The sequence below is a fragment of the Kitasatospora sp. NPDC051164 genome, assembly GCF_044455625.1.
GTDB lineage: Bacteria > Actinomycetota > Actinomycetes > Streptomycetales > Streptomycetaceae > Kitasatospora.
In genome coordinates this window covers 222,044-272,252 of sequence record NZ_JBITFB010000012.1, presented here as the reverse complement: position 1 = coordinate 272,252, position 50,209 = coordinate 222,044, and the positions used below count along the sequence as shown (strand labels likewise).

Below are 50,209 nucleotides of genomic sequence, written 5' to 3'. Positions count from 1 at the left end.
ATCATGGACCGCACGGTGGGGTCGAAGTCCGCCAGTTCCATGCGTTCCCAGATACCGTCCGTGGCCACCGCTCCCTGGCCAGTGCTGATCGCGGCATACACCCCGAGGTCGAGTCGCTCGCCGCGGTGGGTGAGGTGGCGCCGCCAGGGTTGTGCGCGGACCAGTTCATGGACGTCGACGTCGGTGACGGGCATCCACTGTGCCGGTCGCCCTTCCTCGGACCGCAGTCCGATCTCTACGCCATCGAGCAGTTGGTGCGCCCTCGTTCGTGTCACCGTTTCATGCTGGCAGAGCCGGTTCTGCTCTGTGCCGTGCTTTGCCGAATCCACGGTGCAGGGCTCTGCCTTTCTCGGCCTACGCACGCAGAAGGTGCCCTCAGCGGCCCTAGAATCCGGGCATGAACGCCAAGACCGCCCACACCATCAGCCCGTCGGCCGAGGAGGCGTGGCGGCTGGTCGGCCACTTCCTCCATGGGCTGTCGCATGAGCTCCCCCTCCCCGAGCAGTGGCGTCTGCGCGATCACGAGGCGTCGCAGTGCCGCGAGCGGGTGTGGTCGCTGCCCACCGAGAACGGGAACGACGCGCAGGTCGCGTTGTGGCTGCGGCTGTCCGACACCGAGGTGCCCTGTGACGATCCCGGGTGCGCGGCACGCGAGATGTACCTGACGAGCGACGGCACCGACAGCGTGCCAGCGTCCGGCCCGCTGCCCGCGTTCGCCCGGCGCGACGGCCTGGGGTACTTCGAGTACCGGACGCATCCGCACCACAACGGGTGGGCCTGCGACGTCGACCCGGTCTCGGTGACATGGATGTCGACGGCGCTGGCCCTGTACGGCGGGTACATGCGGATCAACTGGTTCGACATGGGCGGTGCGGACTCGATGGCAGCGGGGCACTCCCTGTGGGAGGTCTCCGCCCACCAGGTCCGTGAGATCAGCCGCTGGACGGCCATCGCCGGGCCCGACGGCGTCCGTGACGAGGGGCCGACCAACCCGGGCGCCACGCCAGTGCTACCGCTCCCGCCCGAGGTCGAGGCCAAGCTCAAGGCGGCCGCGGAAGCCCGCCGCTGACGCGGCCCCGGCGGGCGGTGCGTCACGCGTCGAGGGCTCCGGTCAGGGCCGTGCCCTGGGCCTGCTTGCGAGTCGGCTGTCGCCGTCTGCGGCGGACTTGGCGTACCGCGGCCTTGGGCGGCTGGCTGCCCGGTAGCATCAGGGGAAACGCACCTCACCGTGACGTGCCTTGCCCGGGCCCACCTCCGGGCCGTGGCGAATCCAGCTGCCGCTGGAGGGTGATGCAGTGGTGATGCTTGGCGCTTCCAATCATCGTGTGACCGCCCCTGTACGCGCTCTGGCTCCTGTCGTGGTGGGGCGGCACGGACCGGAAGCGCGCAGGAGCTGTCGTGTCACCGAAGCACAACACGCATCCCACCAACCGCCGGCAGATCGCCAAGGCCCTCGACGCGCAGACGCGGATGGGCTACCAACGTGCTCTGCAGCGCGTCGTCGACGCCGCCGAGAAGGGGCTGCTGCCCGAGGTTCTGGACGAGGCCGGCCGCGCCGAGGCCGTGCGCCTCCTCGCCGAGCAGGTCGCGCTCGCGCCAGATCCGGGCCCCTTCCTCGCGAAGGACTACCTGAAGGCCCTCGTCGAAGAGTTCCGCCGCCTGGGCTGGGGCGCGGGCGATGAGACCGAATTGGAGTGCTTCGGCCTGACCGCGTACGCCGGGCCCGTCGCCGGGCTGAGCCTGTCGGTGGGGCGCGCCGACGACGCGGACGACGGCGCCGAGCGCGACCCGGACGACCCCGAGCAGTGCGATCTGGCCAAGCCGCTCTACCTGATGGCGATGTGCCCGGCCGGGAACGCCACCGTGGACGACTTCGAGGACGGTCTCGCCGACTGCTCCACCGAGCCGGTCCGGGCCACCGCGCAGCGCCTGGACGCCGAGCTCGGCCGGACCCGGCTGGCCAGAGTGCGGGGCATGGAGGAGCACTCCACCACGCCATGCCCGATCTGCGGCGACCGCTACCCCGCGCATCACCTGCTGGGGAACTCGCCCAGCGCCACGCCGGTGTGCCCCGCGTGCATCTTCGACGGCGACCAGCACTACCGCACCGACCTGCCCTACCTCGCTGTGGGTCTCGACCGGCTCCTTCACGAGGACCTGTCCGCCCCGGCGGGATGGGACGCGGTCGCGGCCGTCCTCGCGCTGACCTGCGGGGCCAACCTGCGCGCCCGGCTCGACCGTACGCTGCGGGAGCGTGGCGGCTGGCCGTTCGTGATGGAACGCTGGGGCGAGCCGCTGACCCGCTCCTGGATCTGGCTGCCGCCGCCCGCCGACCGTCACCCGATGTTCCGGCACCTGGGCGCCGGCGCGACTCTGGCCGCGCTCGTCGACGCCGTCGACCGCCACGACCCCACCGCCCGCGCCGCGGCGAAGACCCTGTGTCGCGAGGTGGGGGTGCGCTGGAGGGACCCACTGTGGCCAGCCGCCATCGCCTACACCGTGGCCCTGACCACCCAGGCCTGCGAGCGGGACCGTCACCGCACCCCCTACCACCTCGTCTACTCCCTCGGCGACGGCCTCGCACAGACCATGAAGCCGTTCACGGTCACCGGGGACGCCTCCAACGTCGAGAGCGGCCTCGCGGCACTCCTCCAGCACCAGCTGCTGCCGATGCTGCTCGGGCACAGCCTGGACGAGGAACCCGACGACCCGCGGCGCCGCTACGGCGCGCAGGACGACGACGAGCGCCCCTCCGCCGCTGGCGCGGACGCGCGGATCAGCCACAGCATCGACCGGGCGAACCAGGTCGCCGTCATCCTGGGCACGCTCCCCTTCGCATCCCCCGGTGTCCCCGCCTGGGACGGCGCGCCGGTCACCGGAGCTGACGCCGAGGGCCTGGGCAGCACCGCCCCGGCCGGCGAGCCGTGCGCGGCGCTGCGGGCCGAGGCCCGGCAGCAGGCCGCCGAAACGCTCTACGACGCGGGCGGCCCCGGGCTGGTCGACGCCGACCACGCCTGGACCCGCGACGGCTGGTGGATCCCCTCGGACCACAGCCAGCACGCACTGCGCCAGGCGCAGCAGTTCCTCGCCACCCGGACCCGGGTCCTGGCCCTGTGGTACGGGCCCGGCGCCCAGTTCCCCGAGCCGGTGCAGGTCTGCGTCGAGGTCACCGACGTCCACCCGCGCAGCACCGGCCCGGTGGACGTGCCCTGGCTGAGTGTGTGGGACGGCCACTCCTTCTTCGGGATGACGCTGTCCGACCTCGCGCTGGTGCGCCGCGCCGAACCCGGTGAGGAACTCACCCAGGTCTGGCCGGCCCACGACGATGGCGCTGCCGGCCACCGGGGCGCTGCCGACGTGCCCGCCGGCGAGTCCGGCGCGGCGGACGGGACGCTGCCGACGGCCGAGGAGCTGTCCTTGCTGACCGACCGGTTCCTGCACCTGGCCGGTCACCGGCTCGGCGAGGGCTGGCAGAGCGTGGACGAGAAGGCGTACGCGGCCCACCAACGCCTGGAGAAAGCCCTGGAAGCGGAGTACACCGGCTTCGCGGCCACGTCCGTCAAGGTCTGGATCAACCTGTTCGACACCACTCACCCCTGCCCCGGCGGCCCGGGCCAGCCTCTCCCCCCGTACGCGCTGACCGGCAAGCCCTACGAGGTGGAGTTCGCCGTTCACGCCCACGCCCCGTCCTGCGGCTGCGGACAGGAGTACGGATTCGGCGAGTTCTCCGACCGCGTCTGCCAGCTCCTGATCGTCCTGTGCCTGTACGGCGGGCTGATCGAGGCCCACCCCATGGTCGAAACCACCGGCACGCCCGAGGACGGCCGGGCCGCGCTGCGGGACATCACCTGGGAGGTCGACGGACCCGACGGCTACGACTTCCGGGAGGTCCAGCGCCGGGTGATCCGCGACGTCGTCAACGCCGACTCGCCCCTGAACACCGACACCAACCCGGCCTACATCCCGCCGTACATGGCCGCGGACGGCTGGTACCTGCCCGAAGGCGGCACCTCGATGATGTTCCACGGACGCCGGGACGGCGACGAGGACAACAACGAGCTGAAGGAGCGGGAAGTCAATGGCCCGGCGTGACCTCGGTGTACTGGCGCACGCCGACCTGGAGCGGCTGGGGATGGCGCTCCCGGCGGTGACCGGGGCCACGCTGGGCCTGGTGCGCTCGGGCGGGGGCGGGAAGTGGCATGTCCCCACCGAGAAGAAGACGTGGTCGGAGCACTGCCAGCATGCCGCGCGGGCGGCGTGCGAACCGAAGGAGCTGGTGCTGCTGGACGTGCTGGACCAGGTCTGCGCCCGCTGCGCCGGGCTGCTGCCCGGACGGCTACCGGACGCGGTGGTCGCCCTGTGGCGGGCGTGCTCCCTCACGGTGGCTGCGGACCGGTTCGTCGGCTCGCTGCGTGAGGACACCGGGGCGCGGACGTGGCTCGGGTACGCCATCGCGCTGGACCGCTCGCCGCGCAAGAACGACGCCCGGGTGCGGGAGCTGCTGCGGCCGGTGCTTTCGGGCGACGAGTTCGGCGCGCAGGCGTGGAAGGCCATGGCTGGCTGGTCGCAGGTGCTGGAGCGGGCCGAGGAGCAGCTGGCCGTGTACCGGGAGGCGGCGCCGCCGGCGGTGGCGAGCGTGACGGTCGGCGCGGCGCTGGACGCGGTCGGCCGCGAGCCGGCCGTGCACGAGCAGGCCCGGGTGCTGGAGCAGGCCGTCGGCGGGGACCGGCGGTGGACGGAGGTCGGGGTGTGGGACTGCGTCCGCCTGTCGTGGGCACACGCCCGCGAGCAGGGACGGTGCCCTGTCCAGGCCCAGGATCTGGCCCGGCGGGCGCTGTTCGAGCGGTGGGGGCGGCAGCGGGTGGTCGACGTGTCCGCGCTGCCCTCCCCCGCGCTCACCCCGGTCGGCTCCTGCTCCAGCCCGGCCCAGTGGGCGCAGCAGGAGTACCGGCAGCTGTGGGCCGCGTTCGTGGAGCGGTGGTGCGGCCGGCTGGAGGAGGAGTTCGCCTCCCAGAGCGCGGTCGGGGAGGACGAACAGTTGCTGATGGTGGCCGACTGGCCGCTGACCCAACGCGGCGACCTCGCCTACCTCTCGCAGTTCCGGCAGGTCGGGCCGGCGGTACCCGCCGGGCTCCGCGAGGAGGCGTACGGGCGGAACCGGAAGCGGCACGCCGTGGTGCTGGCGGTGCCCCGGTACGCGGTCGAGCACGCCGTCGCGCACGAGGACCGGCCGCGCTGGGGCCAGACCACGGTGCTGACCGCCGGCGACGCCCTGGACGCCGCCGTGCCGGAGACCGCGGACGCGGCGGCCGAGTCGGCCGCGCTCGGGATGCTGCGCACCGTGTACCCGTACCTGCCCGAGGACGTCGCCGCGGACGGGAAGCGGCCTCAGGCCTCGGCACAGGTCCGCTCGGCGCGCGCCGACCAGCGCGCCGCCCGCCCCGACATCTCCGACAGCCACTGGGCGCAGCAGCGCGAACGCGATGCCCGGCGGCAGTGGCGGAACGCGTTCGGCGAGGGCGTGTGGGCGTGGGTGCCGGACGACACCGCGACCGGCCCGGCCGCGGCTCAGCTGCAGGACCTGGCCGAGCACCACTACTCCTGGATGGTCGTGCGCCTTGACGTCGAGGCCGGGCCGCGCACCGACAAGGCACTGGTGAGCCTGTACGGCCTGCTGACCGGCTGGGACGCACGCCGCCGCGTGCTCACCTTCACCCCACAGCACGGCCACCGGCCCATCCAGGTCCCGGTGCACCGGATCACCGCGATGACCGGGGACCGTGAGCGGCGCGGCCAGCGCGAAGCCCCGATGTGGGAGCCGTACACAGCGCCGCGCCGGTGGTGATCCCGCCGGGCCGTACCGGTCCGGCTCCGGTATGGCGGAGCCGGACGGCGGGCAGCGAGCCGGACCGGGAGAGCACGGCGGCCGGTTGGTGCCGCGTCGGGGCAGCCGTCCGGCCCGCGTGGGTTGTGTGGGAGCACGCTGCGTGGGGCGGGGCGGCTCCCCGCCCCGCCCGGGGGACGCTGATCCCCGACGGCGGCCTGCCCTTGGCTCGGTAGACTCGCCGGGAGCCGAATGCGCAGGACAGAGGGCTACAAGGGGGTGTGGTGGACAACGCGTTGGTGATCGCGCCGGACGGATCGGTGAGCAGCACGGTCCTGCCCTCGGATGCCGAGAGGTGGCGTGCCGCGATCGGGGAGTTGGTGGGCGGCGGCGCGGACCAGGGCCGTTATCACCCCGAGGTGCTGCTGCACGTGCGCGGCAATGGCAGTCCGGAGCCGAACCTGACCGCCTGGGCGCTGGCGTCGACCTGGCGCAACCTTCAGATTTCCTACCTTTTGTACGGGACTGTCGTCGTGACCGGTCCCGCGGCGGGCGCGGAACTGCCGGCGAACGTGGCCGCACAGGTGCGGGCGGCGGGCGACGCGGTGACAGCGATCATGGACGAGTGGCGGAGCCGTCGGCCGGTCTCCAATGACGCCGCGGTGGCCCAGCTCCTGGCCGGGGTCCGGCACAGCATCGCCAGCCTGGCCTGACGGCCCTCCGGGCCGGCATACGGCACGGCCGCCCGAGGACGATCTCCCACCCAGGCCGCCCGCAGCCACCGTGCGCTCTTACCGCTCGCCACAGGACCCGATCCGGCGACGCGCCGGCGCGGATCTCCGTACCGCCAGGACCGCCGCGCCCGTGATGGCGCCCCGCGCCCGGCAAGGGCGAATCCCGTGGTCGCGCCCCTGCTCCCCACCCAGGCGGTTGCCCGGCCTGGGGTGTTCCGGCCTCAGACTGCACACCGCCTTGGGCGGCCGCGGCCTCATCTGTCGCCCGTACTCGCCGTCGGGGCCGATCACCGATCACGCCGTGCGGTCGCCGCGGGCCACCAGCAGCCGGTCTCTGGCGGGCGCGGGGCGGGTGAAGTCTCCGCGGGGGAAGCCCTCGATCCAGATGGGCCGGTGCTCGTCGACGCTGGCGTAGTAGTGGTCGCGCCAGTGGCCGCGGACCCAGTGGCCGGCCAGCGTGCGGCCTTCGGCGGCGGCGCGTGCGGCGGAGAGCTCGTGAGCGGCGGCCTCGGGACGACGCAGGGCGATGCGCCGGAAGCTCTCCTGGCGGATCTTGGCACTGCGGGCGACGGCGCGTACGGACTGGTGGATCTTCGGGGAGTCCTCGCGGGTCAGAGGCTGCCGGGCGAGCGCGGAGAGGGCTCGCAGCATGGAGACGCCGTGCGTGCCCGCATCCGCGGGGGCGTCCCACGGCACGATGTAGGCGAGGTGGGGGTAGAGCGCGGTGAGCTGCACCGTGACGCCGTTGATCTCGTAGGCGCCGGGCGGCTGCCGGATCCAGGTGAAGGCGTTGATGCCGTTGTCGCAGCTGGCCCAGGTGATGGCACTGACGGGCGGCTGGTCGGGGCGTGACCACTCGAAGGCGGCCGACGGGACAGGCTTGGCGAAGAGGAGGACGCCGATGGGGGCCAGGAACTCGTCGCGCCGGACGTGCTGACGGGGGAAGGTCTGGGCGGCGGCTGTGACCATGTCGCACATGGGTGCGTCCGCGTAGACGGTGTCTGCGTTCTGCCAGACCGTCAGCGGGTCCGGTTCGTCCGCGGCAAGGAGCGCCATCCGTTCAGCGAGTGAGGCGGACGGCCACTGCTCGGGCCATGCCGCCTCCCCGTAGGCGATCCCGTCCGCGGCCAGGTAGCGGGGCCACTGATCAGAGCCGAACCACCCCGTCAGGCCGGCTTTGAGCCGGATCGCATCGACCTGCGTCAGTGGGCGGGAGGCATGCGCGTGGAGCCGAGCGCGAAGAGCGGGGGCGGCGGCGCCGGAACCCGGTGCCCGCACTCCGGCCTTCTTGGTGTGGGAGCGGCGCGCCGTCATGATGCGCTGCCCGTGCCGTCCGGGGCGTCGGGCCGGTTCGTGCTCCGGTCGCGGGGCGGGCGCCCCAGGGCCTGCTCCACGTCCGCGACCTCGGTGCGGCCGTAGGCGATGCGGGCCCCGGAGATGGACATGCTGGCGGCGCCGGCGAGGTCGGCGAGCACGTAGGGGCGGGGGCGGGTGAACTCCCTTCCATAGGCGATCAGTCGGCGGATCTCGGCCTCGGCCTGCTCCTTGCGGTAGCGGGCGATGCCAATGGCGGACAGCAGCGGCTCGTTCTCCTCGCTGTCCGCGTCGGCGGCGGCCTCAAGGCTTTGGATCATCTCCTCCCGCCGGGCGTGGATGGACTCGCATACGTCGCTGTAGATGTCGTCGGGCACTTCTCCTGGGCTGGGCATCGGATGGCAGATCGCGGCGATGTCGCTGAATACGCTCATGCCGTCCATCATGCCAGATTTTGCAGTGAGTGCAATCAATTGCACTCACTGCAGAATCTGCTCGGGTGTGGCGTCTCCTGCCCACGGCGAGCGTGCGGGGTCGGGTGCGGGAGATCGCCGTGCAGCGACAACCCCTTCGGGCGAGGGGCATCGAAAACGGCCCTGCCGGGTCGTCGTGTTGCTCAACCGGTGGCCGAGCAGTCAGCCATCGACGGCAGCAACGCCTCGCCCGTCACAGCGCTGATCCGTCGCCAGATCGCTGCGAACATCCCCGCCCGCTCTTCCCGTCGGGCGCAGCGTGAGTTTCGGCGGGGTCTGGCCAGGAGGCTGTTCGTGAAGCTGGCCAGGTTAGGTGGCAACCGGGGTGTGCAGTGGGTGAGCGCTTCTTCCGGACTCGTCACGTAGGGGAACGCGCTCGACGCAGAGGACCCGCAGACGGAGCGGAGGGTGTGTGCGCATGCCGCGCACGGCCGCCCAGGCCCTGGGCAGAAGAGGGCCGGTCCGGTCGCGGGCCAGGTCGTCGCGCCACATGTCGGCCACTGCGGTCCGGCCGCAGACGCGGGCCGCCGCGAGGTCGCAGGCCAGTTCGCCCCACCAGGAGTACATGACGGCAAGCGTCCCTGAGGCGGCTGTGGCCAGGGCGAAGGCTGGCAGGGGCAGCAGGCCGGCGGCCAGGGCGACCGCCGCGACGGCGGCGGACTCGGCGGCGATGCGCTTGCCTGTGTCGCGGCGCTGGAGGTGAGCGAGCTCGTGCTCCAGGACCGCGGGGAGGTGGTGAGTGTGTCGGGGGTGGAGCCACCGCATGCCGAGCCACACGTGCCCCTGGCGGCCTCGGCCGGTGGAGCGGGCGTCGGCCCAGCTGGAGGTCTCGCTGGAGGTGGCCAGGGTGACCTTCTTCAGTCCGCGCTCGGCGGTAGTGCGGCGTACATGCTCGGAGGTCTGCCGCATCCTTTCGGCGATGTGGCGGAAGGTGTCACTGTCGGACGGGAGGGGCTTGCGGCCTGCGTGTACCTGCCAGGTCAATGCCTGGGCCGACGGTCCCATGGCGATGGCCGACTTCTGCCGGGCTCGGCCCTGCAGCGCCCATAGTCCCCCGGCCGCCGCCGCGACGCCGACAGCGATACCGGCAGCCGGTCCGCGCAGCTGTGCCATGGTGGCCTCGCTGACGATCGCCGTCGCCGCCATGGCCTGCACGGCGTAGCGCTGAAGCATGTCCCCCAGTGTCATGCCGATCACCGTAGTCGGGGGCGGAGTGACGGACCGGGGCCGGGTGCGCCCGCCTGGTCAGGTCTCTTCTTCGGGGAAGAGGCGCCGTACCATCTCGATCACGAAGGCTGAGGGTCCAAAGGACATCCAGTATCCGTTCTTGGTCTCGTACCCGGGGCCGACGATCATGGTCACGGTCGATTCGGCACGGGTGAGGGCAACGTAGAAGGTGCGCCTTTGCTCCTCGAGCTCCGCTTCCGTGGGCTTCCGCCACTGGTTCCCGCTGGGGACATCGCGCGGGATGAGGCCTTGGAGGAGGCCCGGCAGAATCACCGTGTCGAACTCTCGGCCCTTGGCCGCGTGGTAGGTGGCGAGCAGGACCTTTCCGACGACTTCCTCGCCGCGCGCGAGGTCCTGCAGCACAAGATCCTTGGAACGGCACAGAGCGGCCAGGCCGTCGAGGCTGCTCGTGTTGTCCTGGTCAGGGTGTCCTGCGGCTACTTCGTCGAGAGCCACGCCGGCGCGCAGCTGCTCCAGCCAGGCGTGGGCCGGGGCGTCGGCGGGGTAGAGCTCCGCGGGGTCGAGGCACTGTTGCAGAGCTCTCGGCAGGAGGAGCCGTGAGGGAGGAGGGGCGAGCTGGGCCTCGGTGCGCAGTGTGGTGAGGGCGCGTGCGAGGGAGGCAAGGGACGGTGCTTGGGCACGGCGCAGCATGTCGGCGCGGTCGGCGCCGGATGCGGCGTGGATCTGGTAGTTGGTGACGGCGCGGGCGGCACAGCGCTGGATGAAGCGGGAGAGGCTGCCGGCGGGCAGCTTGTCGTCGCCCTCGTGCCGGAAGTCCAGCTCGCGTCGGGTGAGTTCACTGCGTACGTCGTCGAGCAGGCGGCCGCGAGCAGGGTAGAGGATGGCGATCCGCTCGGGGCTGATGCCGTTGCTCTGCGCCTGTTCGACGAGATCGCAGGTCACTCGGGCGTGGTCTTGGAGGCCTCCCTCGACCTGTTCGAGGTTGACGTCGCCGGGGGGTGCGCCTTCGCGGGCGAGGCGGCCCCGGGAATGTCCGAGGGCGGCTTCGGCGGCGGTGATGATGTCCTGGCCGCTGCGGTAGTTGACCTCGAGTTCGAGGTCGCGGAAGTCATCTCGGTCTGCCAGTTCGGTCAGGTACTTGGCGTCGGCGCCGGTGAAGCCGTAGACGGACTGGTCGGTGTCCCCGACGGCGAAGACGGTGATGCCGGCCAGGTCGCGCAGGGCGAGGACGAGCTCGTGAAGGACTCCGCCGAGGTCTTGGTACTCGTCGACGACGAGGTGGGGGAAGCGGGCGCGCAGGAGATCGCGGACATGTGCGTGCTCCCTGACGAGGTGCAGGGCCCGGATGACCATGGCCTCGAAGTCGATCTCGTCTCGGAGGACGAGTTGTTCGTCGTAGAGGCGTGCGGCCTGGACTTCCCGCGGGTCGAAGCTGTCCAGGGCTTCGTTGCAGGCAAGGGCTCTGCGGATCTTGGTGCTCTGGGGCACGCGGTGCTGGGCGAGGACCTCGCCGATGCCGACCTGGTCGAAGCAGCGCTGCAGGAGCGCCTCGATGGCCGCCTTGCTGAGGACTTGTCCCGCCTCGGGCGCCGGCTGCCCGGTCAGGTGTCCGAAGGCGCGCAGGATCTCGTTCAGGCAGAAGGCGTGCACGGTGGAGCAGGTGATCCGCCCCTCGGCGCGCACGCCGCTGCGGTGGACGCGGCGGCGGATCTCCTCGGCCGCCGGGTTGGTGTAGGTGATGCAGGCGACGCCGCGGAAGGAGGAGATCTGCGTCTGGAGGACGTAGGCGATCCGGGCGACGAGGGTGCGTGTCTTCCCGCTTCCGGGGCCGGCCCGCAGAACGACGTTGCCGTCGTGGAGAACGGCGGCCCGCTGCCTGGGGTGCAGACTGTCGAGCTCCGCGAGGAGGGTGTCACTGACCTGCATCGCTGCCCTGCCCGTTGACGTGCGGCGTCGTGGGGCCGGGGAACAGTGACGTTCCGCGGGCCGCAAGGCTGATGCGTTCCATGGCCAGGAAGATGTAGGAAGCCGTGCCAAGCCGGCGCAGGGCCTGCTCGTCGAGTGCAACGTTCCAGGGGGTCTGGGTTGCGGCTCGGATGCGTCCTTGCAGGTCGACCTGTGCGATGTGTGCGGCGAGGCGCTGTGCGAAGCGGCCCTTGCCGAGGGCGCCGATCCGCTTGAGCATCTTCTTCCGCAGCTCGGGGTCGACGGTCGTGTTCCGTTCGTTGGCGACCCCGCGGCTCACGTCGTCTCGCGCGGTGGTGTTGGCGTTCAGCTCCTCGAAGGCCTGGATGATCTCCTCGCCGAACAGGGAGCACAGGTCGGTCTCCAGGGTCTGGGCGCCGATGTAGATGCCGTGGGCCTGGAGTTCTGAGGCGAGGGGATCGCGGGTCGTTTGGTAGTCGGCGGCATCGGTTTCCGGGAGGAGGGCGATCTGGTCGAGGAGTGCCTTGCTGCGGGATGCCTCCGGGTGGAGTTTCGCGCCCCGCTTGAGGCCGGCTTCCCGCACACCGCGCTTGTCGAGGGCGGCGTCTCCGTCGGTGACGACCACATGGGGGGTGTCAAGGCCCTTCGGGCCCAGGAGCGCCCGGTAGGGCTTGAAGTCGGTGCCGTGGGCGCTGGCCACCACGGTGCCGTAGGCGTCGAGGTCGAAGGCGGCGGCTTCGGCCAGGGCGGGGAGGATGTACAGCTCGGCCAGTCCTTCGACCAGCACCACGGCGGAGGCGAAGAGGACCTCGGCACGGCTGACGTCGAGGTAGCGCTCCAGGTCCGCGGCTTCCTCGTCACTGACGGGGAGGGCGGCCGTGGTGGCGCCGGTCGTGCCGTTCTCCGTGGCGCGCAGCACGATGAAGGAGCGGACCGGGGCGACGGCGGCGATGTGCGGGCTGTGGGTGGTGAGGATGAGCGACGGCCCGGTGCGCAGCAGATACCCGAAGAGGTGCCGCTGGAGGGTGACGTGGAGGTGGGCCTCTGGCTCTTCCACGGCGACCAGGGTGGCGATGAACTCTTCGTCGAGTCGCTGCTGGCTGAGGGCCTCGAGGAGCAGGCCGAGGTAGATGACGTTGGCGCTGCCCAGGCTGGTGTCGGAGATGCTCCTGCGGCGGGCCGTGTCGAAGAACAGGCGTACGGCGCGGATCAGTTCGTCCGGCTTGGAGGAGGCGAAGCCGAGGGTGGGCTGGACGGCCAGGCGCGGCCCGAACATCTCTCCCAGCCGGTCCGTCAGGTGCCCCTCCAGCTTGGCGACGTTGTCGTCCTTGGTGAGCTGGTCGACTGCGGTGGCGATCGCCGAGGCGGTGGCTTCCAGGTTCGCCGGGTCCAAGGGAAGCCGTTCGAGGAGGTCCCGCATAGGGCTGCGCCGCCAGTTCTGCAGATCCCCCTCGGCGTCACGCAGGGCCGGCAGGACGCGCAGAGCCACCTCGCGGCGGATGGCCCGCACGTCGTTGGTCTCACGGTCGCCGGCGAAGACGACAACGTCGTAGTCCTTCGCGGTCAGCGGCCGGCCGGTGGGCTGCACCTGGGAGCCATCGGCGGTTGATACTTCCGTGCGCGGGGCGAAGCGGTAGGTCAGCCGCGCTACGTAGGGATCGAAGTCGACCGTGGCGCTGGACAGGATGCTCTTGGCGTCAGCGTCGTCGTCGAAGCCGCGCAGCTCGACCACGATGGTCACTTCTGCTCCGCCGGCGAGACCTGCGGGGTGCCCTTCCCAGATGTCTTCCTCACGCAGCATGCGCCGCGCGTCGGAGACCGACGGGTCGAGGACCAGGCGGATCGCTTCCAGCAGATTCGACTTGCCGACGCCGTTCTCGCCGACGATCACCGCGTGGGCGGGGAAGTCGTCGATGACCAGGTGCCGGAAGTTGCGGAAGTTACGTATCTCGATCCGCGAAATGTGCAGGCCCATTCGTCCCCTTGCCGATCTGGTGCGATGTAGGGATTCATCATTCCAGGGCGGTCCCGCCCGGGTTGGGGTTTCCCGGTGTCCGGTGGCCCTCCAGACCGCCTGATAGGTGATCTTCTCCGCTCCGTCGGCCCCGGCCACTGGCCGGGACGGGGATCGGAGCCCGCCGAGTCCGGCAGGGCCGGCCGTCAGGCCGCGGAGGTTCTGCGCGTCAGGGTCGGCGAGTTGGCAGGTGTTCAGCGCCTCGTACTCGCCCCGCGTCAGCGCGACCGGCGCACCCTGAGTGTCCAGGAGGTCGAGCGCGGAGGACGGCTTGTCGTCGCCGAGCCGATCCTGCCCGCCTGGATGACGGGGCGGTGAAGGGTGACGCCGTCGCCAATGACGTTGCGGACATGCATGTCGTGCTCCCTGCGGGATCTTCGGCAGTACTTGCCGAGTGATCTTCGCCTCCAACAGCCTTCCGGGCATGCAGCCGGGAGGATGGGCCACATCGCGGACATTTGCTTAAGTCTATGAATTGCAATAGCGTCTTGGCACCCGGCCGACCTCCGCATCCCTTGCAGGCGGGACGGCCCGGATCCGAACCCACCTCGCCGGCCCGGCGCAAGGCCCCGACGCCCGACCCTCCCGATTGGATGGACCGTGCCCTCGATCCCCGCGGACACCCGCAAGCAGATGGCCGCCTACCTGCAGCAACTGGCGGCCCGCATCAACGCGAACGGGTACGCGATCCCGTTCATCCCGGCCGACCCCGAGGCCGGCGAACCCTCGCTCGCCTACACGGTGGGACTACACGTCCGCCGAGGCTACGAACTGGCGGTCAGCGGGCTCGACTACGGGATGTCCTGCGCCGTACTCGACTCCCTGGCCGCGCGGCTGCTTGAGCAGCAGACTCCCCCGGCTCCGGCCATGGAGATCAAGGGTGCCACCGGGGGCGGCTACTCGCTGCGGCTAAGGCGGGCGGGCAGTCCGTTGCCCTTCGTCCTGGTTCGCACCGTCTACCGCCGCAACCCGCCCGTCTGGCAGGCAGTCTGGCCGGACCGGGAGGGCCGGTTCCCCGGCGACGCGGCGTGCACTCTCTCAACAGGGGCACAGCTCTCCCTCTAGAAGATTGCTTAACTCTGCGACTTCACATATGGTTGCGCTATCAGCCGCTCAGCGCGCCGACCACTACACCGTCGGTCTCCTCGTCATGAAGGGCACAGCGATGCGAATTTCGGAACTTCTCAAGCGACTTGAGGAGCAGCAGCAGCGCGTTGGGAACGTCGAAGTCGGCTCGCTCCTCTCCGGCGAGTGGGAGGGTGCCGAGGGTCCCGTCGTCGGCGTGAAGGCGGATCGTGGTCACCGCGGCACCGGCCCCGTCACGGTCCTGCTCGAAGGGCGCAACGACGACGAGGACACCCCGCAGGCGCACTCCGAGCACCCGCTGACGGTCCGCGACCTCATCGCCCGGCTCACCGCGCTGCTGGAGAGCACGGGAGACGTCGACGTCAAGCTCCTGATCACCGGGGAAGACCCCTACGGAGGCGAACTCGGCCCGATCACCGAGGTCAGCGCACTGCGCTGGGCCAGTACGACCCTCGACGGGGCCACCGACGCCTCGACCACCATCACGATCTCGGGGCCCATCGAGAGGTGACCGGCCCTCGGAGCCTCCACCGCCCCCGCACTGCCCCGCGTACCCGGGTCAGCCCGAACCTCGGAGCAGCCATGTCCATGCCTCAGCCCGCCCAAGATTCCACGAAGCGCCGACCGTTCCTGCCCCAGGACTTCGACGAACCCTGTGAGGGCTGCCTCGCCCCGGCCGGCTCGTACTGCCGCGCGGGATGCGACTGCGGCTACACCGCCGAAGACGCCCGGGCCGAGGCCGCTCGCGGGTAGTCGGCCATGCCCGGGCCGGTCATGAGCCGGTCCGGCGTCCCGCCGTCTTGCACCATCGTTACAACCCCGCACGGAGCCCTCATGCGCATGCTGCTCCCCGCCACCCGCCCGGGGCACCGGGGCGGGTGCGTCCGGGCCCGCCAAGGATGCACCTGTTTCTACTTCACCTTCGCCCGTGGCCGGGCCAAGCAGGCCGAACGACGGATCGCCCGCCGTATCGAGTCGCGCCGCTGGCGGGACGAAGCGGACGAAGCCGCGTTCAACACCTGACCGCTGCACAGCTCAGCCTGCCCCGCCCCGGGCCCCCTCCTCCCGCCGGGCTGCCCCCGGCTCGCACCGAGATCGGACTTTCCATGACGCACGACCCCATGCCCGCAAGCCCCCTCCACCGGTCCGCCGTCACGGGCTCCGCCGCACTGCGTGACGCGGCCGCCGAGATGGAACGCCGTCTGGAACTGACCGCCGACGACCCGCGGGTGACCAAGTCCTCCGTCCTGGGCTTCCTCCACGGCCGCGCCGACGACCTGGACAAGGGCCTGCCCGCGGGGTGGGCGACGGTCGACCTGGGCGCACTCGACGCGGTGCTCCTCGAGTCCCTGGGCCCCCACGGCCGCGACGAGATCTTCGGAGCGTGGAGCAGGGCAGCAGCCCAGCCGCCGACGCGGACGGAGACCGCCGGGCCTCCCGTCGGCCCCCGGATCGACGTGGTGGTGGATCGCGCCCCCGACGACGGCACCGAGGTCCACGTCTACATGGACGGCGCCCCCGCCCGCGCCGTCGTGCACACCATCGACCCGGGGCGCGGCGGGGCCGGCCACGAGTGGTGGAGCTCGGTGACGACGCTCGGGCCCGAGGTGCCGCAGGCGGTACGCGACAAGGTCGGCGAGTACGCGGACGGCTACCACGATCCCGAGGAGTGCGGGCGGTCGTGCGCGTGAGGTCCCGCCGGTCAGCCGGGTGCGGGGCGTGCCCCGCACCCGCCGGACCTGTCCCGATGTCCCCTTCGTTCCTGCCGGCCGCGCAGGGCCCTGCCCGGCCGTGTCGTCCCAGTTGGAGAGGTGTCCGTTGAACAGCAGCAAGCACGCCGAGTTGTCATCGCGGGTCTGGGCGGTGAGCGAGCTCCTGCGCGGCGACTTCAAGCAGTCGGAGTACGGCCGGGTGATCCTGCCCTTGCTGGTGCTGCGCCGCCTGGAGTGTGCCCTGGAGCCGACCAAGGACGCCGTCCTGTCCGCGGTCGCCGAGGGCACGCCGGACGGCGGGTTGAGAGCGATCACACGGGCCGGGTTCTACAACACCAGCCCGCTCACGCTGCGCACCATCGCGGGCGCGGGCGCGGGCGCGGACTGCGCCGAGCAGCTGCTCGCGTACTGCGGCGCGTTCTCGCCCGGGGCGCGAGAGGTGCTGGAGCGGTACGGCTTCGGCCCGCAGGTGGAACGACTGGCCGCGGCGGGACTGCTGCACCATGTCGTGGGGCGTTTCGCCGAGCTGGACCTCCGGCCGGCCGAGGAGGCCGCCGGGCGCGCGGCACCGGGCGAGGGCGCGGGGCCTCGTGAGGTCGTGTCGAACCACCAGATGGGCTACCTCTTCGAGGAGCTGATCCGGCGGTTCGCCGAGCAGTCCCACGACACGGCCGGGGAGCACTTCACACCGCCGGAGGTCGTCCGGCTGATGGTGAACCTCCTCGCTCCGGCCGACAGGCAGGCACCGGGCACGCCGGGAGCGCCCCGGACGGTCCTGGACCCGGCGTGCGGCACCGGCGGCATGCTCAGCGCCGCGCAGGAACAGCTGCTGCGTCTCGACCCCGGCCGCCCCGTCGAGGTGTTCGGGCAGGAACTGAACCCCGAGTCCTGGGCGATCTGCCGTTCCGACATGATGGTCAGGGGCCAGACCCCGGAGGCCATCGTGCTGGGCAACTCCCTGACGCAGGACGGCCATGCGGGCGCGACGTTCGACTACTTGCTGGCCAACCCGCCGTTCGGCGTCGACTGGCGCAAGGCCCAGGACGCCGTCGAGCGTGAGCACCGGGAGCTGGGCGAGCGCGGCCGGTTCGGCGCCGGGCTGCCCCGGGTCAACGACGGCGCGCTGCTCTTCCTCCAGCACATGATCGCCAAGATGAAGCCGGTCGACGCATCGGGGAGTGGCGGCAGCCGGATCGCGATTCTCTTCAACGGCTCGCCGCTGTTCTCGGGCCAGGCCGGGTCCGGGGAGTCCCGCATCCGGCAGTGGATCCTGGAGAACGACCTGCTGGAGGGCATCGTCGCGCTGCCCGACCAGCTCTTCTACAACACCGGCATCTCCACCTACGTGTGGGTGCTGACCAACCGCAAGGCCGCGGACCGGAAGGGCGGTGTCGTCCTGCTGGACGCCCGGGACCACTGGCGCAAGATGCGCAGGGCGCTGGGCGACAAGCGCAGGGAGCTCGGCGAGGAGCACATCGCGGCGCTGACCCGCCTGTACGCCGGGGCTCCGCCGGTCCCGCTGGCGCACGCTCCCGGCGGTGCCGCCGGCGCGGGGGACGGGAAGGTGAAGGTCTTCCGCAACGAGGACTTCGGCTACCGGCGGATCACGGTCGAGCGTCCGCTGCGGCTGCGCTTCGAAGCGACCGAGGCGTCGATCGCGCAGTTGGCGTCGGCGAAGCCGGTCCAGCGGACAACCGACGCGGCCGCGTTCGCCGAGGCGCTGCGCCCGCTGGCCGGTTCGGTGTGGGCGACGGCGGCGGATGCCCTCGACGCGCTCACCGCTGCGGTGGCCGCGGCTGGCCTGCTGCGTCCGTCGAGTGCCGTGTTCGTCCGGGCGCTGCGGGAGGCGTGGGGCGTGGCCGATCCCGAGGGCGAGATGCAGGGCTCGCCGGGCGGGCCGCTGCCGGACCCGGCGCTGAGGGACTTCGAGAACGTCCCGCTCGGCCAGGACCCGGAGGAGTACCTGCGGCGGGAGGTGCTGCCGTTCGTCCCCGACGCCTGGATCGACCACGCCAGGACGCAGACCGGCTACGAGATCCCCTTCACCCGGCACTTCTACGTCTACAAGCCGCCCCGGCCGCTGGAGGAGATCGACGCGGACCTGAAAGCGGTTCAGGCCGAGATCCAGGCACTCTGGGCCGCTCAGCCCTGGGCCCTCCCTGACGCCCATCAGATTCCTTAAGGCTTCGACTTCGCACGAGGTTAGGCGGGCGTCCCCACCGCCCCGCCCCCGGCCTGCCTTCTGCCCCCTTTCCTGGAGTACGACATGACCCTGTACGGCATCCCTCCGGCCGGCTTCCGGCGCTTCATGGTCCCCGAGGACGGCCGCGAGCACGGCCGGTCCATCGTCGACGCCGCCCACGGGTGGTGGCTGGAGAACCGGGGCGGCACGGGCGAGGTGGCCGTCGCGGTGGGCACGATGGCCGGGCTGGCCCTGTGCTCCCCCAGCCGCGCGGACGGACCGGACTACGGCCCGCTGCTGATCCCCCTGGACGACGGGGAACTGGCCGACGCCCTGCGGGCCAGCTGGAACAGCCTGTGGGCGTCCGACCCCGCCCTCGCCAACGCCGCCGGACCGCTGCACGCATGGCTCGCCGATCCGAACGAGAGCGACATCCGCGGCTTGGCCGACTACGCACGCATCCTCGTGCGGGCCGGCCTGCTGGAGTACTGCAGCGACCTCGCCCGCTGCGAGTCCGAGGACCTGCTCGGCCTCCTGGTCCAACGAATGCGCGGCCACGGCGAGAAGCAGGCCACCGGCGAATTCTTCACCCCGTCGATCGCCTCGGACCTTGCCGGCGAGATCCTGCTGACTGATCTCCCCGCACCCGGCGCTCTCTTGCTCGAACCGTGCGCCGGCACCGGCACCATGGTCCGGGCCGCCGCCGCGGCACTGCGCTTCCAGGGCCGCGACCCGGGCCGCTACCACTGGTGGCTGAACGACATCGACACCATCAACTCCGCCTGCTGCGCGGTCAACTCGCGGCTTTGGCGCCTGGGCAACAGCGTGACGGTGTCCTGCGGCGACGCCTTCGGCGACCCTCGCAACCTCGAAGAGCCCACGCACCGGCGCGCCGAGCGGGCGATCGCCGAGCACCAGCACCGGCCACTGCTATACCCCACACGGACCCGGTCACCGCACTGGCATCTGTGAAGTACCCGCAGCCCGCGCTGGCCGGGCACATCGGCCCGGCCGGCCGCAGGGCGGCACCCCTCACCCGACCCACACCCCACCTCAGGAGAGAGCCATGCCCAACCGACTCGCCGTGATCAAGACCCTCCGGCAGGACGTGCTGGGGAATCACCGCTGGGACGAGCGCACCCGCAGCTACACCACCATGCCCGCCGAGGACGTCTGGGCGGTCGAGGACGCCATGGCGGCCATCCTGGAGCGGGTGGCGCGCGCCGTCGACTGGCCACGCCTGGTCATGGAGGCCACCCAGCGCCACGCGGTACTGCATCCCCAGACTTCCGCGACCTTTCGGGACTGGACGCCCGAGATCGGCCTGTGCCGGGAGTGCCTGGTCGAGGCGCTGCTGAGCGACGAGACCGGGGCGACCAACTGGATCTCGCACCCGACCACCCCGAAGGAGCACGACCAGACGGACTGGCCGAGCATCGTCGCGACCCACCTGCCCCACCGGGCGGCAGCGTCCTGGCACCCGTACGAGGGCGCTCCGGCCGCCCGGAACGACCAGCGGCGAGCCGGGACGGCGGAGCCCGACGCGGGGGCCGGCGGCGAGCCCCGCTGACGACCGAGAGGGCCACCCACCCAAAGATTGCTTAACTCTGCGAATCTGTGTAATGTAGTTGCCATGGGGAGGGCACACAGCCCGATCCCGCTCCTGTAGCTCAGCGGAAGAGCGGCCGTAAAACGGAACGGCGTCATGACGAGACGGTTGCGGATGCACCGGGACCGGGCCCTGGCCAGCCAAAAGCCCCAGGGTTGGGGAACCTCAACGAGGGGCTGACACCCCCGAACCCCCGGCAGGGAAGCGCGTTTTCCAAGCTCGTCTACTCGGCGCGGGTTCGAGTCCCGCCAGGAGCACGACCACCCGGCCGCGCGGCGCAGCGCCGCGGCCACCACAACGACGGAGACGGAGAACAGCCATGCGTGCGGAGGTCAGCTTCAGCCTGGGCATCAGCGACGGTGAGGTCGACTACGAGGCGGGCTTCACGTGGGAGACCGGCAGACTGCCGCTGCCCCGCAAGGGCGACCGGGTCGCCCTCGGCGAACTGATGACGAGCGTCGAGTCGGTGACGTTCTCGTGCCTGGACACCGGATACATCGCCACCCGGGACCACGACATCGCCGACGTGGAGGTGCACCTGGCGCTTCGGCTCGGCAAGAAGGAGCGCAAGGCCCGATACCGGCCGGCGGAGTTCTACACAATCCTGTCGCGGCTGCCCAGCGTCTCGGGGCTGCACGTGACCGGCGCCGACCAGTAGCCCCGCACGTGCCGGCGCTGCCCGCGCGGCGCCGGCACGGCCCCGAATCCCGAGGAACTGCCCGATGAACTCGCACCGCCCCTCCGACGCCGCCCTGGCCGGCCTCATGCTCGACCCCCACGCCCGCCACGTCCCGTCCTGGATGTACGTCCAGGACTCCGGGCCCGGGCTGGTCACCTTCGTCGGCTCCAGCCGCATCTCCGGCACCGGCGACGCCCACCCTCTGCGGTACGGCAGTCGGCGCGTCCACCAGCTGATCGTCGGAGAGATCGTCGTCCGCCCCCACTACGCGGTGGGCACCGACGCTCTGCGCGGCCAAGGGCTCGGCGGCCTGGCCACCAGCAGCCACGACTTCCGCGCCTTCCTGGAACGCGGGGAGGTCGTCCTGGACCCCTACCTCCGCTTCCCAGGCGCCCCCGCCAACTGACCGGACCGCCCGACAGCATCCCCGCGCCGGACCGGCGCGCCCGCCCACCTTGAGGAACCCCATGACCAGCGCAGCCCTGACCAGCTTCCCCGGCGACGCCGACTCGGCCACCGTCGCCGCGGCCCTCGGTGAACTCACCGCCGCGACCGCCCTGCCCTTCGACGAGTGGGACCGGCCCGTCATCGACCGGGTCCAGGACCTGGCCGGCTGGCTGCAGTGCGCGGCGATGCTGCGCGGCCTCAACCTGGCGCAGACGCCGGGCACGGCCGAGGGCTCGTCCCGCGGCGTAGTGCACAGTCTGATCACCGCCCATGCCTCCATGCTCGCCCGCCACCAGGCCGAACTCGCCCCGTTCAAGGGGCCCGACGGGGCGCTGCTCGGCAACGACTACGACGATCACGACGAGGCCGCCGACCGGCACACCGATGAGCGTGTCGAGATGCTCGGCACGGTCATGGCCGTGCTGGCCGGGGAGTTCGGCCGGTCGACAGGCAGCACGGCACCGGGGCCCGACGTGAGGGCGGGCATGGTCGCCGTCCTGGCCGCGATGACCGACCCCGACCTTGAGGGCGGCGACATCGTGGAGGCCATCAAGTGGCGCCTCCGCTCCCTCGGGTTCGACCTCACCATCCCCGAGGACCCCGGCGACGACGCCTGAGAGCGCCGTCTCGTACGCCGGCGGCCCCGGTACCGCGCCAGGGCCGCATCACCGCCCTGTCCCAACGACTCGACGAAGGCTGTCCTGATGTCCGATCCCAACGTGTGGCAGGCCCACCGCGCCGCCGCCGACCTGAGCAACACTCTCGCCTCGTCCTACGAGGAGGCCATGGCCACCGGTATCCCTGTCTCCGCCGACGGCCAACGGCTCACCCGGCAGCTCACCGAACAGCTCGCCACGCTGCGAGAACGGCTCGCCGTTCTGGGCGTGCCGACAGACCCGGCCAGGCCGCCGCAGCCGTCCGCCGGTCTGGCGGCCTCGGACGGCCGCCCGGCACCGGCCCACTACGCCGACGAGGCACTCGCCCCGGTCATCGCCGACGGCCGGATGACGGGCCGGTTCCGCGACGGGTACACCGAGGAGCAGGTGGACACCGCCTTCGCCGTCCTGGGCGCGACCACCGGGCTGCGCCTGGTGTGCGTCTGGGAGTACCGCGACGGCTTCGGCTGCGGCGGGACCTCGCAGTGGTTCGCCGAGGATTCGTCCGGCGGGCTCTGGGACCTGGCCGGGGATCTGGACGCCTGGCTCACCGGCGAGCGGTCCCATCCCGGTCCGGCCGGCTCGTGGGTCGGCCGGACGGTCGCCCACCGCGTCCAGGCGCTGGCCTGGACCGACAGGGAGCACAACTACGCCCAGCTGTCCCGGCTGTAGCAGCACCCGCGCGTCCGAGGCCGCCCCCGACCGGCCGACCCGGTCACGGCGGCCTCGGTCACGCCGTCGAGCACAGCCCAGCCCGTTCAGTTCACCGCTTCGCCGATGCCGGCGGAACACCTCGCCCCTGGAGGGCTCGCATGACCACCCCGCGCCAGCACGCCGACCGCTCCGAGCCCGGCACTCCACCGCGCCCCGACCAGGAAGTGCAGGGCGTCGCCGAGCTGGTCCGCCTTGCCCACGAGCTGGGGCTGACGGAGACGGACGTCGACGAGCTCGTGTACGAGATGGTGCACTGCGGCGCGTCGAGTGCCTACAACAACGGCGCCCATCCTGGGCCAGGTGGCCTCGACGCCTTCGACGCCGTGCACGACGACGCCGACGAGCGGGCGAGCGCGATCAACAACCGCGGCCTGGAAGCCCAGATCGCCGCACTGGTCGGGGCCTTCGGGGAGCAGCAGGTGGAGTGGATGCTGCGGGACGAAGCCCCGGGCCACACCCATCCGAACACGGTTGCTTAACGCTCTGACTTTGCATATTGACTTGACTGTCGGGCCGTGACCCGGCCGCCCCGGAAGCGGGGCCGTTCCCGCCGCCCGGCCCCCGGCCGGCCGAAAGCACAGAGGCACACGATGAACGTCCCCTCCCCCGGCGCCCGACCGGTGCCTGACACGATCAGCGACCCCGGCGCCCGACCGGTGCCTGACACGATCAGCGACCCCGGCGCCCGACCGGTGCCTGACACGATCAGCGACCCCGGCGGCCCCGCGGCTATGGACAACGAGGGCGGCGCGGCGGTGGCCCCGCCGTGCCCCCTCGCGGAGGCGGAGCGGCTGCAGGAGCGCGCCGCCGCGAGGCGCGCCGCTCGGTTGGCCCTGGCCGACGCGCACTCCGACGAGATCACCGCCGCGTACGAGGCCATCGACCAGGCGCGCCGGTGGCGGCTGCCCGAGTCGGTGGAGGATGAGGGCTGGGAGTACCGCGGCGGGCTGGAGGAGGAGAGCACCGACATCTGGGCCCGAGCGCACATGGCGTACTGGGTCCTCCAGGCAGCCCGGGTGACGGTGGCGAAGGTGCGCGCGGCCCTCGGCCTACCGGTGGACGACGTCGACCTGCTCGACGACGCGGAACGCGATGCCTACATCGCGTCGCTGAGCGACCAGGAGCGCGCGGAGCTCGCCGGGCCGTGGCCGGTGGAATGGCTCTACGCGCCGAAGCCGGGCGCGCCGATCCGGGTCGTCAACCTCTTCGCCGGCCCCGGCGGTTGGTGCGAGGGCATCGTCCACGTGCTCGGCGAGCCCGTCGACATGGTCGGAGTGGACCTCTCCGAAGCCGCGTGCGCCACGGCGCAGGCCGCCGGGTTCCGGCGGATCTGTGCCTCGGTCACGGACCTGGACCCGGCGAACCCGGCACTGCGCTACGTGGTCGCGGTGATCCTCTCCCCTCCGTGCCAGACCCTTTCGCCCGGCGGGAAGCTGGCCGGGCTTGCCGAGGAAGCCATGGGGCTCGTCGAGGAAGTGATCAGCCAGGCCGGGGTCGCGGCCGGGTTCATCATCGTCGACGACGCCGGCGACGGTATGGAGGGCTACGCCCCGCCCACCGGAGCCACCTGGGACGAGGTCCGTGCCCCGCTGGCCGCGCTGAAGGACGCGCGCACCGGGCTCATGGCCGAAGCCGTGATCTGGCCGCTGGCACTACAGGCCAAGCACAACAACATCCGCTGGGTGGCCATGGAGCAGTCCTCGAACCTCCTGAAGTCCAAGGCCGCCGAGTACGTGGTCGAGGCGATCACCTCGGAGTTCTACGAAGCGGGCTGGGAGTACGCGAAGTTCAGCCTGGTCGAAGCCGCCGACTACGGGGCCGCCTCGAAGAAGAACCGCAGCTTCATGGTGTGCATGCGCTACACCCGACCGTTCACCAGCTACCGGCCCAGCAAGCCGGTCCCGATCACTACCTGGGCCGCGTGCATGGGCTGGGAGAAGGGGCACAAGGTCAACACCCGCGGCGTACGCGGCATCAACCCCCTGACCGGCCGGCCCAAGGGCGGCGGGACGTTCACCGCCGACGAGCCGGGCACGACGGTGACCGGCACCGCGTACGGGTGGAAGCGCGAGGCCGACGGCCTCACCCACAGCCACGCCGACCTGGGCCGCGCCGTCGGCTTCCGCGCCGACTTCCCCTGGATCCATGTCGGCCGCGGCGAAGGCATCCGCAACAAGACCCAGCTCATCGCCGACACCGTCAGCCCCATGGTCGCCGCCGCCTGGATCGGCCACATCCTGGGACGCGCCTGGGAGGCCCGGACCCGCGCCTACGTGCGCGCCCTCTATGCCCTCCGCGAGCCCGGCCGCCTCCCCGTCGTCCAGGCCGCCGACGAGCGAGACAAGGTCTCGCAGATCAGGGCGTCGAAGAGGTACGCCACCGTGAACCGCACCGGCCGGGCGGCGCCCCGGACCGCCCGCACCACGGCCACCCGGCCGGCCTCCGCCGCCACGCCGTCCCGCACCCGGCGCCCCGTCCGCCGCTGAGCACCACGAGGACCAGCCGGAGTATCAGCACTGCGACCGCAGGCGCCCCAAGCCGACTGGTGCAGGCCAGCGGGCGCGGACGCAGGCCGCCCCGCAAGTTCCCGCGTACGCCCAAGACCCTATGGTGCTGCCCGGAGGGCAGCAGTCCCGAAAGCAGAGAGAAGAGAGAAGACTCATGGCTACCAGCGTCACGAAAGGCCAGCTCTACCGAGACCTCGCCCCCGACATGAGGTCCCGCGACCGGCGGCTGCGCGTCCTCACGGTCGGGGATACCCGCGCCGACCTCCTGGTGGAGCACGACCTCGGCGGGCCGGCAGGCAAGAAGACCCATGCGAGCCTCACCCGACTGCGCTCCGCCGCGTTCGAGTTGGTCGAGGACGCGGCCGATGCCGACCCGCAGTACCTGGCGCTGCTGGCCGCCATGGCCGAGGTCCACCGGCCCGATGCCGCCCCGGCCGACTACGCACGAGCGGCTCTCCGCGTCGTCCGCGCGGCCGAACGGTAGCCCCGCCCGGGTCCGACCGAGCCTGACAACGCCCGATCGACGGTTCCCCGGAAGTCCGGCGCCAACAGTCTCGGCAGCCCGCCCGGACAACGTGACGCACATCACTCAGGTGCTGCTGAATTTTATTGCCGATCAAGGGCCCTGCCGGGACCGAGAAGTGAAGGTGCCACTCGATCCGGTGTTGGAGGACTTGATGATCCCGTTGAAGACCGCCCTGTCGACGATCACGCCCCCAGGGACGTACGCGCGGCTCGTGGAGCTGATCATGGCCTCCACGCAGCTTGACGACGATGTAGCGGAGAGGCTCGCTGACGGGCATGCTCGGGCAGCTCGGGCTCTACGGCCCCACCCCTGAGCACATGGACGGCGTGTGCTCGGCGATGTTCTACAACGTCGATGCGGAGACCGAGAGCTGGGTGCAGTGCGACAAGGCGCCGGGGCACGCACGACGCGGAATCCCGCTGCACACAAGCCGGTGGAACAGGGTGTCCTGGAGCGACGATCACCGGCAGGCTCTGCCTGCCGACATCGGGGATGAGGACTGACGCAGGGAGCACGCCGGTCTGAGCGCCGACGGAGTGCACCGGGCCGTCGGCGCTCAGGACACCGCCGCGGACACCGGCTGCCCGTCCGGCTGGGTAGTGGCTGCCCGCCCGAGGTGGCGGCGGGCCTGCGCTTCCTTCTCCACGGCAGTACGCAGGTGCCACAGCGAGATGACGGGCAGCAGGCCGCCGAGCCGGGACGCGGCCCCCAGCGCTTCGGCGACCTCCGCCAGGTCCACTGCGGCTCTGCGTAGCCGCTCGTCTCTCCGGTCGGCGCGCAGGCACTCGACCAGCTCGTCAAGGAGAGCGGCGAGTTCGCTGGTCCCGGGATCGTCCGGCACCTCGCAGCCCCACCACTGAGCAGCCTCGTCGAGGGCAGCCAGCGCTGCATCTCTGCTGAGCGGCACTTCGGGGGTTTTCACGTCACCGTTCGTCACGATCACATCGTGCACTGCGGAAGACCCTCACCGGGGAGGTTCGGGAAACTCGCGCGACCCCGCCCGCAGGCCCGACCGGGCGGCCGGGACGGGCGAGGTCGGTGCTGGCGACGGGAGGACGCGCGCCCGCAAGCGGGGAGAGGCGCTCGCCTCGGGCGTGCCGGACGGCGGTCCGGAGCGATCAAGCCGGTGGCGGTCAGAGCCGGGACAGCGCCAGTGCGCGGGAACCTGCGCTGTCGGCCCGCTCCACGGCCTTGGCCAGGGCCGGGGACCGGGTGCCGGCCGGCGGGCGGGTGCGGGCCTCAAGCTCGGCCAGGTTGATCTTGTTGGCCTCGTCGATCAGCTGGCCGTACACCTCGATCGCGGCGGCGAAGGTCTCTCCGACCGCCGCGCTCCGGTCCTCCGCCATCGTCCGGGCCATCGTCCAGATCGCCTGGGCGAAGGCGTCCCTGTCCACTGTCCCCACCGGTGACACCAGCCACGTCGAGGCCAGCACCAAGTTCATCGCCTGCTGCGCCCGCACGACGGCCGCCCAGGCTTCGTCGGTCAGATCGCTGCCGCGCAGCAGGTACCGGCCCCGGGCCTCGGCCAGTTCCCGGGCGACGGCCTTCCGCCCGCCGGGTGTGCGTGCCCCGTTCCACTCCCGCAGCAAGTTGATAGCCAACGCAGCGCCGATAATCACCACCATGATGATCACCATCATGTCGGACGGCACGGTGCCGTCGAGTTCCCGCTGCACCTCGCGCTGCATCCACACCAGGAGCGGAACCACGACGACCATGGCGGCAACGACGATCGCTTGAATCCTGGCTCCGCGAGCCAGCTCAGCAAGATCCATACCGGCCCACCTGGGCAGCGTCCCCTCCGGGTTCCGGAGCACTTCGGGATGCTGACGGGCGAGGCGGTGAATGGTCGAAGCGACCGACGCGGGAAGCCCCGGGTCCACCACCGCAGCCACGCGCTCACGGGAACGCATCGGGATGGTCATGCGCCTGCTCGCTCTCTGTTCCGGGCCACCGTCGGCCTGGGACAACTATGCACGCGGGCACCGACACCGGCCGAGGACCCCGAGCAGCCGCCCACCTGGGCAGGAGAGGCGACGCAGCCGACCGGTCCGAGCACACGCCCGGCCCGATGCCCGCCCGTCGCACATCTCCCCGTACACCTCGGCGATCTGCCCCAGGAAGCCGGGTGTGCGGCGCGGGCCAGACTTCAGCGGCGGCGCCAGCGCGCGAAGAAGCCCGGCCTGCGCTGCGAGTCGACCAGTGGCGGCACGGATGCGGGAGCGACGATCGGCTGCTCCACCGGTGCGGGCGAAGACGGCGTGGGTGAGGGCGCCCGACCGGCATCGGTGGCGGGAACAGCGGGCTGGGCTACATCCGCGACGGAGGTGGCCGGCAGGGGTGCAGGTGCCTCCACCCTGCCGGACGGGTGCGGCACGGCCTTGAAGGCAGCCGTCGCGGGTCGCTGGGGCGTGGCGGCTCGGCGGGGCGGCACCGGACGGGTGGGGGCCGGGCGAGTGCGGGTCCGCGGCCGGATCGGGTCGTTCAGCGGGTTGGGTGAACGCGGTGGAGTGGGCAGCCCGGCGTCGTCGACGTCCCAGTAGGCGATCTGCCAGTGGGCCTGGGGCCAGAGCACCACCTGGTGACCGATCCGGCTTGAGTTCGGCTTCCACAGCTTCCACGCGACGTCGGGCGCGGCGAGGGCCAGCACGCGGGTGCCTTCGGCAAGGGGTTCGAGGAGCGGGCGGCGATGGGAGTCGGCGCGCAGATAGACCTCGGCATGGGCGAGGGGACCTGGCAGGCCGGTGGGCACGCGGGCCACGATCTTGCAGGAGGTGGCGCTGTCGGTGGTCTTGACCTGGGTGACCTCGCCGAGGACGGCTACGGGGTGGCGGATCGAGCCAGCGACCAAACGCTCGTAGAGGCGGGCCAGGTGGTCGGGCTCGGGCCCGAAGCAGAAGTCGCTCCAGGCCACCGGGGTGCGCAGGCCCGGGTGCTTGACGGTGAAGTGCTCAACGTTCTCGGGATCGTCGCCGTACATGGCCAGCAGCTGAGCGATCCGGGCAGCGCTGGTGACGGCCGGCGGAAGTACCGGGTCGACGGAGTGGATCCTGAGGTTGACCGGATCGGCCGCAGGGGCGAGGAGCGGTGCTCCGGGCGGCGGCAGGAGCGGCGTCTTAGTGTCGGTGGTGGCGGCGAGGACCAGGCGCAGTTGGAGGCCGCCAGCCCGCAGCTCGGCCAACCCGTGCGATCGGCGGGCGATGGCGTGCACGGTGTGGTCGGTGCGCAGCGGGCAGCCCGGCAGATGCTCCGCGGTGCGGCCCTTCTCCTTCTCCTTGGCCAGGGCGAAGTGCGCGCCGCGGGTGAAGGGCTTGCCCTTGGTGGAGATGCGGGGCTGCTCGGGCTGGGCGGTGACCTCGTGCTCGCAGTACGCGCAGCGCAGCGGGCGGGTGAACGGCTCGGGCTTCTCGCCGATCTGCCGGGCGGACACCACAACGCCGTTCTTGTCCCGGGCCTGCTGCAGTTTGAACGGCTGCCGCTCCCCCACCTGTGCCCCCGTCCCCTCGCTGATCTCCCGACCCTAGCTGCTCACCACGCCTGGCTGGGTCGGGGACGCGGGGGCAGCTCGGCCTGCTCCGCGACAGCGAGGATGCGATCGGCCGTCTCCCGGCCGACCGTCTCGACGAGCCGCTCGATCGTGGTGGCGACCAGAATCCAGGAGCGGCGGGGCATGACGGTCAGTCGCGCGACCGCGTCGGCCAGTGCCCCCGCTTCCAGGGCCATCTGCGCCTGGATCTCGGGTGGGTCCAGCAGCCTCGGCATCGTGGACTCGCGGGCGAGGTCGACGGTGAGGGTGAGGTCGTCGAACACCGTGACGGGGGTGGTGTTCTCGATCACGGAGGGCGTGTAGGTCCGGCCCAGGTCGAAGGACGTGTGGACCGTGATGTTCTCGCTGCTGAACCCGGCCGCGAGGAGGCGGCGCAGCGCGGCGTAGGCGGTGTGGGACTTCCCGGACCAGTGTGCTCCCAGGAGCAGCAGGCGGGCGCTGTCGCCGGACAGGACGGTGGAGCACCACTGCTCGACAGCCGGGTGGTCGCTTTCAGCGTCCTGGTACACGGGAAGGATGATCTGGGAGGAGGTCATCGGCCCAGCGTAGGCGTGGCCTGGTTCGTCTCGGGTGCCTACCGCGGGTTGGCGCAGGTGGATCCGCGTACCGGATGCTCGCGGTGCCGGCCATATACACCGTCGGCGTGACCGATTGAGCATGGATCTGCCCAGTCGGGGTGAATTCGGCCGGATCGGCCCCGCCCCGGTCGGGGCACCGGAATCATGGCGGTGTACAGGACAGCGGTAACGGGTGGAGGGGAGCAAACCGGTGGGCAGCTGGGGCAAGGAGCAGGAGCGGCCCGTGGTGCGGGCGGCCGACGTGCTTTCCGGTGTGCTGAGCGGGGCCGCCGCCGAACCGGCGCGGCAGATCATCGCCGCCCGGGTCCTGCTGGTGATCGAGCAGCAGCTGTTCCCCGCACACGAGGAACTGGTGCTGTCGGAGAACACCGAGGCTGCGGTGCGGGAGGCGACCGCCGCGCAGTGGACCGACGATGCCGCGGTGCGCCGGTGGCTGGCTGAAGTCCTGCACGACCACGCGAGCGCGTACAACGACCACCACGACTTCTTCGACGACGACTGGGACTACGTCGACCGCGACCGGCATCCGGTGTGGACTCTGCTGGAGTTGTCGCCGCTGGCGCGCCGGCTGCGGCTGCTGCAGGACGCGAGCGCGCAGAGTGGTGCCGGCCTCGGCCGCACGATCGGCGTCGGCGCACACCAGCTCGGGCACTGGGCGGCGGACCGCTCCCGCCCCGGTGGAGCCGAGCGCAGGGCTTTGGCCGAGGCGCTCGGAATTCACCCGGGGTGGTTGGACGCGTCCCGGGATCAGCAGCCTGACGTGCAGTTGTTCCGGTTCCAGGCGTGCCCGTGTCCCGAGCCCGGCGCGATGACGCGTGGTGGTCTGGGCCGCGAGGAGACGAACTGGTACGAGAGCGCGGCCGAGCAGGCGGCGGCGGTCCACTGGTGCGACGGGTGCGGTCAGCCCTGGCTCAAGGACTCCAAGGGCTGGCTGATGCCACTGCCGCCCGGTGAGGAGCAGATCCCGTACAACGGCAGCCTGGCGGACGGCAGTCACCCCGCCATCTACGTCCAACACCGCTCGCTGGACCAGGCATGGCCGCCGGTCCTGTGGCGACCTCCGCACCACCCCTTCAAGAAGGAGCGGAGCCGGACCGCGTTCCTGGTCCCCGCGCTGCTCACCAGCGCGCCGAAGCCGCTCACTGCCCGGCCGGCTGCCGCGCCGCGGCGGAGGCAGCGGCCGTTGAGCTACATCCGCCCGGAGCAGCGGGTGGCCGCCAACGCCGACTGGTGCCGCACCTGCCGGGCACTGCTCGACGCTCCCACCAGCGAGCCGGGCGGCCCGTGGGTCCTGCTCCATCGCAGTGAACGGCGACGCACGCTGAGCACTTGGTCCTACCCCAGCGAGCAGGACGCCCTCCACGCCGCCGCCCACATGGCCATGCAGTCGCTTACCGACGACGATCTCGCGCAGCGGCTGTTCGCGGACCAGGCGCACGCCCAAGTCATCAGGCGCTTCTGGGAGTTGAATCCCGAGACGGACCTGTTCGAGGTCGCCGAGCTCGTACCGATGCGCAACGACGAGTTCTGAGAAGCCCTGCGACCGGTGCAGGCCCTTGGCTCGGCCGTCCGGAGCAGTAGGGCTACTCCTCGTCGCTGCCCGACCAGGCGATCCACGCGCCGTCGGCGGCGCGGCCGAGGTGGAGGTCCGGGACGTGGTCCTTCACATGGGCGCAGATACGGCCGTGGGCGCCGTGGCGGGCGGGGCACCGCCGGGCCAGGTCCTCGAAGGCGAGGGCGGACAGATCCTGCGGCAGCGTGCTGCCCGCCGCGGTGGCCCGCTCCTGCGCGCCCCGCCGGCGCTCCGCCTCCTCCCGGCGCTCGTCGAGCAGGCGGGACCAGCGCAGGACGGTTTCCTCGGTGTCGGCAGGGGTGTAGAGACACTGCGGCTGGCCGTACTCGAAGAGCGTGTCGACCAGCACCAGGCCCAGTGACTCCAGCAGCCGCCGCGAGGCTGTGTTGCGCTCCTGGGTGATGGCCACCAGCGGTCCGCCGGCCGGTGCGGCGGCGGTCCACCAGCTGATCGCGGTCCCGACCGCCTCTCGACCGAACCCCTGCCCCCAGGCCGAAGGCAGCATCTGATAGGCAATCTCGGCCCGGCCGGGGCAGCGGTTGTCCGAGGTGATGGTGACCAGGCCAATCCCCTCGGTGCCGGTGGCGGGAACAACCGCCCACACGCCGGGCGTCTGCGGATACTCGCGCTGCCGGGCCGCCACACGGCCCTCACTGGCCGGGCCGCCCAGGAAGGCACGGACACGGGCGTCGGTCAGCGCTTCACGGACGAGGGAGGCGTCCTCGTGCGTGACCGGGCGCAGGATGACGCGGTCAGCGCGCAGAACGGCGGGCCAGACGCGAGCCAGAGCAACGTCGACGGAGTCCATGAAATGAGGATGCCAGCCCCGGCCCGGTCCCCCGGTCGCTCCGGCATGGACCCGAGTACGAGCGGATGGGAGCTGATGAGTTGCCACCTCAGAGCAGGGTCATGAGGAGCACCGAGTTCGCGCGGCCGCTTGGGCAGCCCGGCCGCGCGACGCCACCGGCCAGGAACCCCTGGCGGCCGACCGGTCGCGGGCGGGGCGGCGTGATGAAGGCACTCCGGTGCCCCAGGCCGCACGTCGGTGGCCGGGGTCAACCCGCTTGGGATAGCGCTTCCGTCCCGACCCGATGAGCGTGATCGGCGCGCGCGGCGTCAAGCAGGCTCCGCCACGAAGTCACCGTTGGCCGGCGCTTGAGCAGGGCGCGCCGCTCCCGCTCGGTCATGCCACCCCAGATACCGAACTCGACCCGCCGGTCGAGCGCGTCCGCCAGGCATTCGGTGCGAATAGCACATCCGACGCAGACGCTCTTGGCCCTGTTCTGCGCGGCCCCATCGGCGAACAGTTCATCCGGATCCACACCCCGGCAGGCAGCCCGCCCCCAGTCGATGTCCGTCTCCCCCACGGCCGCGCCCCCTCTTCCTCTTCCCGCTCTTGCCGGTTCCCCCCGGCGACCGACCAGCGTAGGCGATGCACCAGCCTCGAAACCTACGGAGCAGGAGGGCGAGACCGCTACTGTCGCTCTGCCGACGTCACGCTTTCGAGTGATTCCGCCGCGACCGCCCCGCACCGTAGGTTCAAGGTGCCGCCCGTCCGACAGGAGATAGCTGTGCCCGACCCGTCCGAGACCACCTCCCCCGCCCTGGACCTTGCGCGGTCGGCGAGGTGGCGTCGCTGGGCGCTCGTCTTCGGTCTGCCCAGCGCCGCCGTCGCCTTGATCGCGGCATGGCTCATCCGTCCCCACGGCACTGCGTCGACCGTGCTGGTCATTCTGATCGCGCTCGCCGCTCTCGCGGTGTTCGTCACCACGATGCCGCGCCAGCAGCGGACCACGGCCGAACACACTGACACCGGCTCCGACTGACCGCGGCCAAGGCGGGCTCTCCCCGGCCTGGACTGTCAGCAGGGCTTGGAACACTGGTCCGTACGAGGCACGGAAGGTGCGATGCACGGCGAGGCGCTCGACCTGGCTGGGCGCCACCGGTCGGCGCAGGCTCGGTGCCGGTCACCGGGCGCTGGGCGACGCCGTCGCCGCGCCCGCCTGCTCCGACCCATCGGCGGCGGACGGGGGCACTAGCCCGCGGCGGCGCGCCTCGCGGGTAAGCAGCTCCACCTCGGACCTGGCCGCTGTGTAGGCGCGGGCTGCGCGGGCGAGCCGCTGCTCGGCGGCGACCAGAGCAGCGACTGCCTCGTCGTCGGTCGGCACCTGGTCGGGCAGCACCACATCCTCATGCGCGTTGGCCCGCCGTGGCGCTTCCCCCACTACGCCGGACTCCACCGCCGGGGGCGTCTGGCGGACGAAGACGCCCTTCCCCTTGACCGCGTAGACCAGGCCCTCCCGCTTGAGTACGCGAATCGCGTTCTGCGCGGTCGAGTTAGCGATCTTGAACTGCTCCTGGAGTTCCCGCGCAGCGGGGAGCTGATCGCCCGGCACGAGTGCACCGGACCGGATCTCCTGCCGGAGGACGTCGGCCACGCGAACGTACGGGGCCCGCGGATCGGCCTGACGGTGCATGTCAGAGGGCAGTTCGGCCGCCCCGCCGACTCGGCTTTCCTCAGCCGCCGGCAGCGGATCCAGACGCAGTCCGCAGACAAAACTTCCGCGCCCGATCACGGAGTAGACCAGGTTCTCCCGCTTGAGCACCCGCAGCGCGTTCTGCACGGTGGAGCTGGCAACGCCGAACCGCGCTTGAAGCACCCGTGCCGACGGCAGCCGGCTTCCCGGGGCGTACTCCCCACTCGTGATCGCAGAGCGCAGCACCTCGGCCGCCTGGAGGTAGGGCGGCCTGGAGTCCTCTTCCAGCGGCAACATCATGGGGCAACGGTACGCACTGCCGCCGACCGGTCAGCCTCCAGGTTCTCCCTGGTGAAGGGCAGATCGTCGAGTATCTCCCCGAAGGCGGAACCTCGATGCTGTTCCACGGACGCCAGCACGGCGACCAGGACAAGACGGGCTGACCGCGGTGCCGGGCGGAGAGCATCGGATGGAAAACCCCGGTGGACCGCTGGTCTTGATGGCCATGTCGCCGGGGCTAAGCCATGTCCGGCCCACTCCGTGCGGCCGACCCGTGTGTGGTCAGCCGATGGCGAGTTGGCGGAAGCTGTTGCGGATGCTGATGAGCGGCTCGCGGTCGCGAGTGAAGTACAGCTTGTTGGTCAGCAGCACGGCCCAGGTCCCCAGCTTGGGGGAGATCCACATGCCGGTGCCGGTGAAGCCGTAGTGCACCCAGGTCTGTTCGGCGGGGTCGGTGCCGGGGGCCGGGTGCCAGAACAGGCCGCGGACGGGCTCCAGGGAGCCGGTCTGCACGGTCAGGGACTCCTCGGTCCACTCGGGGCCGAAGCCGGGGCGGCGGGCGGCCGTGGCCGGGTCGAGGAGGTAGCGCAGGAAGACGGTGAGGTCGTCCAGGACGGAGAAGACGCCGGCGATGCCGCACACACCGTCCAGGAGGCGGGCGGAGAAGTCGTGGGCGGTGCCCTGGAGGTGGGCTCCGGTGTCCTGGTCGAGTTCGGTGGGGGCGCACCGGGCGGTGAGGTCGGCGGGCAGCGGCCCGAAGCGTGTGCCGGTCATGTCCAGCGGTGTCCAGGTCCGGGTCTGGGCGAGCTGGTCCAGGGGTTGGCCGGAGAGGTGTTCGGCGAGGTAGCCGAGGATGAGGGCGGCGCGGTCGGTGTACTCGACGGCCTCGCCGGGCGGCCGGTGCAGGGCCTCGTGGAGCACGCCGGCGCGGATGGCGGCCGGGTCGGTGCCGTAGAGGTTCTTCAGCTGGGCCCGCAGGGGGACGCCCGCGGTGTGGGTGAGCAGGTTGCGGGCGGTGACCTGGCCCAAGGGGTGACCGTCGACCTCGGCCCAGATACCGGCGAGGGGTTCGTCCAGGGGCAGGGCGCCGTCGGTCCACAGGGCGCCGATGCACGACCACACGGCGAGGATCTTAGTGAGGGAGGCGACGTCGAAGACGGTGTCCGGCCGCATCGGCTGCTCGGGCCGGTCTGGGTCCGCAGAGCCGACGGCGCCACTGGCCAAGGTGCCGGCGGCGTCGCCGAAGGCCCAGACTGCACCGGGGTATGCCTTGTCGCGGACACCGCCTTCCAGCAGCTGGTGGATGCGGTCGGTGCTGGGGGTCATCGTCTCCCCGAATCTTCGTGGATGGTCCGCCCAGCCAGCGTAGTGAAACGACGGGGGCGGGGCGGGTTGCGGCGCGGGACTGGCCCGGTCAGCCGAGCTGCTTGCCCAGGTCGGTCAGCGCGGCGGTGGCCTGCCCCTCAGCGGCCTACCGTGCGTCGGCTGCCGCCGGGCAGATCGCCGCGAGGATGTCCCGCGCTCCCTGGTCGAGGAGCTCGTGTGCGACCGCCGCGCCGAGCTTCTCCGGATCGTCGCTCGGGCCGGTGGAGGCCGCGGTGAGCCGGACGGTTCCGTCGAGGGACACGACCTGCCCGGTGAGGCGCAGCCGGCCTCCCGGCTCCTCGGTCACGTAGGCGCCCACCGGAACGCTGCATCCGCCGTGGAGTTCGGCGAGCATGCTCCGCTCGGCCCGCACCGCCGCGTGGACCGCACGGTCGGCTGCCCGTTCCAGCAGCGCCTGCAACTCCTTCTCACCGCTGCGGATCTGGATGCCCAGGGCGCCCTGGCCGGGTGAGGCGGGGAAGCGGTCCAGCGGCAGCGCCTCGGTGATGTGCGCCTCCAGGCCCAACCGTCGCAGGCCCGCGACCGCGAGGACCACGGCGTTCACCCGGTTGCGGCCCTTCAGCGCCGCCAGTCGCCCGGGGACGTTGCCCCGGATCGGCACCAGGTCCAAGTCCGGCCGCACCGCCCGCAGCAGCGCGGCCCGGCGGGGGGCTCCGGTGCCGACCCGGGCACCGTCCGGCAACTGGGCCAGCGTTGATCCGCACAGGGCGTCTTCCACCGCTTCGCGCCCTGGCGGGGCCAGCAGCACCAGGCCGTCCGGCATGCTGGTCGGCAGGTCCTTCAGGGAGTGGACCGCGACGTCGATCTCGCCAGCGGCCAGGGCCGCCTCCAAGCGGCTGGAGAACGCGCCTCCCGCGCTGCGGCTGGCGACATCGGCAAGAAGTGACACGCGGTCGCGGTCGCCCGCCTCCGTGATCACTCGGCGTTTGAACGCGACGCTGGGGCAGAGCGGGGCGAGCAGTTCCAGGTACTGGCGGACCTGAGTACGGGCGAGGTCGCTGCCCCGCGAACCGACAAGGATTGGCACACCGGCTCCCGGAATCTGACGAGATGTGAGCTCCACGGTACCCGGCCCGACCGGTGGCGCTTTCCGACAGCGCGTCGGGCGAACAGGGCTCCGTGGCACCAGTGTTGGCGTCCGTGGACTGACCGGGGGAACAGGTGCTCGATGGCCGACTGCTGTGGGTCTTGGGTAGGGTCCGTGGCTTCGGTCCGGGTGAAGCGAGCAACGTTGGGAGCAGGGATGCCAGACGACGAGGAGCCGTTGAGCGCCTGGTACGCGCGCCGGGAGGCGAAGCGCCGGCCGGCCGGTGAGCGCCGCATCGTCAGTCTGCAGGCGGGCCCGAGCCGGGGCTCGCACGTCGATCCGCAGGCCCCCCGGATCGTCGAGGAGTGGGACGGGCACAGCTGGCGGCCCGTCTCCGTCGCCGACGACTACGCCGCCGGTTGCCGCGCCGTCTCCGCGCTCGACGCGGCCGTTGCGGTGCCGGTGCCCGGGTTCAACCCGCTGGGGCCGGGGACCGGCCGGCACCGCAAAATCGCCACCTGACGGACTGCAGCCCTCACCGCTGGGCAGGACGAGGTCGCTGTCACCCTTTCCAGTGCATCTTGGACATGATTGCCCGGGTCCTGCAACCGACAGCTCTACAGTCGGGCGCAGCTGCGCGCTGGGGCGCAGACCCGCTCGATATGAGGGCCGTTCCGGACTGCTCTCCTCCGGTCTCGTCGCTCTGGGCACGGCCAAGTCGGCCGCAGAGCTGACCGCTGCCGGCTTGGAGCTGCTGACCTCCGGGCCCTGGCCCGGGACTGCCCAGGCGGTCGACCTCTCCGAGTACACGTAGTTCTCCCGGGGCTCCTGAGAGCTCCGGGCCCGGACGGAAGCGGGACGCCGGTCGTCGACAGGTACCCGTAGCCGGAGGAGCGTTGGGAGTCGGCCGGACCATGCGGCCCGGTGGCGGACCCTTCTCAGCGTGCCTGCGCCGTCGCACTCCAGCACGATCGCGCGGGCCGACTCCCGTCCTCCCTGCTACAACTGGCGCCGCAACGTACCGAGATGATGGCGCAGCACCTGGCACAGTGCCTCGGAGGTCGTTGAGCGCTGCACGTCCGGGACGGCGTGGTGCAGCGGCTGGGTGGCGACGAGAGCGGTACGGGTGCCGACGCGGCGGCCGGCGTCGATGTCGCACACCGAGTCGCCGACGGTCCACGAGCGGGCGAGGTCGATCCCCAGATCATGGGCGGCTTGATGGAGCATGCCGGGTGCGGGCTTGCGGCACCGGCAGGTACGGCGGTAGCGGGGCACGGTGCCCTCGGGGTGATGGGGGCAGGCGTAGATCCCGTCGAGGTGCATCCCCTGGTGGGCAAGGAGTACGCGCAGCCGGTCGTGCATCGCTTCCAGGCCTTCGGCGTCGAGCAGCCCTCGGGCCAGTGCGCTCTGGTTGGTCACGACGATCAAGGCGAAGCCCTCGTGTTGCAGGGCGCGCAGCGGTGCGCCGATGTCTCGTTGGAGGACCAGATCGTCGGGGTGGTTGGGGTAGTGGCGGGGCTCGGTGAGGGTGCCGTCGCGGTCGAGGAAGACCGCGGGCCGCAGCGGCCGGTCGGCGTCGGCGCGCGGGAGGTGGATCAGCGGTTCAGCCGGTTGCACAGCTGCGGAAGGTGCCGAACAGCTCGGTGGCGCGGGCTTCGACGGATGCGGCCGAGGCGGTCGGCCGGCCAGGCAGCGCCTTGTCGAGTGCGGTCATGTCGGCGCAGGTGAAGTACTGGTAGGCGTGGGCGACCGGGTTCGGCACGAGTTCCACGAGCAGTGGCCGGCCGGTCGCTCGGTGGTGGAGGCGGGCGCACCACTGGGCGATTTCGGCGAAGGAGACTGCGGTGCCGGCGCCGAGGTTGTAGACCGCGGAGGGGAGGTGCGGGTGCTCGGTGAGGTGGGCGATGGTGGCGGTGACTGTCTCGACGGGGATGTAGTCGCGGGCGGCGGTGAGGGAGTCGCCGAAGACGCGGATCTTCCCGGTGTCGGCGGCTTGGCGCAGGAGCTGGGTGAGGATCGAGGCCATCGGGCCCTTGTCGGTCTCGTCGGGGCCAAAGACGTTGGTGTAGCGCAGTCCTGTCCACTGGAGGCCGGTGGCGTGGAGGGTGCGCATCTGCTGGTCGAGGGCGAGCTTGGTTGCCGCGTACGGGTTGAGGGGCCCGGAGCAGCGGGTGGTGTCGTTGTCCGCGTCCTCGGCGATCGGGTCCGGGCGGTGGAGGGTGCCGTAGACGGAGTGCGAGGAGGCGTAGATCAGGCGGGCCCGGCCGGTGCGGGCGGCGGCGGCCAGGCGCAGCGGGCCGGCGGTGTTCGTCTCGTCCAGCTCGGGGCCGGCCGGGGCGCGGGTGTCGCTGATGCCGGCCTGGTGCACGACCGCCCGGTAGCGGCCGGCGGCAACCTCGGCCAGGAGGTCCGGGTCAGCGAAGTCGGTGCGCAGCCAGTGGGCGGCGTCGGTGAGGTGGGTGGGGGCGGGGCGCAGGTCGAGGGCGGTGACCTGGTGTCCGGCGCGGTGGAGGGCGGTGACGGTGTGGCGGCCGATGAAGCCGGCCGCGCCGGTGACCAGGACGTGGGTTCGGAGGGTCATCGGGCGCCTGCCTGCTGGAGTCGGTCGATCCGGGCGGTGGTGGAGTTGCCGGCCAGGTAGGGCACGGTGACGACGGTTCCGCCCCAGCTCTCCACGAGGTCGGCTTCGGGGATGCGTCGGCCCGCGTAGTCGCCGCCCTTGACCCAGATGTCGGGGCGCAACTGGGTGAGCATCTTCTCGGGGGTGTCCTCGCTGAAGACCAGGACACCGTCCACGCAGTCGAGCGCGGCGAGCAGGGCGGCTCGCTCCTGTTCGGTGACGACGGGCCGGTCGTCGCCCTTGAGGCGGCGGACGGAGGTGTCGGCGTTGATGCACACGATCAGGGTGTCGCCCAGGCGGCGGGCCTGTTCGAGGAGGGAGAGGTGGCCGGCGTGCAGGAGGTCGAAGACGCCGCCGGCACCGACGACCTTCCCGCCGCGCGCCCGTACGCGCGTGGCGAGTTCCAGCGGGCCGGGGTGGCCGGTGGCCGGCACCGTGGTCAGGGAGGCGGGGCCGCCTGCCTGGACGTAGGCGGTGGCGGCTTCGACGGCTGCGGCCAGGGCGTGGGAGGGCAGTTGGCGGGCGCCGAGCAGTTGGGCCGCGGTGACGGCCAGTTGGTCGCCGGCGCCGCAGGTGTCCCCGGCGGCCGGGCTGGCTGGGAGGACTTGGGGGTGGGCGTCGGGATCGGCGACGAGGACCGCGCCGCCCGGGCCGCGGGTGACGGCGACCTGGGTGACGGGCCAGGTGGCCAGCAGCCGGGCGGCCCGCGCGGCATCGCCCGCGAGGTCCCGGGGTCCGGTGTCGGCGGTGAGCAGGAGGGCCTCGTCCGCGTTCGGGACGGCCAGGGTCGTGCCAGGTACGGGTGCGGCGCCCTGGGGGTGCGGGTCCCAGACCAGCGGGCGGCCGGCGGCCGCGTCGGTGAGGGCCTGGCGGAGCTCGGGGTGGGAGGTGATGCCGCGGCCGTAGTCGCAGACGAGGACGGCCGCGGCCTCGGTGAGGCGGGAGTGGACCGGGTCGGGGAGGGGTCCGAGTGGCAACGGGGCGGTGGGGGTGTCGAAGCGCAGCAGGGTGCGGTCGGCTGCCCGGACGCGGGTCTTGACCGGGGTGGTGCCGCTGGTGGCGAGGTTGATGACGTCGACGCCTGCCTCCTCCAGCAAGGTGGCGATCCGGACTCCGGGGCCGTCCTGGCCCAGGCCGCACACCAGGGTGACGTGCCAGCCCGGTGTGCGGGCGGCGAGGAGGGCTGCCAGGCCGGCGCCGCCGGGCCGGTCGGTGGAGTGGGCGTCGGCGATGACGGGGACGGGGGCTTCCGGGGAGAGCCGGTCGGCGGTGCCGGTGATGTCGCGGTCCAGCAGCACGTCGCCGATCACGACCAGCCTCCGCCTGCCGCTGTCCGGCTCGGCGTCCGTGGAGGGGGCGGGTTGGGTGAGGTGGGTGTCGAGGGCCGCGCACAGGAGGTGGGCGGCAACCAGGTGGCATTCCTGGACGGTGGCGACCTGGTCGGCGTCCACGCACACGGCCTGGTCGGCGGCTTCGGCGAGCGGGTTGGGGGCCGGGCCGGTCAGGGCCCAGACGGTGAGGCCCATCTCCCGGCCGGCCCGGGCGGCGGCGAGGATGTTGGGGCTGGTGCCGGAGGTGGAGAGCAGCAGCAGGACGTCGCCGCTTCGGCCGTGGGCGCGGACCTGCCGGGCGAAGACCTCGTCCGGGCCGTAGTCGTTGGTGATGGCGGTGACCGCGGAGGAGTCGGCGTGCAGCGCGATCGCGGACAGCGGCGCGCGTTCGGCGCGGAAGCGGCCGACGAGCTCGGAGGTGAGGTGCTGGGCCTCGGCCGCGCTGCCGCCGTTGCCCGCGACCAGCAGCCGGGCGCCGGCGGGCAGCCGGTCGGCGAGCGCGCCTCCCCAGGTCTGGAGGCGGCTGGTGTCGAGCCGGGGCAGGGCGGTGGTGAGCGCCTGTATGTGGGCGCGGCCCGACTGGGGCACGGAGCGACTCCCTCGAACGAGAAGGTGGGCGGGAACAGGGTGGTGCCGGGCGTCCGGCGGTGGCCGACCAGCGCCGGACGCCCCGGTGGTTCAGGAACCGGCGGGCCGGTGGCGGGCGAACAGCGGGCCGTACGCGGCGAGCGCCGCGTCACGCTCCAGGAGCGGGTAGTCCAGGAGCTTCTCGACGATCCGGTGCTCGGCGAGGAACCGCTCGGCCTGCTGGAGCAGCACGGTGTCGCCCAGCTCGGTCAGGTGCACCCCGTCGCTCCACAAGCTCCCCGGGTCCTCGCCTTCGGCGTTGGCGGGGGTGAGGTGGCGGGCGGCGGCGGTGAAGGGGCCCCACACGTCCAGGAACAGCGCGCCGTGGGCGGAGGCCGCCGTGCGGGCGGCGTCGTTGTAGCGGGCGAGTTCCGCGTTCATCTCGGTCACGGTGCCGGGGTCCTCGACGGGCCCGAACGGCGTCTCGGAGACGACGACGATCCTTCGGCTGTAGCCGCTGAGCCCGCTGAGCATCGTGTGGATGTGCCGGGTGTACTCGTCGAGGTCCACGGCCTCCGACATGCGGTTCTGGAAGCGGCGCCACACGTCGTTGATGCCGCAGCCGAGGAGGACGAGGTCGTAGTCGGTGCCGGTGGTGGCCCGGTCGGCTTCGACGATGCCGGTGATGTCGCGGCTGGTGGCGCCGCCTTCCCCGAAGTTGCGGACGTCGATGCCGACGTGCGGCCAGGCGGCGCGCAGGGACAGGGCGAGGCGGTGGACCCAGCCCCGCTGGCGCCATACCTCGACGGTGACCTTGGAGCCGACCTCGGGCAGGTCGGCCTGGTTGGCCATCTGCGCGTTGAAGGCTTCCAGGTGCTCCATGATCGAGGTGCCGAAGAAGCCGACGGTCAGGGTGCGGCGGTCCTCGCGCGGCGCGGGGGCGCCGTCGAAGGTGCGGCGGGAGGTGGCCGGGACGCCGGTGGCGACGGTGTCGGGGGCGATGCTGTGGGAGACGACCGCGTTGGCGCCGACCAGCGCGTTGGCCCCGATGCGCACGCCGGCGGTGACGGTGACCTTGTTGGAGAGGATCGCACCCGGCCCGATCATGATCGGTGCGGCCTCGAAGCCGGACGCCCACGGCACGAGCTGCCCCGTCGGCACGTTGGCGGCGGTGCGGGGGCGGTGGTTGTGGTCGTGCAGGTCGACCATGTTCGACAGCGCCGCGCCGTCGCCGATGCGGATGCCGGCCATGGCGGAGATGAAGGTGTGCTCTCCTATGGCGACGTCGGCTCCGATGGCGACGGTGGCGCCGCGGTGGACCTGGATCGTGGAGCCGCGGCGGATCGAGACGCGGTCGCCGATCGTGAGGTGGGCCCCGTGGTCGATCTCGATGACGAGGTCGTCGGGCAGGTCGCAGTCGTCGCCGAGGGTGAGCGCCGTGCCGTGCTCGGCGCGCAGCCGCTCGGCGGCGCTGGGGGCGGGGGAGGTTGTGCTGGTCATCGCGGGTTGGTCCTTCGCTTGCTGCGGATGATGGCCAGGGCCGCGCTCAACGTACCGGCTGTGAGCGCGTCGTGTCGGAGCGTCAGATGGGGCGGTCCTTGCGGACGAGGAACGGGCCGATCGCGAGGGCGTCGAGCGGGCCGGCGGCGAAGGTGGCGATGGCGTCGCGGGGGGTGCACACGATCGGCTCCCGCTCGTGGTTGAAGGAGGTGTTCAGCAGCGCGGGCGGTCGGCCGGTCTGCTCGGCGAACGAGGCGAGCAGCGCCGCGTAGGGGTCGGTGTCGTCGCGGGCGACGGTCTGCGGGCGCAGCGTGCCGTCGGTGTGCACGGCGGCCGGGATCAGGTGGCGGGCGGTGTCTGTGGCCGGCCGGGCGACGATCATGAACGGGTGCGGGGCGGCGGTGCCGATCAGGTCGGGTGCGGCCTCCTCCAGCATCACCGGAGCGAGGGGGCGCCAGGGCTCTCGGTTCTTGACGTGGTCGTTGATGTGGTCGCGGGCCTGGGGGTCGTGGGCGTCGGCGAGGATGCTGCGCCGGCCGAGCGCGCGGGGCCCGGCTTCCATGCGGCCCTGGAACCAGCCGATGGTGCGCCCGAGCGCGAGGTGCCCGGCCACGGTGGTCGCCAGGTCCTCGCCCAGGTCGCGGTAGGGCAGGCCCAGGTCGTCCAGGGCGGTGCGGATGGTGCCCGGGGTGAAGGCGGGGCCGAGAGCGGCGCTGGTCATCGCCGGTCCCGGGAGGGTGAGGTCGCCGCGGCGCAGGGCGACCTCGAGTGCCGCGCCGATGGCGCAGCCGGCGTCGCCGGCGGCCGGCTGGACGAACAGCTCCTCCACTCCGCGCAGTTGTGCGAGGCGCCCGTTGGCGGAGCAGTTCAGGCCGACGCCGCCCGCGATGCACAGGCGGGTCGTGCCGGTGGCGGTGAGGGCTTCGCGGGCCAGCTCGGTCAGGCACTGCTCCAGCAGACGCTGCGCACAGGCGGCGAGGTCGGCGTGCTCGGGCCGGTAGCCGGTGTCGGGGATGGTCCGGCCGTCGGTGTAGGTGCTGGCGCGGTGGTGGGCGGGGATGCCGAGGTCGGTGTACGCGGTGGCGTACGCGGTCTTCAGGCGCCGGTAGTAGCGCAGGTCGGTGTACTGGTCGGCCACCTGCTCGTCGGGGCGGATGCCGTAGCGGGACAGGTCCAGGTGGTAGCCGCCGGCGCGGGGGGTGAGGAAGTCGAGCTGGTAGCGGTCGGGGTTGCCGTAGCCGGCCAGGCCCATGAGCTTGCCCGAGCTGGTCCAGTCGCCCAAGCCGAGGTGTTCGGCGACGGTCTCGTAGAACCAGCCCAGGGACTGGGAGAAGGGGAACTGCCGCAGGACCTTCAGGCCCTGGGGGGTGCCGTGGGCGAGGGTGGCGGAGACGCCGTCTCCGGAGCCGTCGACCACCAGGACGGCGGCTTCCTCGAAACCGGAGGGGTGGAACGCGGAGGCGGCGTGGGCGAGGTGGTGCTCGATCACGGTGACCTGCCGGGGCCGGTGGTGGCCGAACAGGGCAGGGTCCAGCAGCTCGGCGATCAGCTCGCCGTCGGTGCACGTCTCGCTCGGCTCGGGCCAGGAGGGGTTGAACGCGATCGCGATCTCGTCCACCTCGGCCAGGGTGATCCCGGCCTCGGACAGGCAGTACGCCGCGGCGACCGCGCAGCTGCGCGAGTCCTTGTGGTGCTTGCGCCGGGAGAAGCGCTCCTCCTCGGCGAAGGCGACGATCCGGCCGTCGACGACCAGACAGGCTGAGGCGTCGTGGTAGTACGGGCCGCCAAGGCCCAGCACGGTGGCCAACGTGGGCTCCTTCACTTCTGTTGCTGTCCGCTGCCCGGCGCGGGGCCGGCTGGCGGGGTGTCAGCCGGTGGTCAGGTGGTCGAGGGTCGCCTTGAGGACGGCGGAAGGGTCGATGGTGTCCATGCAGCCGCCGACGCCGCCGCAGGCGACCTGGTGGGCGCACGGCGAGCACGCCAGCGCCGACCGCAGCGCGGTGATGTTCGTGACGTGCCGCGGGATGACCTCGGCGCCGTTGGACGGTCCGAGGAGCAGCACGGCCGGCGTGCCGTGGGCCAGGGCGAGGTGGAAGCCGAACGAGTCGCCGGTGACCACCACGTCGACCAGGCCAGGCAGCGCGGACGCCTCCTCCAGCGACAGCGGCGCGTACGCGACGCGGGACTCATCCGCGCCGCGCATCCGCAGGTGCCGCACCAGCGCCTCGCACGCCTCCCGGTCGGTCGGCCCGCCGAGGATCGCCAGCTGCGCGCCGTGGTCCAGCAGCGCGTCGGCGAGCTCGGCCCAGTGCCGGGCCGGCCACAGTTTCGTGGTCAGCGAGCCGCCCAGGTTCAGGCACACCCTGGGACCGGTGCGCTCGCCGAGCAGTCCGGCCGCCCGCAGCCGCGCAGCCTCCGGCACGTTCAGGACGTACGGCTCGCCGGCGTACTCGTATCCGGCCACGGCGAAGTACAGCTCCGTCCACGTCTGCTGGTTGCCGATCGTGCGGTAGTCGTTCCAGGTGTTCTGCCGGAAGAACTGCTGCGCGGCCTCACCCATCGGATACAGGCTGTGGTGGGGTCCGCCGTAGGCGAGCCCGGCCTTGTGCCCGGCGTCGAGCCGGTCGACCAGGGCCGCCGCCGACGGGGTCCGCTCGAAGGAGTACACGGCGTCGAAGCGGCGCGAGGGCAGCTGGGCGGCGGCCTGCCAGCCGTGGACGAGGACCTCGTCGACGTAGGGGTTCATCGCCAGGATCGGCGCGTTCGCCTCGTCGACGAGCCAGGTGATGTGCGCGCCCGGGCGCTCGTCGCGGATCCTCTTGGGCAGGGGTGAGGCGATGAGCATGTCCCCGAGCAGGCCGAGCATCACGATCAGCACCCGGTGATCGACCGGGTCGTGGTGCGGGCAGCCGTGGCACGGCCGCCAATGGCGGCACGGCATCCCGCCGGCGAAGTGCCGGCAGTCCGGCCGGATCTCGAACGAATCGACGGTGTGGACAGGGCCGAGGAAGACACCCTTGCCCGGGATCTGTTCGGGGATCACGCGGTGCCTCCGATCCCGGCCGCGGCGAGCGCGACGCGCAGCACCTGCTCCCCGGGCCCCGACTCCGGCATGAGCGCCTGCGCCAGGGCCCGGGTGCGGGGTACGGCGGCGGCCGGGTCCTGGCCGTCGCGCAGCACCGCGGTGAACACCTCCGCCAGCTCGTCGATGCCGTCCTCGCGCATCTCGGCCCAGGTGAGCTCCTGCACGCCCAGACGCAGCCCGGCGGGGGCGGTGATGTGCGGCAGCGGAATCGCGTTGACGACGATCCCGGCCTCGAAGAGACGGCGGGAGGCCTCCTCGGCGTCCATGAGCGGCGCGATGTCGATCCACAGCTGGTGGCAGTCGGTGAAGCCGGCCTTCTCCCCGCACACCGTGAACCCGCGCCCGGCCAGCGCCGCGCCCAGCCGACGGGCATTGGCGACGGTGGCGTGCGCGTACGCGCGGCCGCGGTCGTCCATCTCGGCGGCGGCCACGGCCAGGGCGAGGACGTCGGCCGGGTGGTGGTGGGAGACGAAGTGCGAGGCGTGCTCGTCCAGCCGGTCCGCGAGGCCGGTGTCGTTGGTGGCCAGCAGGCCCTTGTGCGGGCCGGGGTAGGTCTTGTGGGTGGAGCCGCCGAGGCTGTCCGCGCCCTCGGCGAGCGGGTTCTGCCAGGCGCCCCCGGCGATCAGACCCAGGGTGTGCGAGGCGTCGTAGTGGATCACCGTGTCGGGGCCGACCACCTCGCGCAGGCCGGTCAGGTCCACCGGGAACAGGCACATGAAGCTGTCCAGGTACACCAGCTGCGGCCGGGGCCCGGTCGCGAGCACGCGCTCCAGTGCGGCCAGGTCGAGGGTGCACGTGGCCGGGTCGACGGGCAGGTCGTGCATCGCCAGCCCGAGGCGGGTGCCGATGAAGCGGGTCGAGCCGTGACCGCCGTCGCGCTCGGCCAGGTTGAACGCGGTCGCGCCCAGGCCGGCCAGCGCGGAAAGCGCCACACTCAGCGCCGACACCCCCGAGGTCGGCTTCAGGTTCACGTGCTCGGCGCCCAGCTGCGCGCCGAGCCGCTGGGCCGCGGCCTGTTCGATGGCGACGAGGTCCTGGCGGCCGGGCCACGCCCAGTTCTCGCCCCCGCCGCTGGGGAAGGCGTAGCGGACGGCTGCGTCCATCAGGTGCGGGATGCGGGCGGCCAGGGAGAGGCCGTTCTCGCTGGGGACCAGGTGCAGTCGGCGGCGGCCGGCTTCGTGGTGGGCGGCGGCCGCGCGGAGGACGGCGAGCGCGTCGGGCGGGGTGCTGGTCACGAAGCGGGCTCCTGGCACTCAAGGGTGAACGGCAGCGGGTCGATCGGGGCCTTGGCGGGCCGGTAGCGGATGCGGGACGGTGGCCCGGCGGGCAGCCGTGGCAGGCCCTGGCGCAGGGCGGCCGTCACGGCGGTGAGGGTCATCAGCTCGGCGAGCGGGCGGCCCAGGCAGGCGTGTGCGCCGCCGCCGAACGCCCACAGCCGTGACGTGTTGGTCTGCCCGGCCAGGAAGCGGCCCGGCCGGAAGTCGCGGGGTTGGGGGAAGACTTCGGGGTCGAAGTGGCCGGCTGACGGGGAGTAGGCCACCCTCGACCCCGGCGGGATCAGGTGGCCGCCCAGCGTCACGGGGCAGACCGTCTCCCGTACCGACAGCAGGTTCGGCGAGTGCAGGCGCTGGGTCTCGGCGAGTACCGCCCGCAGCACCGGCAGAGCGTCGCGCCGCACCAGCAGTTCCGGTTCGGCCGGCACCGCGAGGACCTCCTGCGCTGCGGCCCGGGCTGGATCGTCGTGTCCGGCCAGCTCCACCAGGTACCAGGTGACCAGGCTCGCCGTCGTCTCCCTTGCGGCGATCAGCAGCGCCAGCAGGTGGTCCTCCAACGGCCCGACTGCCGTTGGGGCACCATCGAAGGCGGCCACCAGAGTGGCGAGAGCCGATCCGTCGGGCTTGCCTCGGACGGCGGCGGCCCGGCGGGCGAACAGGGCGCGCAGTCGGCGCCGGGCGGCGCGCCCGGCCCAGTACCGCGGGCTCGTGAACCGGGACGTGCCGGGCGGCGCGCTACCGGCTGCGACGAACGTCTCGAAGTCGGCGGCGAACCGTGCCGCGTCCGCCTCGTCTTCGGCGATGCCCAGCAGGACGCGGGCACTCATCGCTCCGGTCAGCTCTCGCACTTCCCGGTGCAGATCGCTGGTGCCGCGACGGGCCCACCGGGCCGCGACGGGTTCTGCCACCTCTAGCAGGGCGGGCACGTAGCCGGGCAGGGCCCGCCCGGACAGCGCGAGCCGCAGCCGCTGCCGGGCCTGCCCGTGGGCATCCGCGGTGAGGTTGAACAGCGCCCGGCCGAACAGATCGTGCACCAAAGGGGTGTTGAGCACCTCCAGGTGATCGCGTTCGGCCGCGAACAGCTCACCCAGCCCGCCCCAGGTCCCCACCAGGACCGTCTCCACGCCGTCGACCGGCATCCGGAACACCGGCCCGTGTACGCGGTGCCCCTCCTGAAGGACATCGAGCGGGTCGGCGGCGAAGCCCTTCTCCGGATGCCGAGGGGGTAACCCCGCGGCGGCCGCCGTGGTGCGCTCAGACACCGGCGCGCTCCAGCACGGTCAGCTGCTGCGCCGCGCGGGCGATGATGGCCGCGTGGTCGAGCGGGGCCGCCTTCAGCGGCGGCCGGCAGGAGCAGTCGGCCGGCAGGTCCGCGGCCTCGCCGCTCTCCCCGAAGCGCATGAGCGCGTCCACCACGCCGTCGGCGCAGGACGGGCAGGCGTCGGGGAAGACCGACTCGAAGTCGCTGCCGCGCAGATTCACGCACGCCACCCGCACCGCGAGCCGCTCGTGGACCCGGCGGACCGCGTCCACCACCGTCCACAGGTTCGGCGGGGTGTACTGCCCGGCCCGCCACAGCTCCCACGCCACCGTGTGCTGCGAGACCCGTGTCGGGCACAGCGTCATGCCCCGCACGCCGAGCCCGGTCAGGTAGTCCACCGACTCCACGACGTCGGTCACCGCCTCGCCGTCGGTCAGGAACGGCGGCTTGACCATCAGGTAGATCTTCGGATCCACCCCCAGGCCGGCCATCACCGCCAGCGCCCGCTCGAAGGACTTCTGCGAGATGCGGGTGTTCACCAGCGTCTCGCGCACCAACTGGTCCGCGGACTGCAGGCCGATGCCGATCTCCAGGCGCACCCCGCCCAGCGCCTGGACGAACGGGGCCAGGACATGCTCGGTGACAAACTGCGGAAGGGACTCGACCACCAGGCGCTTCACCCCGGCCGCCGCGACCAGGCGGGCGATCTCCACCTGGACGTCGCGCGGGATCTCGCGCGGTGCGAAGAAGGATCCGTCGTTGTAGAGGCAGAGCACCTCGTAGTCGGGCTCGTCCTCGGTCCGCGCCAGGGTGCGCCGGACCTGGTCCAGGAGGCTCTCGGCCGAGGCGGCGCCGTCGATGCCGTAGTTGTTGAAGTTGGTGAAGGGGCACATCGTGCACGTCGGCACGCTGCAGCCGCCGGACATGATGATGACCTTCTTGCGGCCGACCAGCTCGCCGCTGCCCAGCCGGATCTTGTCGAAGTCGGTGAACCGCGGCTCGGCCGGCTTCACCGGCCCGGAGGTGCGCAGGCGCAGGGACAGGTCCCCGATCCGCCGCCGCAGATCCTTCACCGGCGCCGGCGCTTCGTCGAGCGTGTGCTCAGGCATGGAGTTCCCCCTTCGATCCCCGGTCCTTCGGCCGGACACGCGCGCGGACCGGAGACGCGGCGCAGCCGTCACGAACCCCTAGGAGACCGGGAGATCCGGCACACGGGAAGAGCGCCCAGGCCGACCGGCCCCGACCGGGGCAGGAACTGAAAGTAGCCGGGCGTTCACGATTGGGGTTCACCGTGGTGAACCCACACAGCACCCGCAGTGCCCGGCCATGGCCCCGCGCGGCCCGCCGCTCAGTTCAGTGCGCCGACCCGGTGCGCGAGTCCGCGCAGGTCACGGCGAGCGTGTGTGGTCATCGGGCGCCCGAGGAGGTAGGTGACGCAGTCCCGCACCAGCGGGTCGACCCGCAGCCGCTGCGGCCCGGCCTGCTCGGCCAGCAGCAGTTGGTGCGTCGCGTCGCCCTCGCGGCCGCGCAGGTGCGCCAACGCCTTTCCCAGATCAGCGTGGTAGGCCATCCTCCGCCCGGGTGCGGTGATCGTTTCGGGGTGCAGGCCCTCGCCGGCGGTGGCGGCATCGCCGTGCCGGCCCAGGGCCGTGTTCAGGCTCACCCGGTGGATGGCGACGTTGGTGAGGCCGAAGTTGAGGTGCCAGTCGCGGCTCTCGCCGGTCCGCTGGGCGAGCCGCTCGGCCTCGGCGAGGTGGGTTGCGGCATCCAGGCGGCGGGCCTCGCCAGCCCGGGTCTTGTCGCGGGTGACGGCCGTGGCCGAAAGGAGGTGGAGCTCGCCGAGCAGTGCCTGCGGCGCGCGCCCGGCCCCCAACTCTGTCTCCAGGGAGGAGATGGCGGCCGCCGTTCGCAGCAGGGCCTGCTCCGCGCTGCCGACCGCCAGGAGCACGTGGGCGGTGAAGAAGTGCGACAGGGCCGTGTACTGCGGGTCCTCGAGCTCGGCGATCACCTCTGCGGCGCGGGTGACCGCGACGTAGGCGAGGTCGGGGTAGCCGAGGTACTTGAGCAGCAGCACGCACGCCGGGTGGTAGGCGCCGGCCAGCAGCTGCAGCAG

General features: G+C 72.2%; 48 protein-coding genes and 1 pseudogene (1 of these 49 only partly in view). 24 read left to right on the top strand and 25 right to left on the bottom strand.

Annotated features, from left to right (window positions below; genetic code table 11):
- Positions 1 to 275: pseudogene (locus ACIBEC_RS20155) on the bottom strand (hypothetical protein); the annotation flags it as partial.
- 122 nt (positions 276 to 397) lie between these two features.
- Here ACIBEC_RS20155 and ACIBEC_RS20150 point away from each other — a divergent pair.
- The 4 genes from ACIBEC_RS20150 to ACIBEC_RS20135 all read left to right on the top strand — a co-directional run bounded on the left by ACIBEC_RS20150 (position 398) and on the right by ACIBEC_RS20135 (position 6,537).
- Positions 398 to 1,069 (top strand): hypothetical protein, encoded by a 672-nt coding sequence (locus ACIBEC_RS20150; protein WP_396288236.1) that lies wholly within the window; start codon positions 398 to 400, stop codon positions 1,067 to 1,069.
- Between the two features lie 329 nt (positions 1,070 to 1,398).
- A complete protein-coding gene (locus ACIBEC_RS20145) occupies positions 1,399 to 4,092 on the top strand; it encodes a hypothetical protein (protein WP_396288235.1) in 2,694 nt (897 codons plus the stop codon).
- Positions 4,079 to 5,845 carry a hypothetical protein gene (locus tag ACIBEC_RS20140; RefSeq protein WP_396288234.1) on the top strand — a complete coding sequence of 589 codons (1,767 nt, stop codon included), beginning with the start codon at positions 4,079 to 4,081 and terminating at the stop codon, positions 5,843 to 5,845. The genes ACIBEC_RS20145 and ACIBEC_RS20140 overlap by 14 nt, the downstream gene beginning before the upstream one ends.
- A 263-nt stretch (positions 5,846 to 6,108) precedes the next feature.
- Positions 6,109 to 6,537, top strand: coding sequence for a hypothetical protein (locus ACIBEC_RS20135; protein ID WP_396288233.1), 429 nt, complete (start codon positions 6,109 to 6,111; stop codon positions 6,535 to 6,537).
- Positions 6,538 to 6,852: 315 nt separating this feature from the next.
- Here ACIBEC_RS20135 and ACIBEC_RS20130 read toward each other — a convergent pair whose 3' ends face one another.
- The 5 genes from ACIBEC_RS20130 to ACIBEC_RS20110 all read right to left on the bottom strand — a co-directional run bounded on the left by ACIBEC_RS20130 (position 6,853) and on the right by ACIBEC_RS20110 (position 13,434).
- A complete protein-coding gene (locus ACIBEC_RS20130; protein ID WP_396288232.1) occupies positions 6,853 to 7,872 on the bottom strand; it encodes a hypothetical protein in 1,020 nt (339 codons plus the stop codon).
- Positions 7,869 to 8,306: a hypothetical protein gene (locus tag ACIBEC_RS20125; protein WP_396288231.1), complete on the bottom strand. Its 438-nt coding sequence runs from the start codon at positions 8,304 to 8,306 to the stop codon at positions 7,869 to 7,871. The genes ACIBEC_RS20130 and ACIBEC_RS20125 overlap by 4 nt, the downstream gene beginning before the upstream one ends.
- A gap of 348 nt (positions 8,307 to 8,654) precedes the next feature.
- Positions 8,655 to 9,533: a M48 family metalloprotease gene (locus ACIBEC_RS20120; RefSeq protein WP_396288230.1), complete on the bottom strand. Its 879-nt coding sequence runs from the start codon at positions 9,531 to 9,533 to the stop codon at positions 8,655 to 8,657.
- A 57-nt stretch (positions 9,534 to 9,590) separates the two neighbouring features.
- Positions 9,591 to 11,459 (bottom strand): ATP-dependent helicase, encoded by a 1,869-nt coding sequence (locus tag ACIBEC_RS20115; protein ID WP_396288229.1) that lies wholly within the window; start codon positions 11,457 to 11,459, stop codon positions 9,591 to 9,593.
- Complete coding sequence (locus tag ACIBEC_RS20110; protein ID WP_396288228.1) at positions 11,446 to 13,434, bottom strand: ATP-dependent nuclease; 1,989 nt, start codon at positions 13,432 to 13,434, stop codon at positions 11,446 to 11,448. The genes ACIBEC_RS20115 and ACIBEC_RS20110 overlap by 14 nt, the downstream gene beginning before the upstream one ends.
- Before the next feature lie 222 nt (positions 13,435 to 13,656).
- Here ACIBEC_RS20110 and ACIBEC_RS20105 point away from each other — a divergent pair, with 222 nt between their 5' ends.
- The 17 genes from ACIBEC_RS20105 (at position 13,657) to ACIBEC_RS20025 (ending at position 26,094) form a co-directional block, all read left to right on the top strand.
- A complete protein-coding gene (locus ACIBEC_RS20105) occupies positions 13,657 to 13,791 on the top strand; it encodes a hypothetical protein (protein ID WP_396288227.1) in 135 nt (44 codons plus the stop codon).
- 282 nt (positions 13,792 to 14,073) lie between these two features.
- On the top strand, positions 14,074 to 14,538 hold the full coding sequence (locus tag ACIBEC_RS20100) for a DUF4262 domain-containing protein (RefSeq protein WP_396288226.1): 465 nt from the start codon (positions 14,074 to 14,076) through the stop codon (positions 14,536 to 14,538).
- A gap of 28 nt (positions 14,539 to 14,566) precedes the next feature.
- On the top strand, positions 14,567 to 15,070 hold the full coding sequence (locus ACIBEC_RS20095) for a hypothetical protein (RefSeq protein ID WP_396288225.1): 504 nt from the start codon (positions 14,567 to 14,569) through the stop codon (positions 15,068 to 15,070).
- A 71-nt stretch (positions 15,071 to 15,141) separates the two neighbouring features.
- Positions 15,142 to 15,312 carry a hypothetical protein gene (locus ACIBEC_RS20090; protein ID WP_396288224.1) on the top strand — a complete coding sequence of 57 codons (171 nt, stop codon included), beginning with the start codon at positions 15,142 to 15,144 and terminating at the stop codon, positions 15,310 to 15,312.
- 81 nt (positions 15,313 to 15,393) lie between these two features.
- A complete protein-coding gene (locus ACIBEC_RS20085) occupies positions 15,394 to 15,582 on the top strand; it encodes a hypothetical protein (protein ID WP_396288223.1) in 189 nt (62 codons plus the stop codon).
- Between the two features lie 98 nt (positions 15,583 to 15,680).
- Positions 15,681 to 16,250 carry a hypothetical protein gene (locus ACIBEC_RS20080; RefSeq protein WP_396288222.1) on the top strand — a complete coding sequence of 190 codons (570 nt, stop codon included), beginning with the start codon at positions 15,681 to 15,683 and terminating at the stop codon, positions 16,248 to 16,250.
- 127 nt (positions 16,251 to 16,377) lie between these two features.
- The gene (locus ACIBEC_RS20075) at positions 16,378 to 18,453 is read left to right on the top strand and encodes an N-6 DNA methylase (RefSeq protein ID WP_396288221.1); all 2,076 of its coding nucleotides are present in this window, start codon (positions 16,378 to 16,380) and stop codon (positions 18,451 to 18,453) included.
- Positions 18,454 to 18,537: 84 nt separating this feature from the next.
- Entirely contained in the window at positions 18,538 to 19,425 is an 888-nt protein-coding gene (locus ACIBEC_RS20070; protein ID WP_396288220.1) for a hypothetical protein, read from the top strand.
- A 94-nt stretch (positions 19,426 to 19,519) separates the two neighbouring features.
- Complete coding sequence (locus tag ACIBEC_RS20065) at positions 19,520 to 20,023, top strand: hypothetical protein (RefSeq protein WP_396288219.1); 504 nt, start codon at positions 19,520 to 19,522, stop codon at positions 20,021 to 20,023.
- A 358-nt stretch (positions 20,024 to 20,381) separates the two neighbouring features.
- Positions 20,382 to 20,720: a hypothetical protein gene (locus tag ACIBEC_RS20060; protein WP_396288218.1), complete on the top strand. Its 339-nt coding sequence runs from the start codon at positions 20,382 to 20,384 to the stop codon at positions 20,718 to 20,720.
- Positions 20,721 to 20,784: 64 nt separating this feature from the next.
- The gene (locus ACIBEC_RS20055) at positions 20,785 to 21,147 is read left to right on the top strand and encodes a hypothetical protein (protein ID WP_396288217.1); all 363 of its coding nucleotides are present in this window, start codon (positions 20,785 to 20,787) and stop codon (positions 21,145 to 21,147) included.
- Between the two features lie 61 nt (positions 21,148 to 21,208).
- Positions 21,209 to 21,805, top strand: coding sequence for a hypothetical protein (locus tag ACIBEC_RS20050; protein ID WP_396288216.1), 597 nt, complete (start codon positions 21,209 to 21,211; stop codon positions 21,803 to 21,805).
- 87 nt (positions 21,806 to 21,892) lie between these two features.
- On the top strand, positions 21,893 to 22,516 hold the full coding sequence (locus ACIBEC_RS20045) for a hypothetical protein (RefSeq protein WP_396288215.1): 624 nt from the start codon (positions 21,893 to 21,895) through the stop codon (positions 22,514 to 22,516).
- A gap of 140 nt (positions 22,517 to 22,656) precedes the next feature.
- A complete protein-coding gene (locus tag ACIBEC_RS20040; RefSeq protein WP_396288214.1) occupies positions 22,657 to 23,037 on the top strand; it encodes a hypothetical protein in 381 nt (126 codons plus the stop codon).
- 213 nt (positions 23,038 to 23,250) lie between these two features.
- A complete protein-coding gene (locus ACIBEC_RS20035) occupies positions 23,251 to 25,044 on the top strand; it encodes a hypothetical protein (RefSeq protein ID WP_396288213.1) in 1,794 nt (597 codons plus the stop codon).
- Between the two features lie 175 nt (positions 25,045 to 25,219).
- Positions 25,220 to 25,549: a DUF6354 family protein gene (locus tag ACIBEC_RS20030; protein WP_396288212.1), complete on the top strand. Its 330-nt coding sequence runs from the start codon at positions 25,220 to 25,222 to the stop codon at positions 25,547 to 25,549.
- 317 nt (positions 25,550 to 25,866) lie between these two features.
- Positions 25,867 to 26,094 (top strand): hypothetical protein, encoded by a 228-nt coding sequence (locus tag ACIBEC_RS20025; RefSeq protein ID WP_396288211.1) that lies wholly within the window; start codon positions 25,867 to 25,869, stop codon positions 26,092 to 26,094.
- Positions 26,095 to 26,147: 53 nt separating this feature from the next.
- Here the strand turns inward: ACIBEC_RS20025 and ACIBEC_RS20020 are convergent, their stop codons facing one another.
- The 4 genes from ACIBEC_RS20020 to ACIBEC_RS20005 all read right to left on the bottom strand — a co-directional run bounded on the left by ACIBEC_RS20020 (position 26,148) and on the right by ACIBEC_RS20005 (position 29,674).
- Complete coding sequence (locus ACIBEC_RS20020; protein ID WP_396288210.1) at positions 26,148 to 26,528, bottom strand: hypothetical protein; 381 nt, start codon at positions 26,526 to 26,528, stop codon at positions 26,148 to 26,150.
- A 196-nt stretch (positions 26,529 to 26,724) separates the two neighbouring features.
- A complete protein-coding gene (locus tag ACIBEC_RS20015) occupies positions 26,725 to 27,516 on the bottom strand; it encodes a hypothetical protein (RefSeq protein WP_396288209.1) in 792 nt (263 codons plus the stop codon).
- A 224-nt stretch (positions 27,517 to 27,740) separates the two neighbouring features.
- A complete protein-coding gene (locus ACIBEC_RS20010; protein WP_396288208.1) occupies positions 27,741 to 29,078 on the bottom strand; it encodes a hypothetical protein in 1,338 nt (445 codons plus the stop codon).
- Positions 29,079 to 29,119: 41 nt separating this feature from the next.
- Complete coding sequence (locus tag ACIBEC_RS20005; protein WP_396288207.1) at positions 29,120 to 29,674, bottom strand: hypothetical protein; 555 nt, start codon at positions 29,672 to 29,674, stop codon at positions 29,120 to 29,122.
- Between the two features lie 232 nt (positions 29,675 to 29,906).
- Between ACIBEC_RS20005 and ACIBEC_RS20000 the strand changes: the two genes are divergently transcribed.
- Positions 29,907 to 31,247, top strand: coding sequence for an XRE family transcriptional regulator (locus tag ACIBEC_RS20000; RefSeq protein WP_396288206.1), 1,341 nt, complete (start codon positions 29,907 to 29,909; stop codon positions 31,245 to 31,247).
- A 52-nt stretch (positions 31,248 to 31,299) separates the two neighbouring features.
- On the opposite strand, the gene ACIBEC_RS19995 is transcribed toward ACIBEC_RS20000, so the two are convergent.
- Positions 31,300 to 32,097 (bottom strand): GNAT family N-acetyltransferase, encoded by a 798-nt coding sequence (locus ACIBEC_RS19995; protein ID WP_396288205.1) that lies wholly within the window; start codon positions 32,095 to 32,097, stop codon positions 31,300 to 31,302.
- Between the two features lie 247 nt (positions 32,098 to 32,344).
- Entirely contained in the window at positions 32,345 to 32,656 is a 312-nt protein-coding gene (locus ACIBEC_RS19990) for a WhiB family transcriptional regulator (RefSeq protein WP_396288204.1), read from the bottom strand.
- A 204-nt stretch (positions 32,657 to 32,860) separates the two neighbouring features.
- On the opposite strand from ACIBEC_RS19990, the gene ACIBEC_RS19985 reads away from it, so the two are divergent.
- On the top strand, positions 32,861 to 33,115 hold the full coding sequence (locus ACIBEC_RS19985; protein ID WP_396288203.1) for a hypothetical protein: 255 nt from the start codon (positions 32,861 to 32,863) through the stop codon (positions 33,113 to 33,115).
- Positions 33,116 to 33,256: 141 nt separating this feature from the next.
- Here ACIBEC_RS19985 and ACIBEC_RS19980 read toward each other — a convergent pair whose 3' ends face one another.
- The 3 genes from ACIBEC_RS19980 to hemC all read right to left on the bottom strand — a co-directional run bounded on the left by ACIBEC_RS19980 (position 33,257) and on the right by hemC (position 36,458).
- A complete protein-coding gene (locus ACIBEC_RS19980) occupies positions 33,257 to 34,066 on the bottom strand; it encodes a GntR family transcriptional regulator (RefSeq protein WP_396288202.1) in 810 nt (269 codons plus the stop codon).
- 261 nt (positions 34,067 to 34,327) lie between these two features.
- Positions 34,328 to 35,371: a serine hydrolase domain-containing protein gene (locus tag ACIBEC_RS19975; protein ID WP_396288201.1), complete on the bottom strand. Its 1,044-nt coding sequence runs from the start codon at positions 35,369 to 35,371 to the stop codon at positions 34,328 to 34,330.
- 145 nt (positions 35,372 to 35,516) lie between these two features.
- Positions 35,517 to 36,458, bottom strand: a complete 942-nt coding sequence (gene hemC, locus ACIBEC_RS19970) for a hydroxymethylbilane synthase (RefSeq protein ID WP_396288200.1) — start codon at positions 36,456 to 36,458, stop codon at positions 35,517 to 35,519.
- Positions 36,459 to 36,674: 216 nt separating this feature from the next.
- Here hemC and ACIBEC_RS19965 point away from each other — a divergent pair, with 216 nt between their 5' ends.
- A complete protein-coding gene (locus ACIBEC_RS19965) occupies positions 36,675 to 36,980 on the top strand; it encodes a DUF6087 family protein (protein ID WP_396288199.1) in 306 nt (101 codons plus the stop codon).
- A 477-nt stretch (positions 36,981 to 37,457) separates the two neighbouring features.
- Here ACIBEC_RS19965 and ACIBEC_RS19960 read toward each other — a convergent pair whose 3' ends face one another.
- From ACIBEC_RS19960 to ACIBEC_RS19915, 10 genes are all read right to left on the bottom strand, one after another.
- Positions 37,458 to 38,075, bottom strand: a complete 618-nt coding sequence (locus ACIBEC_RS19960; RefSeq protein ID WP_396288198.1) for a D-glycero-alpha-D-manno-heptose-1,7-bisphosphate 7-phosphatase — start codon at positions 38,073 to 38,075, stop codon at positions 37,458 to 37,460.
- Positions 38,062 to 39,039 carry an NAD-dependent epimerase/dehydratase family protein gene (locus ACIBEC_RS19955; RefSeq protein WP_396288197.1) on the bottom strand — a complete coding sequence of 326 codons (978 nt, stop codon included), beginning with the start codon at positions 39,037 to 39,039 and terminating at the stop codon, positions 38,062 to 38,064. Before ACIBEC_RS19955 ends, ACIBEC_RS19960 begins: the two co-directional genes overlap by 14 nt.
- Positions 39,036 to 40,997, bottom strand: coding sequence for a D-glycero-beta-D-manno-heptose 1-phosphate adenylyltransferase (gene rfaE2, locus ACIBEC_RS19950; protein ID WP_396288196.1), 1,962 nt, complete (start codon positions 40,995 to 40,997; stop codon positions 39,036 to 39,038). The genes ACIBEC_RS19955 and rfaE2 overlap by 4 nt, the downstream gene beginning before the upstream one ends.
- A 90-nt stretch (positions 40,998 to 41,087) precedes the next feature.
- Complete coding sequence (locus ACIBEC_RS19945; protein ID WP_396288195.1) at positions 41,088 to 42,476, bottom strand: GDSL-type esterase/lipase family protein; 1,389 nt, start codon at positions 42,474 to 42,476, stop codon at positions 41,088 to 41,090.
- Positions 42,477 to 42,558: 82 nt separating this feature from the next.
- Entirely contained in the window at positions 42,559 to 44,274 is a 1,716-nt protein-coding gene (locus ACIBEC_RS19940) for a carbamoyltransferase (RefSeq protein ID WP_396288242.1), read from the bottom strand.
- A gap of 69 nt (positions 44,275 to 44,343) precedes the next feature.
- Positions 44,344 to 45,519, bottom strand: a complete 1,176-nt coding sequence (locus ACIBEC_RS19935; protein ID WP_396288194.1) for a glycosyltransferase family 9 protein — start codon at positions 45,517 to 45,519, stop codon at positions 44,344 to 44,346.
- A complete protein-coding gene (locus tag ACIBEC_RS19930) occupies positions 45,516 to 46,796 on the bottom strand; it encodes a hypothetical protein (RefSeq protein ID WP_396288193.1) in 1,281 nt (426 codons plus the stop codon). The genes ACIBEC_RS19935 and ACIBEC_RS19930 overlap by 4 nt, the downstream gene beginning before the upstream one ends.
- Positions 46,793 to 48,097, bottom strand: a complete 1,305-nt coding sequence (locus ACIBEC_RS19925; RefSeq protein WP_396288192.1) for a cytochrome P450 — start codon at positions 48,095 to 48,097, stop codon at positions 46,793 to 46,795. The genes ACIBEC_RS19930 and ACIBEC_RS19925 overlap by 4 nt, the downstream gene beginning before the upstream one ends.
- Positions 48,090 to 49,205 carry a radical SAM protein gene (locus ACIBEC_RS19920; protein WP_396288191.1) on the bottom strand — a complete coding sequence of 372 codons (1,116 nt, stop codon included), beginning with the start codon at positions 49,203 to 49,205 and terminating at the stop codon, positions 48,090 to 48,092. Before ACIBEC_RS19920 ends, ACIBEC_RS19925 begins: the two co-directional genes overlap by 8 nt.
- A gap of 239 nt (positions 49,206 to 49,444) precedes the next feature.
- Positions 49,445 to 50,209, bottom strand: the 3' portion of a protein-coding gene (locus ACIBEC_RS19915; RefSeq protein WP_396288190.1) for a helix-turn-helix domain-containing protein. Its footprint extends 486 nt past the window's final position; 765 of the gene's 1,251 nt are visible here — the last part of the coding sequence; its start codon lies beyond the right edge, outside the window; its stop codon occupies positions 49,445 to 49,447.

Coding starts and splice junctions, on each gene's coding strand:
- ACIBEC_RS20060 (WP_396288218.1), top strand. CDS start 20,382: ATGCGTGCGGAGGTCAGCTTCAGCCTGGGCATCAGCGACGGTGAGGTC.
- ACIBEC_RS20125 (WP_396288231.1), bottom strand. CDS start 8,306: ATGAGCGTATTCAGCGACATCGCCGCGATCTGCCATCCGATGCCCAGC.
- ACIBEC_RS19965 (WP_396288199.1), top strand. CDS start 36,675: ATGCCAGACGACGAGGAGCCGTTGAGCGCCTGGTACGCGCGCCGGGAG.
- ACIBEC_RS20025 (WP_396288211.1), top strand. CDS start 25,867: ATGCTCGGGCAGCTCGGGCTCTACGGCCCCACCCCTGAGCACATGGAC.
- ACIBEC_RS19955 (WP_396288197.1), bottom strand. CDS start 39,039: ATGACCCTCCGAACCCACGTCCTGGTCACCGGCGCGGCCGGCTTCATC.
- ACIBEC_RS19920 (WP_396288191.1), bottom strand. CDS start 49,205: ATGCCTGAGCACACGCTCGACGAAGCGCCGGCGCCGGTGAAGGATCTG.
- ACIBEC_RS20130 (WP_396288232.1), bottom strand. CDS start 7,872: ATGACGGCGCGCCGCTCCCACACCAAGAAGGCCGGAGTGCGGGCACCG.
- ACIBEC_RS20090 (WP_396288224.1), top strand. CDS start 15,142: ATGTCCATGCCTCAGCCCGCCCAAGATTCCACGAAGCGCCGACCGTTC.
- ACIBEC_RS20070 (WP_396288220.1), top strand. CDS start 18,538: ATGACCCTGTACGGCATCCCTCCGGCCGGCTTCCGGCGCTTCATGGTC.
- ACIBEC_RS19980 (WP_396288202.1), bottom strand. CDS start 34,066: ATGATGTTGCCGCTGGAAGAGGACTCCAGGCCGCCCTACCTCCAGGCG.
- ACIBEC_RS20065 (WP_396288219.1), top strand. CDS start 19,520: ATGCCCAACCGACTCGCCGTGATCAAGACCCTCCGGCAGGACGTGCTG.
- ACIBEC_RS20110 (WP_396288228.1), bottom strand. CDS start 13,434: ATGGGCCTGCACATTTCGCGGATCGAGATACGTAACTTCCGCAACTTC.
- ACIBEC_RS20045 (WP_396288215.1), top strand. CDS start 21,893: ATGTCCGATCCCAACGTGTGGCAGGCCCACCGCGCCGCCGCCGACCTG.
- ACIBEC_RS20050 (WP_396288216.1), top strand. CDS start 21,209: ATGACCAGCGCAGCCCTGACCAGCTTCCCCGGCGACGCCGACTCGGCC.
- ACIBEC_RS20140 (WP_396288234.1), top strand. CDS start 4,079: ATGGCCCGGCGTGACCTCGGTGTACTGGCGCACGCCGACCTGGAGCGG.
- ACIBEC_RS20015 (WP_396288209.1), bottom strand. CDS start 27,516: ATGACCATCCCGATGCGTTCCCGTGAGCGCGTGGCTGCGGTGGTGGAC.
- ACIBEC_RS20005 (WP_396288207.1), bottom strand. CDS start 29,674: ATGACCTCCTCCCAGATCATCCTTCCCGTGTACCAGGACGCTGAAAGC.
- ACIBEC_RS20085 (WP_396288223.1), top strand. CDS start 15,394: ATGCGCATGCTGCTCCCCGCCACCCGCCCGGGGCACCGGGGCGGGTGC.
- ACIBEC_RS20115 (WP_396288229.1), bottom strand. CDS start 11,459: ATGCAGGTCAGTGACACCCTCCTCGCGGAGCTCGACAGTCTGCACCCC.
- ACIBEC_RS20040 (WP_396288214.1), top strand. CDS start 22,657: ATGACCACCCCGCGCCAGCACGCCGACCGCTCCGAGCCCGGCACTCCA.
- ACIBEC_RS19975 (WP_396288201.1), bottom strand. CDS start 35,371: ATGACCCCCAGCACCGACCGCATCCACCAGCTGCTGGAAGGCGGTGTC.
- ACIBEC_RS20120 (WP_396288230.1), bottom strand. CDS start 9,533: ATGACACTGGGGGACATGCTTCAGCGCTACGCCGTGCAGGCCATGGCG.
- ACIBEC_RS20030 (WP_396288212.1), top strand. CDS start 25,220: ATGGCTACCAGCGTCACGAAAGGCCAGCTCTACCGAGACCTCGCCCCC.
- ACIBEC_RS19995 (WP_396288205.1), bottom strand. CDS start 32,097: ATGGACTCCGTCGACGTTGCTCTGGCTCGCGTCTGGCCCGCCGTTCTG.
- ACIBEC_RS20150 (WP_396288236.1), top strand. CDS start 398: ATGAACGCCAAGACCGCCCACACCATCAGCCCGTCGGCCGAGGAGGCG.
- ACIBEC_RS20055 (WP_396288217.1), top strand. CDS start 20,785: ATGAACTCGCACCGCCCCTCCGACGCCGCCCTGGCCGGCCTCATGCTC.
- ACIBEC_RS20095 (WP_396288225.1), top strand. CDS start 14,567: ATGGTTGCGCTATCAGCCGCTCAGCGCGCCGACCACTACACCGTCGGT.
- ACIBEC_RS20080 (WP_396288222.1), top strand. CDS start 15,681: ATGCCCGCAAGCCCCCTCCACCGGTCCGCCGTCACGGGCTCCGCCGCA.
- ACIBEC_RS19945 (WP_396288195.1), bottom strand. CDS start 42,476: ATGACCAGCACAACCTCCCCCGCCCCCAGCGCCGCCGAGCGGCTGCGC.